Below are 57671 nucleotides of genomic sequence, written 5' to 3' on the forward strand. Positions count from 1 at the left end.
CCTATGACGACATCGTCGACCATTGCTGCGACGCCTGGAACAAGCTGGTCGACCAGCCCTGGAAGATCATGTCTATCGGCCTGCGTGATTGGGCTCGCGAGTTCTGATCAGTGAATCTTGGTATAACGCTTGCGTTACGCCCCCACGCGAGGGGTCGGCAGCGTCGCTCAGCCCGGGGCGTTGCCCATCAGTTCGCCGAGGCGCACTGGCCGTTCGGGGGCCCAATCTTCGTTGAACGTGATGGAGTGTTGCCTGAAGAGCATCACGATCGTCGAACCGAGAAGGAAGCGGCCCATTTCCTCGCCCTTTTTCAACACGATGTCCTGATCAGTATACATCCATTCGGACACAGTGTTTGTTCGCCTGGGGTTAACCACGCCGTGCCAGACGGTTGCCATGCTTCCCACGATGGTCGCGCCGACCAGCACCATCACGAAAGGACCGTGTTCGGGCGACGCGAAGACGCATACCACCCGTTCGTTGCGCGCGAACAGGTTCGGCACACCGCGCGCGGTGGTCGGGTTCACCGAGAACAGTGTTCCCGGCACATAGATCATGCGCATGAGTGTACCGTCGCAGGGCATGTGCAGGCGGTGGTAGTCCCTTGGGGACAGGTACAGGTTGGCGAAGCTGCCGTGACGGAACTGAGCGGCCAGTGCGCCGTCGCCGCCGACCAAGTCCGTCGTGGTAAAGCGATGCCCCTTGGCCTGCAGGATGTGATGGTCGTCGATGGGGCCGAACTGGCTGATCGCGCCATCGACCGGGCACACGAAGTCCGCGGTCACCATCGGGCGCACGCCGGGCTTGAGCGGGCGGGTGAAGAAATCGTTGAACGTCTTGTAGCTGCTGATGTCGGCATCCGCACTTTCACTCATATCGACGGCATATCTGCCGACGAACCAGCGGATAAGCCGGGTTGTCATCGCCCCTCCCTGCGCCCCGGCGATGCGCCCGGCAAAGGTGGTCAAGCGCTGCTTGGGCAGTACATGCTGGAGCAAGATCTTCAGGCGATCGGACATCAAGACCTCAAAACATCGGCAGGCCCTTGTAGCGGCATGAGGCGCCAGGTCGATCTTTCCGAATGCCGCGTTCCAACGGCAGGCATGGTGATGTGGCTTTGGCGAGGTCGCCGTAGCATGGCGGCGTGTTCGTCGATGGCCGCTGAAGGTGGCATCTTTCCGGTCCGCGAATTACAGCAAACCTTGCAGAAGCCCCAGACGCACGGCCTCGGCCCGGGTGGCGACGCCCATTTTCAGATAGATGCGCCTGATGAAATTGCGCACGGTATGCTCGGATACGGTCATGGCTTGCGCGATCTGGGCGCTGGTGCATCCCCGCGCGATCAGCCTGAGCGCCTCGATCTCGCGGGGCGACAGCGGGGGGCGATCGAGGCTCGCAAAGTTCCGGGTCAGATTGAAAGGATCGGTTTCGCGAAAATCCTTGGCATCGAGCGGCAGGGCCTCGACGCGAAGTTTGTCTCCAGGCTTCCGTCTGGCCATTTCCATTGCCGAAGCCGCGCGGGCGTGCAGGGCTTCGGGTTCAAACGTCCTTGGCCGGGAAAGGAAGGCCAATCCCACCGAAACATGCAGGGGGATGGCCGACCCCCGCCATAAAACCGCGTCTGCCAGATCGGGCGGCACGGCGACGGGGGACACGCGAACCCAGCGGTCACGATTGAGAAGAACAGCGAATTCCCGGCCACCCAAGCGTGCCGCAAAGGCCTCCGCCGGATATGCGGTCCGTAGGTGTCGGGCGAACGCCACCAGGCAGGCATCGCCGGCAGCCATCCCCCAACGGCTGTTGATCTCTCTCAGATTGTCCAGACGGTGCAGCGCCAGCGCGCCCACGGTCGCTGATCGTTCCACGCCCTGAATGCTATCCAGGAAATGGGCGTGATAGTGCGCGCGGTTTGCGAGACCTGTCAGTGCATCATATTTGCTGAATTTACGTTGCTCTTCCCAACGCGCTCGCTCTGCGGTGATATCCTCCTTCAGCCCGTACAGGGCGAGGGGGTGACCGTCACGTACCTTGGTCGCAGCCTTGATGCGGATCCATCGCTCCTTAGCGTCGGACCGAATGATCTGCGCTTCCAGCGAAAACGTCCCGCCGCTGGCGATCGCTTCGGACCGTAAACGCTCCAGCAGCAGCCGAGACGGTTCGGCATACATGCCGATTGTTTCGTGTCGTTCGACGGGCTTGTCCGACGGCAATCCAAACATGTCGAAAACCGACGGAGACCATGACAGGATTTCCGTGCGGAGGTCGCACGCCCATGCCCCCATCCCAGGCAAGGCTAACACATCATTACAAAAATCGGCGGCGGCATCACGCCCGAGATCGGTGCTCTTTATACGTGACTGCATGCCGTCCTGATTCAATCGTGTCGTCGATAGACCATGAGGCCCCGTGTAATTCGGCGGGGGTACGGTACGCTCTCTATCGGCCAATAGTGGCAATAAGGTGGATCAGGGCGATTCCGTCATAAAGTATTTACATGGTCGGCATGCACTTGGCTGCGCTCGGGCGGCACCGCAGACCGGCATAGCGCAGCGCGATGGAGGGCGACCCCAGCGTAGGCCGCCGTCATCGTTCGCGGGCACCATGCCCGGCATATCCGTTGCCGGTCCCCCACGTCGGTTCGCGCGCAGCGCTGCCCCTTGGTCTGGAAGCAATTTCACCACTGTGGCCGGGTTGGGCCACAGACAAGATCCATCTGTCACGACATGACACTGCGGCACTGAGTCGGGGGGAGTGGCGCGTTGTATTGCTAGCATTTTATTCGCGGCGCGATCCTCAAAAGGATCTCTCGACCAACACGCTCCAGCTTGGATCGAAGCTGAGGTGAGGGGGCTGAGATATGTCGGGATGCTATTTCGCAGACGTCGAACAGTTGCCGATGAAGACTTGAAGTGTGCGTGAAAAGATATGGGGCTAATGTTTTATGATCTTCGCTGGAGTAGCTGTTGCCGCTTTGGCAACTCTTTGCGGGATATACGCCATTTGGGCTCGTCATCGCGAAGCCAACTCCCGTCGTGCCTGGAGAGCGCGCCGGAATGAACAGGCTCTGGAGAATGACGCGGTGCATTTTGAGAGACGATCAGCGCGCAACTAGGCCGAAGCCGCCTGTCTTCCAGGCCCCGCAAGCGGTTGATTTCGCAATTAAATAATTGGCTCCAGAGCTGGACGCAGCATTGCGTGTCGAAGCTCTGGCAGTCCCGCCCCCGCGCTTCTTACCCGATCGTTGTCGCATGGATCGGCAACAGCGCCGCGCCGAGCGTTGCCGCCGTGCCTTCCAGAGTTGATACCGAGATACGCGGCGTCGTGCCGACATGGTCGCCGATCCGCATCGTGGCATAGCCGATTCGCTCGACCAGCGCGGTCAGGATGGCGTACTCATACGCGCTCACATATGGGCGGCGACGGGCCACTTTCCGTTGATAACCGGAAGGCGAGCGATGACGTCAAGCGAGCTGTGACGGGCACGCGGGCGCGCTTTGCAGTAAGTGGCGATCTGATGATCGTCAGTCCTGTCGCCGTGTGAGCGGATCGGGTTGGCAATGAGTGGTAGCGTTCCCGGCCAATCTTGAACCCGCATGCGGTTTGTTACGGCCGTGTCCAACGGTGGACGATAGACCCAACGAATCGCTCCTCCGCAGCTTGCACCAGGGTTCAGCCGTTAAAATGGGCAAGGCGATTTTCCGGCTTCAGCCCAACCAGTTTTTTTAGCCGACCAGACCAATCGGGTTGACACCTAGGAACTCACGCTATTAGATAGCGCTACCATGCACAGATGCCTTCGCTTTTGGTGGAGTAACAGGTTCTTAAACACGCTGGCGCGTTTGATCGGCGGAAGTCGATATTTGTCTGCTAAGTCGCCAGGCATCTTTTGTGCAAATAGCCTTAAATACTTAAGTTCAATATAAGCTTATCGACAAAGTTCGGCCGAGTTGTTTCGTCGTTTCCGTTTTATATAGACCGAAATTTCTAACACTTACGTCAGCATTGATCGGCAACATGTCGACGCAATTAAGAGGGGATCCAGAAATGAAATCGCAAAAGCTACGCCTCTGCAACACCCGTTCAGCCCTGCTGTGCGCCACGGCCTTCGCAAGCCTGTATAGCTCTGCCGCGCTCGCGCAGGCGACCCCGCCACAGTCCGCGCCTGCCGAAGCGCAGGATACCGGCTCATCGATCGCGCCGTCGTCAGATTCCGCCGCTCAAGATATCGTGGTGACCGGATATCGCTCCAGTCTCGCCAAGTCGACCAACGCGAAGCGCGAGTCGACTGGCTTTACCGATTCGATCTTCGCGGAAGACATCGGCAAGTTTCCCGACACCAACATCGCGGAATCGTTCAACCGTATTCCCGGCATCACCATCACGCGGGACATCACCGGCGAAGGCGTGAACGTCGCGATCCGCGGGTTGGGGTCGAACTTCACCAACGTGACGTTGAACGGCGCGCCGATCGCGGTCGCGTCGTCGGGCGCAACCGATGCGCAGGGCACCGATCGTTCCGTCGATCTCAGCTTCTTCCCGACCGACCTGTTCACCAAGCTGACGGTGAACAAGAGCTACACCGCCGACCTGCTCGAAGGCGGCGCTGCCGGTAACGTCGATCTGCGGTCCGCGCGTCCGTTTGATAACGCCAAGCCGTTCATCGCCTATAACATCCAGGGGTCGAACCAGAGCCCCGACGATCGCATCGGCGTGCGCGGCTCGATGATCGGAAGCTGGCACAACGATACGATCGGCATTCTGGCCGGTGTTTCCGGTCAACGCCTGTTCACCGATACGCGCGGCTTCGAGACGGTTGGATATACCAATCCCGCGTTGTCCACGCCAAACAGCATTGCCGGTACGACCAACGGCGTACAGAACACACCGACTGCGGCTCAAACTCTCGCTGCCCAGTGTCGCGCCAACAATGCGAGCTGCAACAGCACCGCCGGCGGCAACTGGACGATCCCAGCGGTGGTGCCGGTCGGCGCTGGCGCCGGGCTGGTCGCGGGGACGCCGATCAACCAAGATTTCCTGCTCGCGCACAATCCCGGTGCGACGATCCAGCAGATCGACAACGCGCTGCTCCCGCGCCTTGGCCGCACCTCCGACGAGCGCGGTTCGCGTGATCGCATCAACGCGATCGTCAGTGTCGAATGGCGGCCGACCGATACGCTGCACTTCTACGTGGATGGTCTCTACGGCTACAAGCACAACAACCTGATCCGTGAGGACATGGCGTGGATCGTGCGTAACAGCGCGATCATCCCGACCAACCTGACCTTCGACAAAACGGACTGCAGCGCGGGCTGCTCCGTGACGGGCGGCACGTTCGCCAACGCGCAGTTCTTCGACGAATTCCGCCCCTATATCGAGACCACCAAGCTGTTCAGCGTCAATCCCGGCGGCACCTGGGAGATTTCCGACAAACTCAAGCTGAACCTGCAAGGCAATTACTCGCGGTCGACCTTCCACCGTGAGAGCCCGACGGTTGGCGGAACCACCGCGCTTGGCGTCGGCAACACGGTGACCTATGCCAACGACGGAACGGGCGTTCCCAGCATCACCAGCAACATCGATCTGAACGATCCGAAGAATTTCGGCTGGTATACCGGCAGCCGTCTCAATCTTCAGGACGAGCGCCGCATCAACAAGACCAAAGGTTTCCGCGGTGATCTGACCTGGGGCGGCACCAAGCTGAACCTCAAGGTCGGCGGTGCCTATGATGACGTTTCGCGCCTGATCCAGGGCTACGACAACAGCCAGGCCTGGCAGAACGCCGCGTGCGGAAACAATCCCAGCGTCTTCCTGCCGTCGCCGAACACGCAGCCGCCGTGCGTAGGGTTGAACGCGCCCGGCGCGGCTCCGGCGGGGTATCCGAGCTATCCCGGCTACGGGACCGGATCGACCGCGGGCATGACCGGCCCGGTGACCTACGGTGGGTCGCTGGTGCCGAACTCGGCCTTCCCGAGCTATCTGATGCCCGGCCCGGCCGGTTTCGTGACCGTCAACTTCCCGGCGTTCGCCAATGCGACCAACTATCAGTCGTTCCACGACAATGCCCCGGCCAACGGCGCGTCGAACACCAGCGCGGCGAGCGGACAGATCCGCGAGATCGTCAAGTCGGCGTTCGCCACCTTGAACGGCGCGCAGGAGCTCGGTGAAGGCACGCTGCGGTTCAACATCGGCCTGCGCTACGTCAACACGATCCAGATCATCACCGGCTCGACGTCGCTGCCCGATCCGCGCAATTCGCCCGCTGGCGGCGGTTCGCTGCCCGATGGCAGCCGCTATCCCAATTTGACCGGCACGGTGACGACGCGCAACGAGTACACCAACTGGCTGCCGGCGGCGACGTTCGCCTATGATATTGGCGAGCATGCGGTGGTTCGCGTCGCCGGTTCGCGCACGATGACGCGGCCCGATCCCTCGGCGCAGTTGCCGGGCGTCAACTTCGGCGCGCCGTCAGCCGATCAGGCGTCGATCGGTAACCCGGCGCTGAAGCCGTATCTCGCAACCAACCTCGATCTCGGCTTCGAATATTACACCGGCCGCGAGGGCGTTATCAGCGTCAACGCGTTCCGCAAGTCGATCGCGGGGTTCACCACCACCAGCCTCACGACGGTGCCGTTCACGAATCTCGCGCAATACGGCATCACTTACGATACGCTGAACCCGACCCAGCAGAACGCGCTGAACTCGCGTGGCGGCCCGACCGCGGCGCAGGTGCAGATCACCTCGCAGATCAACGTGCCCGACAAGCTGACGATCAACGGCCTCGAGTTCCAGTGGGTCCAGCCGCTCGACTTCCTGACCCAGCACATCGGCGTCACCGGTTTCGGCTTCAACGCCAACGCCACGATCGTCGATCAGACCAGCAAGGGCGCTGCGGTTGCATTCGGGGTCGCGCCGTTCACCTACAACATCACCGGCTATTACGAGAAGCACGGTGTCATGCTGCGCGTGTCGAGCACCTCGCGTCGCGGCTCGCAGAACAGCGGCACGGCGCAGAACGGCATCCCGGCGGCAGCTCTGTATGGGTTCGATTATACGAGCTACGACTTCTCGTCGGCGTTCGACCTCGACAAGATCTTCAACCTGCCGCACGCGCCGCAGTTGACGATCAACGTCTCGAACTTCACCGATGCGACGTTGAAGTCGTACTTCCAGTTCGAGAACCTTGCCTTCACCCAGTACAAGCCCGGCCGGCAGTTCCTGGTCGGTCTGCGCGGGACGTTCTAGAACGTCGTGAAGGATGGCGTTCAGGCAGGCGGTTGGCGCGATCTGCCTGAACGACAGTATGATCGTGCGCGGGCATCGGCATAACGCCGGTGCCCGCAAAGAGGACGGTGGGCGGATGCTGCGGGGTTGGGCCGCCGATCTGCCGGATCAGATCCCTCAGCGCTCGGCGACGCAATGGTTGCGCTGAGTGCCCAGGCCGGTGATCGTGCCCTCCATGATGTCACCGTCTTGGAGGAAGACCCCGAACGCCGATCCGTTGCCGTAAGGCGATCCGGTGCAGATCACGTCGCCGGGCTGCAAAACCACCCGATCTGACAGATAGGCGATCTGACGTTCGATCGACGTCATCATGTCGGCGGTGCTTTCGTTCTGATACACCTTGCCGTTCACCGAGAGCGTGATGGTGAGATCATAAGGATCGGCGACATACTGGCGCGGCATGAGGATCGGGCCGAACGGCAGGAAGGTCGGAAAGCATTTGCCCGACAGCCAGTCGGCACCGATCGCCGATCCGTCGCGCCGGAAGATATGTTCGCGCGCGGTGACGTCGTTGACGATCACGAACCCGGCGACATGCGCCATTGCGTCTTCCGCCGCCACATGCCGGGCGCGACGACCGATCACGACGCCGAGTTCGAGCTCCCAGTCGGGCTTTTCGACGTTGTTCGGCAGGATCACCTCGTCCTGCGGGCCGACGACACACGATGGCAGCTTGATGAAGCAATAGGGCAGCGCATTCTTGCGCTCGTCCATGATCTTTTCAACGTGGCGGCGGCGGTCTTCCTCGCTGAGCGCGTCATGCTCGGCGGTACGCATCGAGGGATCGCCCATGATGATGCCGACGACATGCTTCTTGTAATTGGCGCCGGTGCAGAAAATCTGGCGCGGCAGATAGGGCGCGTGAAGGGTGAGCGTGTCGATCGGCCGCGCGTCAGCGAGCAAGGCGGGATCGGCAGCGATGCGTTCGAGCGCGGGCAGCACTGCGTCCCAATCGTCGAGCAGCGCGAGCAGGTCGCGCGTTTCGCCGCTCGCTGCCAGCGGTATGGCACGATCATCGACGACGAGTGCGACTTCCGGGTGCCGGTCGAAGGTGATCGTGGCCAGGCCAAAGCTCATCGTGGTGTTCCTGATCAATAGGGCTGTTGAAGCTGGTGCATCGTCTCGCCCATGATCGTCGTCGCCGGCACCTGATCGCCCGCCGCCATCTCGATCTCGCCGATACGCACGGAATTCTCGACGACGATCCGCGCCCGTTCGAAGCGCCGCGCCATGAAGCGCGCCAGCGCTTCGTCCACGGATGTACCGCTGGTCAGTTCCTCGCCCAGCACCAGCCCGTCCTCGACCGCGATGCCGGCGCCCGATGCCATGTGCGGCGTCGTCGCATGCGCGGAATCGCCGATCAGCACGATGCGCCCCTTGTACCAGGGCGATGGTAGCAACAGCCATTCCAGCGGGCGGTAATTGACTTGCGAGGCCGCGCCTAGGCTCGCGCGTATCGCCGGGATGTCGCCGCCGAACGGCGCCAGCAGGGCGTCGAGACGGGGAAGCTGGTCCTCGGGTGCGAACCAGGGATTGTCCGGCACATGTTCGAGCACGAACACGTAGATTTCATCACGCGAGACCGGGTTGATGCCGAGCTTGACCGCACCCCCGACGTACAATTCGGTGCGATCGAGATGGGCAGGGCGGGGCGCGAGGATGCGCCAGCAGCCCTGACCAGTGAAGCGTGGCGCGGGCGCCTCCGGGAACAGCATGCGGCGCGTGTCGGAGAAGATGCCCTCAGCCGCCGCCACCACGTCGAACCGGCCGCTGCTGCCGTCCGAGAAGGCGACGTCGACGCCGTCGCCATCATCGTGCAGCGCTTCGGCCTTGATGCCCAGCCGGACCTCGACCCCGGCCGCGCGCACCGCCCGCGACAGGATATCGTGCAGCACCGGGCGCAGGATTCCGCCGCCGGACTGGATCGGCAGCGGATTTTCGGGAACCGGTGATTCCATGATGACATGGCCGCTCACGCTGCGCAGGCGAATGCCCGCGCCCACGAAACCACGTTCGCGGACCTCGTCCAGAATGCCGAGATCGTCGAACGCCCGCAGCGAGATGCCGGTCACGCTGATGCCGGCGCCGTACACGCGCCATTGCGGATCGGCGTCGATCAACGTGACCGCCACACCGCGCCTGGCGAGCGATATCGCCGCCGTCATACCGCCGACACCGCCGCCGACGACGAGAACCCGATCCACCATGATGTTTCCTTCCGCCGGCGATCAGGCCGGGATGTGCCACAAGCCCTTGTCGGGGCTCAGTTCGGCGTGCGGGACATTGCCGGGAATGATCCGCCCGGTGCCCCATTGGTCGGTGATCGACGGCGTCGCCGCATAGGTCTGTGGAACCCAGGTCGCGTCATCGACCTCCTCGACATCCGACGTATATTCCACCGCGTTGCCGTTGGGCGTGACGAAGTAGCTGAACGTGTTGTTGCCGGCGGTGTGGCGGCCCGGCCCCCAAGTCAGTTTGACGTCGTTCTCGTGCATGCGCGCCAGCCCACGCATCATCTCATCGACTGAACTCACGTCGAAGGCGATGTGATTGAGCGTGGGTGGTCCCGGCAGGATGGCGAGACGGTGATGCGCTGAGTTGCAGCGCAGGAACACCATGAACTCGCCGATCCAGTCGGTCAGGCGGAAACCGAGGACGTCTTCGTAGAAGCTTTCCAGTGCCTTGATGTCGGGCGAATGCAGCACAACGTGGCTGATGCCGATCGGTATCGCCTCGCCCTTGGCGAGCGTGCGGTGCTGGCGCGGCGTGCGTTCGCACACCACCTCGATCGCACGGCCTTCGGGATCGAAAAAGCGGCAGGCATAGCCGCCAGCCGGGCCATCGGCGGGGCCGGGTTCGGCGATAATCTTCGCGCCGGCCGCCTTCGCCTTGGCGAAGATCGCATCGACGGCATCGCGTCCCTCCGCCGAGAAGCCGATCAGATCGGTCTTGCGCTCGGCATCCTCGCGCAGCCGGATGACGAAGGCGTGTGGCGAGCCTTCCGCCGCGAAATAGACCTTGCCGTCCTGCTCGCCGACTTCGACCAACCCCCAGGTCTTGCCGAAGAAGTCACGCTCGGCGGCGAGATCGGGAACTGCAAGCCCGACATAGTGAAGATCGTTTACGCTTGCCATCAACGTCGGCCCTCCGCTTCGCAAATTCGTATATTCCTGCATATAGGAAATAGCAAGCTGGCTCTGTCAGCGGAACCGTGCGCCGACGCGGACGCCATAGGTGCGCGGCGCCTCGTAAGACCCGATGTAGATGCCGCTCGCGGCGACCTGCGACACCGCGAATATGCGGCGGAAGTTTTCGAGATTGTTGATGAATCCCGTCACGAACCAGCGCTCGTCGGCTGGCCCGAACGTGATCGACGCGTTGGAGGTCGTGCCGGCCTTGGCGTAGATATAGGACGAATAGCTCGGGTCTTCCTGCGCGCGCCCACGGTAGCGTGTGCCAGCCTGGAGCACGATCTTGTAGTCGCCGAGCGGTATCGTCTGTTGTCCGTTGACGTTGAATGACCATTCCGGCGTGTTGACCGCCGGCTGGCCCGAACAGTCGATATGAAACACCGCTTCGGTCACGCCGTTGATGACGCTGTTGCCGGCCTGCGCGCCACACATCGTCGGGGGCGGGGCGCCTTGGTTGGGCACGTCATATTGGAAGCTGTCGTAGTTGGTGTGGACATATTGCACGCTGCCCGACAGCAGCGTGTTGCGGGTGACGAGGAATTGCGCATCGGCATCGACACCGTAGATCGTGCTCCTGCCGACATTGCGGGTCAGGAACACGGTGGTCGGCGGGGTGCCGAGATCATATCCGAACGTGCTGAACTGCTGGTTCCGGTATTTCCAGTAAAAGCCCTCGATGTTGAACTGCACTGTGTTGTTGAAGAAGCGGTTCTTGCTGCCCACCGTCCAGGCGTCGATCGTCTCGGGCTTGTAGCTTTCGAGCCCCTGCGCGAAGGCGAAGCCGCCGGCATGATAGCCGGTCTCGTAGCTGACATAGGCCATCGACGTGTTCGAAAACGCATATTCTGCGCCGAGCCGGTACGTGAACTTTGAATTGGTGAGGCCGGAATTGATTGCGGTGTTCGCGTTCAGCACGAAAGGCGCGGTCTGCGATCCACCGAAGGCGGGCGGCAAGGCGAAGAGCGGCACGTTCGTTACCGGAATGCCGCGCGCCGCATAGAAGGCGCGCAGCGACGCCGCATCGGGCACGAGCGGGATGAACGGCACGTTCGGGCACTGGTTCGGCGGGAAGGACGCGGGGTTGCCGCAGAACAGGATGTAGGTGTCGCTGGTTCCGTCGAAGCGCTTCTTGTCCTGCGTGTATCGACCGGCGGCGGTCAGGCTGAGCTTGCTGGTGGCGTGCCACGTCAGCTTGCCGAAGCCGGCGTAGGAATCGGTGGTGGTGGTGAAATTCTGGTACGGCACCAGTACGAACTGCGAGAAATAGGTGTTCGACTGGATGTGCTCGCCGAAATAATAGCCGCCGACGACGAAGTCGAGTGGGCCAGCCTTGCCGGCATAGCGGACCTCGCCGCTGAACTGCCGATCCTTTTCGTGAGTGCCCGCGCCGTTCATGCCGGGGGTGATGAGGTTGTCGAGCCGGGATTCGCGGTACGCCGGCACCACCGTCAGCGTGCCAGGTCCGACCTGCCAGTTGGTCTCGCTGAGAATGCCCCAGAAATCGTTGGTGTTGTACGGTTGCCCCTGGACCACCTCGCCGGCGCGGCCCGCCTGCGCGATGTACTGCGATGCGAGGTATGCTTGTGATTTCGGGCTGAAGATGCCCTCGCCGGGCGCGTAATGGGTGGGGGAATAGCTGTAGCCGCTGAAACCCGTCGGGCCGAAATTCGGCGTCGCGGTGCCGACGTAAGTGGCGAACAGCTTGGCGCCACCCTGATGTGCATAGTCCGCCGATATACGCGTGTTCAGCGTGGGGGTGAGTTCGGCGTAGACCTGCGCGCGCGCGCCATATTCATGCTGGTCGTTGGTGCCGTCATTGTAGAACGGATCGTGCGAGGCATAATTCCCGGCAAGGCGGAACGCGCCGGAGGTGCTGATCGGCAGGTTGATTGCGGCCTGCGCGTTGAGCGTGTTGTAGTTGCCGTAACTCACCGTGCCATCGGCCGAGAGCATGTTGAGCTGCGGCCGGTTGGGGATCACATTGATCGCGCCGCCGGTGGCGTTGCGCCCGTACAGCGTGCCCTGCGGTCCTTTCAGAACCTCGACGCGCTGGAGATCGTAGAAGCTGCCGCTCGTCGAGGAGGGGCGGCCGATGTAGACGCCATCGTAATTGAACGCGACCGCCGGGTCCGAATAGGCGTTGATCGTGGTGTTACCGACGCCGCGCACAACGAAGGTGGTGTAGGAGCCGCCGGTGCTGGCGGCGACCAGCGCGGGCACGACCCGCGAGAGGTCTTCAGGGCGGGTGACCGCTTGCTGCACCAGCTCCTCGGGCTTGATGACGCTGATCGCGATCGGCGCACGCTGCGCGCTTTCCGACACGCGCTGCGCGGTGACGACGATATCCTCGAGCCCTTCGGCGCTGGTATCAATCGTGGTGCTGTTGGGCGCGCCGCCTTGTGGTGCATTGGCGGCGGGAAGCGATTGCGGCACGGGCGCCGCGTCGCCGCTCGCGGAGGTAAGCGGTGGCGTTTGGGCATGGGCGGGCGTGGCCATCGCCAGGACGCTGGCCGAGGCAAGCAGCAGGATTGCGCGATTCATCGTCATCCCCTCCAGTTCGGCTGCGGCTTATTTCCCGCATACCGGATTATCAATTCCGGCTATCATGAATTAGGGCGGGGCTCAAGCTCGCATGTGGCATCGGCTTCCCGAATTCGATCTTTGCTGTAGAGGTGGATAATCATGACTTCTGGAAATCTCGCATGACGCATATCGCGACCACCCACGTCGGCAGCCTGCCGCGTGGCCCCGAACTCACCCCGCTGCTGCTCGCGCGTGATCAGGGCCAGCCCTATGACGCTGCCGCGTTCGACAATGTCGTGCAGGCCGCCGTCGATGCGGCGGTCGCTGCGCAGGTTGATGCCGGGGTGACGGTGGTCAGCGACGGTGAGCTCGGCAAGGTCGGTTATTCGACCTATATGATCGAGCGATTGTCCGGGTTCGGCGGCCATGTCGATCGCAAACCGGCGCTCGATCTCGCGCCGCTGCCGGAATTGCGCGCCAAGCTCGCGCATATCATGGGCGCACAGGAGTTCGTGCGCGCCTCCTGTATCGGCGACGTGAAGCTGGTGAGCCTCGCGCCGCTGCACGACGACATCCGCCGCTTCCGAACTGCGCTCGACCGGCAGGGTGGGGCGGTCCGCGCCTTCATGAACGCGGCGTCGCCCGGCCTCATCACCGCGTTTCAGAAGAACCTCCATTACCCGAGCCACGAAGCCTATCTGGCCGATCTGGTGCGTGCGATGCGCCCCGAATATGAAGCGATCGTCGCCGCGGGTTTCGAGCTGCAACTCGATTGTCCCGATCTCGCGATGTCGCGCCACACCGGCTATCAGGAGATGGGCGAGGCCGAGTTCCTCGCCACGATCGAAGCCAATGTCGAGGCGCTCAATGCCGCCACTGCCGGCATCGCGCCGGAGCGGATGCGGATGCATGTGTGCTGGGGCAATTACGAAGGTCCGCACGATCACGATATCGCGCTCGAGAAGATCATCGGCATCGTGCTCAAGGCGCGCCCTGCCACCATCCTGTTCGAAGCGGCAAACCCCCGCCACGAGCATGAATGGAAGGTCTGGCGCGATGCGCGCGTGCCCGACGATAAGATCCTCGCGCCCGGGCTGATCGACACCTGTTCGAACTATCTCGAACATCCCGAGCTGGTCGCGCAGCGGATCGAGCGGTTCGCGGCGATCGTCGGCAAAGACCGCGTGGTTGCCAGTACCGACTGCGGCTTCGGCACGTTTGCCGGCTACGGCAAGATCGATCCGGCGGTGACCTGGGCCAAGCTGCGCGCCCTGCGCGAAGGCGCGGATATCGCCGGCGCGCGGCTGTGACGCCGGAAGCGCGCCGCGCGGCAGAATGGGACTGTACCCGGCTCGTGCATCTGTATGCCAATCTCAACGATCAGGCGCGGTGGGCCGAAGTGGCCGCGCTGTACGCCGCCGATGGCTGCATGACTCGCCCCACCGCGCCGGATTCGCCGGTCGTCGGTCGCGCCGCGATCCTCGCCGCCTTCGAAAGTCGGCCACCGCGCACGACGCGGCACGTCTGCGCCAATGTCGTCATTGATGTCGAAAGCGAGACGAACGCGCGCGGCAGCAGCGCGATGCTGTTGTTCACCGCCGCCGCCACGCCGCCCTTGGTCGGCGGGTTCGAGGACCGGTTCGTCCACACGGAACAGGGCTGGCGCTTCGCCGAACGGCGCGGAACGCTGACCTTCTGATTGCGCCGCGCGGAGGCACGCGCGAAGCCGACCCTTTTCCCTCAGCGCCGACAGGTGTGTTCGCACAGGAGACCGTTCATGCATGACAATCCCGCCACTGGAGACAGCACGCCGCTCCTGCTGCTGCCCGGTCTGATGTGCGACGCGCGCATCTTCGCAGGCCAGCTCGCCGGCCTCGCGTCAGCGCGTATGGCGGCCGATTATGGCGATCTCGATGATCTCGGCGCGATGGCCGAGCGGCTGCTCGCCGCCGCACCGCCGCGCTTTGCATTGCTCGGTCATTCGATGGGCGGCCGCGTCGCGCTTGAAGTGGTGCGGCGGGCACCCGAACGCGTCGCGCGTCTCGTTCTGGCCAGCACGGGTATCCACCCGCGCCGCGACGGCGAGCAGGAGAAACGCCACGCGCTTCGCGATATCGGGCGGGCACAGGGGATCGGCGCGTTGGTCGATGTCTGGTTGCCGCCGATGCTCGGTGCCGCTGCCGCGCGCGACACCGCGCTGGTCGATACGCTCGCCGCGATGTGTCGCGAGGCCGGCATGGCGCGCTACGAGGCGCAGGAGGCGGCCTTGCTGAACCGGCCTGACGTGACCGCATTGTTGCCGACGATCGCCTGCCCGGTGCTCGCCATCGTCGGCAGCGAGGATCGCTGGAGTCCGCCCGAACAACATCGCGCGATTGCGGCGGCTATCCCCGGTGCCGAACTGGTGGTGATTGACGGCTGCGGGCACATGCTGCCCGCCGAAGCGCCCGATGCCGTCAATGCCGCGCTATCGCGCTGGCTCGCGTAGCCTCCGGTTACGCGCCTCAGTGGATCACCGCTGCCGTCGCCGGATCACGCACGCACGGCGCCAGATCCGCCAACCGCCGATACGCAAGCAGCAGCAGTAGCGTCGCCGCGACCGGCGTGACGATCATCGTCGCTAGGCCGTAACGCAGCGACTCTATGCCGTAGGTCGGCGCCAGCGCGTCGCTGACGAATCCCACGACGAACGGCGCCATCGCGCTGCCGATCAGCCCGAATGCGAACAGCATCAAGGTCGAGGCGAGCGCGCGGACGCGGTGGCTGACGATATCGCTGCCGAGCGCGAAGCAAGGCGCGACGCCGAGGGAGATCAGAAACGTCATCATCGCCGTCGCCGTCATCGCGCCGGCGAGCGTCGGCGCGAACACAAACAGCGCCAGAAACGGTGTCGCGAGCGGCGTCGCGACCAGCGGCACGAGCAGCCCGGCGCGCTCGCTGTCACGGCGGCGGACGAGCAGCGTGGCGAGCACGCCGCCGATAACGGTGCCGGCGATGCCGCTGATGCCAACCGCCGGCCCGATCACCGCGCCGACCTCGGCGAGCGGGACATGATGGCTGCGCTGCAGAAACGCCGGCCCCCACGCGCCGAGTACCGCGCCGACCGTGCCGAGAAAGCCGATGCCGAGCGACAGCGGCACGAAGCCCGGTGTCGCCAGCACGCGCCGGATCGCCCCGCGCGCGTCATCATCGGCGGTAGCGTCGAGCGATAGCCCGTCCGTGCGCCGTGCCGGGTCGCGCACCGCGAAGAGCATTCCCATCATCAGCACGAGGCCGCCCGCGCCGCACATAACGAACATCCACCGCCAGCCATGCGCTGCCGCCAGCACGCCCGCGAGGATCGACCCGCCGACCAGACCCACGAACGTACCCGCCTGAAACATCGCGACCGCGCGCGGCCGCTCGGCCGGTGCGCGCAGGTCGCCGATCATCGACAGCGCAACGGGAAAGACGGTCGCCTCGCCGACCCCGACCAGCACCAGCGCCGTCGCCAGACTCGCAAAGCCGCTGGCGGCACCGATGAACGCCGTCGCGATCGACCAGATCGCCACGCCGATCAGCAGGATAAACTTGCGGTTGCCGCGATCGACCCAGTGCGAGATCGCGACGCCCGCGACCAGATTGAAGGCGATGAAGATCGCGCCGTTCAGCAGCGACATTTGCGTATCGCTGAGCAGCAGGTCGTGCTTGATCGGATCGACCACCACGCCGAGCAACGCGCGATCCCCCCAGCTCAGCGTGTTGGCGAGGAACAGGGCCATCAGCGTCGCGCGCGCACGCGTGCCCCGGCCGGCAGGGTCTTGAGACGTCATCGCTATCACTCTCCTGCTTCGGCCGCTCGTGCGGCTCGCGTATATTTCGGCGTTCGCGGTGTTACGTCAGCGTCAGTCCTAGCAGATTGGCGGCGTTCAGCCCGAGGATACGAGCCTGATCCGCCTCGCTCAGCCGCTCATGGAAACCGACCGGATCGGGTTCGGCCATGTCGAACGGATAATCACTGCCGAGGCACAATTTATCGGCGCCGTGTGTCCGCACGAGGCTGTCGAGCTGGTCCTGATCGAACACCAACGTATCGAGCCAGAGCTTGCGCAGGTAGCTGGACGGCGCGTGTGTGCAATGTTCCGAACAGTCGCCGCGCGCACGCCAGGCGTGATCCATCCGGCCCCAATAGCCCGGCATGTATCCGCCGCCGTGCGCCACGCAGATCCGCAAGCCGGGATAGCGGTCGAGCACGCCGCCGAAGATCAGATGGCCGACCGCCAAGGTCGATTCGAGCGGGTTGCCGATCAGATTGTTGAAATAATATTCGCTCATCCGCTGCGCGTGGGTGAAGCCGAGCGGATGGATGAAGATCAGCACGCCCAAGTCCTCCGCCGCCGCCCAGAACGGCCGGAAACGCGCATCATGGTAATCCACACCGTTGACGTTCGAACTGATCTCGATCCCGCGCAGATCGAGTTCCCGCACGCAGCGGCGCATCTCTTCGACAGCAAGGCCGACATCCTGCAACGGCACCGTTCCCATGCCGACGAAACGGTCAGGCGTGGCGGCGACGGCGGCGGCGATACCGTCGTTGACCGCGCGCGCGGCGGCGCGCCCGGTATCGGCATCGGTGAAGTAGAAATACTGGCCGGGGCTGGGGCTGATCGCCTGCACGTCGATGCCAAGCCGATCCATGTCCGCAAGCCGGGTATCGACCGTGTTGAGCGTCCGCCCGATCGTGGCGAACTGGGCGCGGTTGACCTCGCTGGTCTTGGCGCTGGTAAAGTCGTTGATGCCCGGCGGCGGGCCGGGATATTTCCCCTGCACGATCGCGTCGGCGGCAGGAATGCCGAGGTGGCAGTGGATATCGACGACGAGGTGGCGGCCGCGCGCGGCGACGCGGATCGGCTGGCGGTCGCCGCAGGTGGTGATGGTCATGCGTGTGTCTCCGTGCCGGCGCGTGCCGGGAGGATGGTGCCGGCGCAGTCGCCGAAGCCAATCGGGCGAAAGCCCTCGGCGTGAGCGCGCCCGCGAAGGGTTAGCGTGTCGCCGTCCTCGAGCATCGTCCGCGTCGAGCCGTCGGGCAGCGTGATCGGGCTGCCGCCGCGCATCGTGATTTCGGCGAGGCAGGCGCGCGCGGTATCCGCCGCGCCCGATACGGTGCCGGTGGCGATCAGATCGCCCGCCTCCAGCGGCGCGCCGTTCGATGCCTGATGCGCGGCCATCTGCGCCAGCGTCCAGTACAGGTCCGCCAGTTCGGTTTCGACGATCCGTTTGTGCGCTCCGGCGGCGGTCGCGAGATCGGCTGTCAGGGTGACGGCAACCGCGCCGTGTGACCTGTCGGCGGCATCGAGCAGATACGCCGGCACGGCGGGTTCACCCTCGGGCCGGCCCCGCGCGGTGGCGCGGAACGGGGCGAGCGCTTCCATCGTCACGATCCACGGGCTGATCGTCGTCAGGAAGCTCTTGCCGAGATGTGGGCCGAGGATCATCTCGAAGAACTGGATGCCGCGTGCCGACCAGTCGTTGACCAGACAGCAACCGAACAGCAGCGCTTCCGCCTCGGCGACGTTGACGGGCGTGCCGATCGGGTTTCCGCCACGCAGCCAGGCGCCGAATTCCAGCTCGAAATCGAGCATCGGCTCCGGTCCCCATTGCACAATGCCGCTGGCCGGCGGCGTCTCGAACTGACCCATCGGGCGGATCACTGGCGCGCCGCTCGCCCGCACCGAACTGGCGCGACCGTTATACGCGACGGGCAGCGACAGCGCGGCGAGCTTGGGCACGCCGCCGCCGCCCATCCGCGCGATATGATCGTAGGAGGTGCAGAAATCGGTGAAGGCGGGTGGCTTGAGCGGCATCAGCAGCTCAACGTCGTCGATCGGGACGAGGACAGGCTCCAGCACCGCGCGGTGCGCCCTGTCCTCGCGGAACAGCGCGAAGATCTCCGCCCGCAACGCGCTGACGGCGGCGGGGGCGGCGGCGAGCAACGGCAGCAGGGTGTCGTGCGATCCCGCCTTCGCCGCGTCCAAAGCCGCTTCGCCGAGGAGGTCGGTCGCGGCGAGCGCGGCAAGATCGATAATGCTGTCGCCCAAGGCCACGCCGCCGCGTGGCGAAGCCGCTGCCGTGCAGAACACGCCGAATGGCAGATTCTGCAACGGGAAGTCGGTGTCGCCATTCGCGCTTTCGACCCAGCTCATCGCAGCCGGATCGTGCGTCGCGTTCAGCTCAATGGTCATGGCCGCACACCTCGGCATGACGCTGCGATTCCCAATGATAGCGGCCCATCGCGCCGAACAGATCGCGCGATTCTTCCGGGGTGAAGGTGGTGCCCCATTGGCGATAGAGCGAGAACACGTTGGCGACGATCCGCTCGGGGTCTTTCCAGCCGCGATATTCGGTCATGGTGATGTCGCGTGCGGCCTCGTTCCAGCCCATGCCGGCGTCGAAGCGTTTGCGTGCCTCGGCGCGGACATATTCGAAATAGTGTTTGAGGTTCGCGACCGCGCTCACATCGGTGATGGGGCCGTGGCCCGGCACGACGATTTCGGGATCGAGCGCGATGATGTGCGCGCACGCGGCGATCCAGTTCTCGATCGGGCCAGACCACATGATCGGATGGCCCTCGTTGAAGATAAGATCGCCCGTGAACACGGTGCGGTCGGACGGCACCCAGGCGATCGTGTCCGAACTGGTATGCGCGGGGCCGAGATCGATCAGTTCGACTGCCTTGTCGCCGACAGTCACGGTCATCTGCCCATCGAACAGCGTGGTCGGGAAGGTGAACGTGTCCATCCCGCCGTAATCGAAATTGCCCATCGTCTCGAACAGGAATGCGCCGGCATCGCCCATATTCATGTAATTGGTGCGGAGCGAGGCGAGGCTTTTGGGATCATATTCGTTCATGTCTTGGCGGCATGCCGTCGTCGCGATGATCTCGGCGCCCTCGACCGCGCCGTTGCCGAGGAAGTGATCGGGATTGGCGTGGGTGTTGAACAGCCGGTCGATGCGATCGCCACCCGGCACTTTTTTGAACGCGTCGAGCATGTCGCGGGTCAGATCGAGGCCCATCAGCGTATCGACCATCAGCGTCTGCCCCTGCGACACCACCAGGCCCGCGTTCGACCAGCCCCAGCCGCCATCGGGCTGGACATAACCATACAGGCCATTGCCCAGATCATGCACGCCGCGCGTGAAGGGCCAGTTCGGCATCCGTCTCTCCCATTCGTGTTTGACGCGAGTGTACGGCGATAATTCCGCTTTGCAAGAATTCTTGCGACGTTGCTCAAGCCGGTTTCCCCTGCCAACACGACGCGAATGGCAAAGACACCTGCGAAACCTGACGCTGCGCCCGCGAAACAGCCTGGAGAGAGACGCCGCAAAGGCCGCCCGGCGGGCAGCGGCGGCGGCGCTATCCGCGAATCGGTACTGGCGGCAGCGCTCGCTCTGCTGCGAACCTTGCCGCCCAATCGGGTCTCGATCGCGGCGGTCGCGCGTGCGGCCGAAGTCGACCCGGCGCTGGTGCGCTATTATTTTGGCTCGCGGGAGGCTTTGCTGCTCGAAGTCGCGCAACTTCTGGCGGAATCCGATCCGCCAGAATATGCCAGCGAACATCCGGTCGCCGCGCTCGAGGAGTTCATCCACCGCACGTTCCGCTTCACCCGCTCGGCCAAATATATGCAGCGGCTAATGGTGGAGGAACTGAGCGGCGCGCGGTCCCCCGCAGTGCGCGATCAGGTGCGCGCGTGGAACCGGGGGCCGATCGAGTTTTACGAACACCTGAAACGCGATGCGGAGGGTGAGGAGCTTGCGGATTTCAACCCGCTGTTCCTGCATCTCGCGATCGTCGGCATCAGTGATTTCTTCGTGTCCGGGCAGGCGCTCATCAAACTGCTCGTGCCGCCAGATTCGGACATGGCCGCGTTGGAGCACGACTATGAACGGTTCGTCGTGCGCTTGCTGCTCGACGGTTTGCGGGAGCGCGAGCCGCCGCGATAAGCGATATGCCGCCGTCGTGAGAAAGCTCACGTCAATGCTGGAGAGCGCTCGCCCCGACGTGCGCGGCCATGCCTTCGACCAGCGCATCGAACGTGATTCGCATGCGATGGGTCGAGCGCAGGTCTTCGTGCATGACGATCCATATCGGGAGGTGGGCGGTGAACGTATCGCGCAGCACTGGCACGAGTGCGGAATCGCGGCTGGCGATAGGCTCCTGTACCACGCCGATGCCGAAGCCCGCGCGCACCGCCGCGATTTGCGCGAGCTGATTGTCGGTTCGCAGCGCGAAGCTCGGCAGGTCGGGCCAGACGGCGTTGATCGAGCGGAGGGAGGTCACGTCGCGGTCGAACCCGATCACGGCGTGACGCGCGAGATCCGCCGCGCTCTCGATCGGCGGGAACCGCGCGAGGTAATCCCGTCGAGCGTAGAAGCCGAGGCGAATGCTGCCTACCGACTTCGCGAGCAGGGCCTGTTGCCTGGGCTGCGTCATCCGAATCGCGAGGTCGGCATCGCGCCGGAGCAGATCGGAGGAAGCGTTGGTGAGCAACAGCTCGAACGTCAGCGCGGGGTGGGCCGCGTGCAGCGCCGTTACTATGGGCGGCAAGACCTCGGCGCCGATAACCTCGCTCGCGCTGATGCGGACAACCCCGGCGGCTGCGTCTGCCGGAGCGGAGGCAGTGCGGACCAATGCGGCGGCGGCGGCTGCCATCGTCGCGGCATGTGGTGCCAGCACCCGCGCGGCTTCCGTCGGTTGAAGACCGCGCGCGGATCGCGTGAACAGCGCGCCCGTGCTCAACCTTGCCTCGAGTTCGGCGATATGCCTGCCTGCGGTCGGCTGAGTGAGGCCAAGCGCGCGCGCCGCGCTCGACAAGCTGCCTTCGCGGAGCACCGCGTCGAAGGTCCGCCATAACTCCCAGCCCGGGCTGCCCTTGTCCATGCGAAGATGCATAGCAGCCCTGCACCTTTCGGCAATTTCCGATTGCCTCTGCGGGGTCCATCTCCCTTTGCAGCAACATTGAGGTGAGAGATGATGAACGCAGTCAACAAGGCACTGGTGATCGGCGCGACGGGCGGAATCGGTGGTGAGGTCGCACGGGCATTGGTCGCGCACGGCTGGGAGGTGCGGGCGCTCCACCGCGACCCTGAACGCGCCGCGTCGAGCAACCCCGCCTTGCACTGGATGGAGGGGGACGCGATGGACCGGGCTTCGGTCGACCGCGCCGCTGAAGGCATGGCGGTGATCATCCATGCGGTGAACCCGCCCGGCTATCGCAATTGGGCCGGGCTGGTCCTGCCGATGCTGGACAACACCATAGCGGCGGCGGCCAGGAACGGTGCCCGCGTGGTGTTACCGGGCACGGTGTACAATTACGGCCCGGATGTGGGCGAGGCGGTAGACGAGCGGGCGCCGCAAAATGCGATAACGCGCAAGGGCCGCATCAGGGTCGAGATGGAGCGCCGGTTGCAAGCGGCGGCTGAGCGCGGCGGGAAAGCGCTCGTGGTGCGCGCCGGCGACTTCTACGGGCCACGCAGCGGCAATAGCTGGCTGGCGCAGGGTATGGTGCCGACCGCCGGCCCGGTGAGGCGGGTCTTCAATCCCGCGCGTGCCGGCGTGGGCCATTCATGGGCGTATCTGCCCGATCTGGCCGAGACGATGGTGCGCTTGCTTGAAAGGCGCGATGATCTCGCGGACTTCGACAGCTTCCAGTTCAGTGGCACCTGGGTGGACGACAATCGCGCCTTCGCCGAGGCAATCCGTTTGGCGGCGGGGCGGCCACAGGCACCGATCTATCCTTTCCCCTGGCCGGTGGTGCATGCGCTGGCGCCTTTCACCGAAACGGCCCGTGAAATGCGCGAGCTGATCTATCTCTGGCGTCGGCCGTTGCGACTGATGGATGGCAAGCTGCGGCGTTTTCTCGGCGAGGTGCCGGCTACGCCGCTGGACGAAGCGCTCCGCACGACGTTGCAAGGGCTGGGGCGCTCATAAAGAGGACCGGTCCAACGCGCCGTCTGGCTCTCCGGGGAGTCCAGACGGCGGCAGAGGCGAGCAAATCAAACGGCTTAGAACTTCGCGCCGATGCGGACATAGGCCTGACGCCCATAGGGGTCGCCCAGCGTCGAGAGAAAGCCGGTGTACAGAGCCTTGGCAGGCGCGGTGTCGAACGCGTTGATCATGCCGAGCGTGAGTTCGTACTGTTTGTCCGCCCCGAAACGCAGGCCATATTGCACGTCGAACACCGACCATGCGCCGACCCGCGCGACTGTCGGCGCGCCGACGACCTGCTGATAGTCGTCGATCACGCTCGACACGTAGCGCCAGGTGCCGGAGATGAAGTGATCGCCGATCGACACATCGACGCCGGCAAGGTTGCGCCAGCGCGGCGCGGCTGCCGAGGTGAGGGGTGAGGTCTGGTAGTTGTTCCGGTGGCCGACGCCATCATAAACGACCGTGCCGGTGTCGACATCATAGGTCGCCAGATAGCTCAGGTTGTTGCGCAGCGTGATGTGCGCCGTGCCGATGTCGAAGCGATAGTTCGCCGCGATGTCGACGCCGGATGTGCCCGTGCCGCTGGGGGCGTTGTACGAGGAGACGATGACCGACTGCGCCACGCCGCTCGCATCGCGGATGACGTTCGGCCCGTTGGGATCGGCGTTGATCACCGCCTGGCCATTCTGAAGCTGGATCTGGTTCTTGTACTTGTAATGCCAGTAATCGACCGAGAGGCTGAGGTTCTGGATCGGCAGCAGCGTCGCGCCGACGTTGAACACGTCCGCCTTCTGCGGTTGCAGGCTCGGGTTGCCGTATTGCTGGACCGACCGGAAGGTCGTCGTGCCGTCGCGGGGATCGATGATGTTGGCGACGTTGGTGGAGATCAGCACGGCGGCGGAATTGGCGATACTCGGCGCCTGGAACGCCTTGCTCGCCGAGCCGCGCAGCGACAGTTGCGGCAGGACGCGCCAGTTCACCGCGATCTTGGGCGCGGTCGTGCTGAAATTGCCGTAATCCTCATAACGCGCAGCGGCGTTGATGTTGAGGCCGGTGACGAGTTCGTAATTCGCCTCCGCGAACACGCTCTTGACCTCACGGCTGAAGGCGGTGTTGCGGTTCGGCCCGAGGAAGCCGCCGAAGCCGCTCAACAGCAGGTCAGAATAGGTGTTCGACTGCTTTTCCTTGCGGTATTGCGCGCCGACCGCGACGTCGAGCGAATGTCCGGCGATCTGCGCGAGCGAGCCGTTCACGACCGCTTCGCCGATCATATATTCGATCTTCGACAGCGTCGTGACGTTGCTCTGGAGATTGTAGATCAGCGACGGGTCCATCTTGGACACATCGGCGGTGAAGGGGCTGAAATAGAGGCAGTTGCCGGCACCGGGCTGTGCGCCCGCACCCGGCCCGCTGTAGCGGATGTTGCAGTTCGGCCCGCCGTAGCCGTTGAGCGCCGCCTGAAAGAGATTCATGTCGGTATCGCGGTCGGTCGAGGAAATGTCCGCGCGCGAATAGGTCGCGTTGGCGGTGTATTTCCAGTTTCCAGAGATATTGCCACGCGCGCCCACGACGAACTGGCCCTGATCGACCTTGTCCTGGATCAGGCGATACGGATAGCCGGGAAAGCCCTGCGAGCCGATCGCTCGGCCGATGAAGGCGACATCGACGCCGAACGGATTGTAGGGGTTGCTCGCCGGCACGATCGGCGGACGCGCGCCGACGCGGTTCTGTGCGTAAGAGGGCACGCTGCGGCGGTTCGAATCCTGATGATAGATGCCGATCTCGGCGAACAACGTCTGGCCCGGCGCGACCTCGAACGAGGTGTCGTTGTGGATGAGGTAGCTCTTCGCCTCCGGGCGGATCGGGTTCTGCGCCTGGAAGCTGAACTGGCACGAGCCGAGGCCGAAGCCCGGGCTGTTCGCCGAGGGAACGTAGCGGCTCTTGCTCGCGGATGAGCCGCAATTGGGATCGACGACCGTCACCGTGCCGGCGGAGGATTTGAAGCGATCATACAGCGCGGAATAATTGTTGCCGTTGAGCACGACATCGCCGCCGGATGCGGTTTGCGGGCGCGAATAGAGCGTGAACGCGCCCGGATTGGCGCCCGCGCCCGAGGATGGATTGAAGAAATTGGTCACATCGCGCTGGCTGTTCTGAAGCCCGGCCTGATACCGGTAGGCGGCGGAGGTGACGGTGTGGAAGCGGTCGTTGCCGATGCCCCACATCGCTTGAACGGTGGCAGCCGGCGAATCGTCGATGTGCGTATACTGCGCGGAAACCTTCAGGCCGTTGAAGCGCGTGTTGGTGATGACGTTGAACACGCCCGCCACCGCGTCAGCGCCGTAGGTGGAGGATGCGCCATCGAGGACGGTCTCGACCCGGTCGATCGCGATCTCGGGCGTCAGGCTGTTAAGGTTGACGAACCCGTCGGCCGGTACGACCCGCCGGCCGTTGAGCAACACCAGGGTCGCGCCAGCGCCGAGCCCGCGCAGATTGGCGGACCGGGTATCGCGCGAATCCGCGCCGCCGCCCTTGGCGAGATCCTGAATGCCGCCGGCGCTGCCGACGTTCTGCGGAATGAAGCGGGTGATGTCACCGAGCGAGGTGACGCCGGTCTTGGCCAGATTCGCGGAATCGATCGACAGGATCGGCGATGCGCGATCTTCCTGCCGCACGTTGCGCAGATAGGAACCGGTGACGACGATGTCGGGCGCGATCTGTTCGGGGGCGGGCCCCGGCGGCGTTTGCGGATCGACGGCCGGTGACTGCGGATCGGCGACTTGCGCCGTCGCGGGCGTGGCCAGCATCAGCGCGAGCGCGGTGATCGAGAGACCGCCGAGAAGGCGATGCGGACATGCGAGCTGATGTGTCACCGGCAGTTTCCCCTTTTGTGGCCGGAGTGCCGGACGCGCGAGGGATCATGCCGCCAAAGGAACACTGGCGGTCGTATCAGGCAGGTCGCGGGCGACTTGGCCTTGCATCCTCTCGACGACGCCCGGCCCCGGACGTTCTTGTCGCTGTATTGAGTGGCCTGTTCCGTTCCAGAACAGAAATATAATCTTTTGATTGATCGATGCGTTGAACTGATAGTTACGGGCGCGTGACGAGGACGTCGCTTTCGACCGCCTGTGTGATGAGTTTTTGCGCGTCGTCGGCGCGCAGCCAGCCGTTCGCCTGCTGTTTGGCGACGACGTCGCGCACCTGCGCCACGAACCCGGCGTGATCGCGGTAGCGCTCTTCGAGCGATGGCCGCGGGTCGTGCGTCGCCAGCCGTTCGGCACGCGTGCGGGCGAACGGCACATAGCCGCCGAAGAAGCCGCAGCCGCCGCCTTTGCCCCAGCCAACCGACTGGATGTTCCAGCCGAGATAGGTGCCGAGCGGAACCTGGAGTTGCACCGAGGGGACGCCCGCCGTCTCGTTCCCGTCCGCGTTCACGCGCGGCACCCGCGACGGGATAACACCGCGCACGAGCGGTGGTTGCCGTGTGATCGCCCCGCTCACATCATGGTACGTGAAGCCGGTTCCCATATCGTAATCGAGAAACACGTTGAGCTTGCCCTCTGGAGAGGGTGCGCCCGGCCATTTGGGGAAACCGATCGCGGCGTCGTTCGCTTCGACGAGATCGCCATTTCTGAGCGTCGGGTAGCGGCTCGTCGGCGGTGCTTTGCCCTCGCGCACCCAGGCGATCAACATGCCTTGCGCGGCCCGCAGGCTTTCGAGCGACGAGTTGGGATTGCCGGGCAGCGCGCAGATCGGCGATTTGGGATCACCCTCGCTCTTGAAACCGCCCGTCCACGAACCGCCATGCGTGACCGACGGGAAATAATAGCGCCGGACACCGGATGGCAGCGGGAGATCGGTCTTGGCATCGGTGCCGATCAGCCCGGGCGACATGCGCAGCCCCCAGAATTCGGCCGAACCGAACGTCTCGATGATCTTGGGGCAGGTATGGCTTGCCGCGCAGCGATCGAGCAGGCTGCTCGTGCCGCGACCGCGTGCGACATCGTCATAGCGGCCCCACCACAAGGTGCCTTCGCTGCCGGGTTCGTAGAGCGTCGCTGCGCCGCCGGGCACCGCGAAACGCAGATTGAGCGGCACCTGCCGCGCGGCGATGTTCGGGTTGACGCCATCGAACACACGCTTGCCGGCCTCGTCGGCATTGAAGCCGAGATTGACGAAGCTCTTCAGGAAATTGCCCGATTGCGACGTTCCGCTCGCCACCGTCCAGCGGATCGACCCCGCCGGGTTGGCGGTGCCGCGATCATCGGGTTTGCCGCTGCGCAGATACGCGACGAGATCGCGCGTCGCGGCGAAGCCGATCCCGAGCACCAGCGGATCTTTCCCCTGATAGATCAGCGTATAGGCATAAGCGGGATCGAAGCCGCCGCGCACGCACAGCTTCGCCGGATCGGGCGTGCCCGGAAACGGCGTCGTGCTGCAATCGGCGAAGGCCCAGTCTCCCGAAGCGATATCGACGGGTTGCGCGGCGTCGCTGGTCTGTCGGAACAGCCGCGCCTTGGTCGTATCGAGCGATACCGGGGCGGGCCGCGCGGTCGGCTTGCCGATGCTGCCGGTGATCGGCAGCGATGTCGCGCCGGCGGGCATATCGACGAAGCGGGCGAGCACCGGCCCGGTCAGCGGGCCGCCGTCGCGCGCGTGGGCGATGGGAACGCTGGCGGACTGGACATCGGCGCCGGGCGTTAGATCGCCCTGCCAGCCGCTGATCACGCGGACGTTGCCGTCGGGATCGGCGTCGATCGGCCAGCCACCGCGGTTCGGGACGTCGTAGAACAGCACCCCGCTCGCTTTGGCGGGATCGACGGGTCGCGCGATCGCGAACGTCGCCGAATAGGCGACACGCCCGTGCGTGTCGCGCGACGCGCCTTCGATGTCGGTGATGATGCGATTGTGCGGGTCGGCAGGGTCGAGCGTGCCGAAGAAACGGCCACGCACGATTTCGTAGCGGGTTGGTGTGGCGGTCTTGGCCGGCGTCACACTGTCGATCTGAATATGTTCGAGGCGTGCCGATGCCGGCGCCGCCAGCAGCATCGCGAGCGCGGACCCCGCGAGGAAGATGTGCGATTTTGGCATGATCGAACCTTTCAGGCCGGGTCGATGACGAGATCGAGCAATTGCGCGCCGAGCGTTTTGCCGTGCGCGTCAAGCGCGAGCGAGCGCGTGACGCCGCCACGCAGCGCGCCTTCCAGCACGAAGTTGAGCGCACCCAGGGCCGGAAGCTCGTAGCGGCGGATGCTGCGGACGGGCAGGTCGGCGAAATGGGCGGCGACCCGATCGGCGGTCACATGTTCAGCCAGCAGGTCGAAATCGGCGACCGCATAGGCGATGACGGCGATCTGCGAGATGTCGCCTTTGTCGCCGGTGCGGATGTGCGCCACGTCGCGCAGGATCATGTCAGGCGACCTCATAATGGACGGCGGGCGAAATCCGTGCGCGATCGATCAGCGTCGAGGCGACCGCCAGCACCTCGCGGACGGCGGTGACGGCACCGCCGCCGCCGAACGGCCCGTTGGTGTAAAGCGCCTCGACCTCGGCGCCGATCCGCTCGGCTGCGGCGCGTGTGGCGGCGCGACCGGCGACGCGCACGCGGATTTCGCGCGGTTCGGGCGTGTCGCCGCGCCCAGTGCGGTCGATCGCATCGACCCCGATCATTTCGAAACGCAGATCGGTGACGGCAACGCCGGTTATGGCGAGCCGTTCGCGCACGACATCGAGCGCCAGCCGCCCGCGCGCGACCGCGCCCGGCCCGGCATAGGACATCTGACCTTCACCGAAGAAGCCATCGCCATAGCCGATCGACACTTTCAGCGTATCGGGTTGCGGCGATCCGCTGCCGCCGCTGACCGCGACCCGGTCGGGCGCGACCTGCTCGAAGCCGACGGTGCGGAAATCGGCGATGACATCGGCTTGCAAATACGCGCCGGGATCGAGGATTTCGTAGAGCAACTGCTCCTTGCACGTCGCGATTGACAAGCATCCGCCCGAGCCATCGACCTTGCCGAGTACCGCAGAGCCGTCCGCCGCGATGTCCGCGAAGGGAAAGCCGAGGCGCGCAAGATCCGGCACGTCCTTGACGCCGGGATCGGCGAAATAGCCGCCGGTGACCTGTCCCGCGCACTCCAGCAGATGCCCGACGACGGTGCCCCGGCCGAGCCGCTCCCAATCGTCGATCGCCCAGCCGAACGCATGGATCATCGGCCCCAGAAACAGGGCCGGATCACCGACGCGCCCGGTTATCACCACGTCCGCGCCGCCGGCCAGCGCGGCGACGATGCCGCCGGCACCGAGATAGGCGTTGGCGGATACGATCGCTTCGCCGAGGTCGCGGCTGGTGCCGGGCCGATCGGTCAGCGCGAAGTCGCCGGCGCGCACGATATCGAGCACGTCGTCGCCGGTGACGGCGGCGACGCGAAGCCCGTCCAGTCCAAGCTCGCGGGCGATCCGCGCGACGAGGCGGGCGGCGCCCGCCGGATTGGCCGCGCCCATGTTGGTGACGATCCTAACCCCGCGCGCATGCGCCGCCGGCAGCACCATCCGCATGCGATCCTCGAGCAGCGGGTCGAAGCCGGCATCGGGATCGATCCGGCGCGCCGCCTGCGCGAGCGCGATCGTCCGCTCGGCCAGACATTCGAACGCGAGGAAATCCAATTGGCCGTGTTCGACCAGTTCCAAGGCTGGTTCGATACGGTCGCCGGAGAAACCCGCCCCCGCACCGATGCGAATCGTCCGCGCGGTCATATCGAAAAGATCCCGAAAAGAAGCGCCGCCAGCGTCATCACGACCGACGCTCCGAACAGCCAGGGAATGGCGAAGCGCTGGTGCGCGCCAAGCTCGACGCCGCTCAGCCCGGCGACGAGGAACGTGGCAGGAGTCAGCGGGCTGACCGGGAAGCCAGTGGTCATCTGCCCCAGCAGCGCCGCCTGTCCGACCTGGACGGCTGGCACGCCGAAATGGCCCGCGACCTCGGCGATCACCGGCAGCACGCCGAAATAGAAACTGTCGGGATCGAACAGCAGGCTGAGCGGCATCGCGGCGAATCCCAACAATACCGGAATGCGCGGGCCGATCGCGTCGGGGACGTGCGCCACGGACGCTTCCGCCAGCGCTTTGATCATGCCCGATCCCGTCATGATGCCCGTGAAGGCGCCGGCGGCGAACAGGATACCAGCCATCATCAGCGCAGCGCGGGCATGGGCGTCGATGCGCTCGCGTTGCTGGCTGGCGGTGGGATAGTTGATGATGAGCGCCAGCGCGGTGCCGGCCATGAACACGACCACCGGCTCCATCAGTCCGGTCACCATCGTCAGCACCACGACGAGCGTGATCGCCACGTTGATGGGGTACAGAGCCGGTCGCCGCAGCGCGCGCTCGGCATCGCTGGGTTCGTTGGAACTGGCTGCCATCGCCGGGCCGGTCGACGCGGGTGTCTGTCGCTCGATCGCGAGACGGCGCTCCTCACGGATGCCCAGCCACCAGGACACCGCGAACACGAAGACGAGGCCGACGATCTGAACCCCGATCATCGGCGTGAAGATCGTCGCGACCGGCAGTTTCAAGGCGGCGCTCGCGCGCAGGGTCGGCCCGGTCCAGGGCAGGAAGTTCACCCCCGCCGCCATCGATGCCGTGCAGGCCAGCACGCGGCGGTCCATGCCGAGCCGGTCATACAGCGGGCGCAAGGCGGGGATGGTGATGAGGAAGCAGACCGCGCCCGATCCATCGAGGTGGATGAGCAGCGCCAGCAGCGCGGTGCCGACGGTGATCCGCGACGGGCGCTCGCCGACCAGTCGCAGCACCGCGCCGACCAGCGGCGCGAGCAGCCCCGCATCGGTCATGATCCCGAAGAACAGGATCGCGAAGACGAACATGCCGGCGACCGGGGCGATCTTGGCGAGGCCGGCAACGATATATTCGGGAATGCCCGGTGCGACGCCTGCCGCGATCGCGCCCGCGATCGGGATGAGGATCAGCGCGGCAAGCGGCGACACGCGATTCGACAGGATCGCGGCGAGCAACGATATGATCGTCGCAGCGGCTATGAGCGCCAGCATCCTTCTCCTCCCGCATCGGCTGTTGGTTTGTGCCGCCCATGATGCCGCTGGATGATCTATCCAGCAATTCGACTTATCTGATGGAGCAATCAGCTTTTAATATCGATTGCAGGCCGGCCATCACGGCTGCCAGAAACGCCTCGGCGGCCGGTGACACGGTGCGGTTCTCCAGACGGACGACGCCGATTTCCCGCGACACGCGGGGCGGCGCCATCCGCCGCCAGGCGACATCGCCACCGACACCCAACATCGGCAAGGTCGAGAGCGGCAACAGCGTGATGCCGAGGCCGGCCGAGACGAGGCCACCTACGGTCGCCAGTTGCGAACATTCGTACAACGGGCGGACGAGCAGATCGGTCTTGGCGAAGGCCGCGTCGGTCAGCAACCGCACGCTGCTGCGCGGTTCCATCGCAATGAAGGGCCGGTTCGAAAAGACCGTCCAGTCGACCGGCGTGGCGATGTCGTCCGCATCCTGCCGGCGACACACCAGCACACATTCGTCATCCATGATCGGATCGAAGCGGAAGCCGTCGCCGGAGCCGGGCCGGGTGGTGATGGCGAAGTCGATCAGCCGATCGAGCATCTGCTGGTACAAGGCGCCGGAAAGGTTATCGCGAAGGATGACCTCGACCTGCGGATGCGTCTGGCGGAACCCGGCGATGATCGCCGGCAGGAGATGGGCGGCGGCGGACGGCAGCGCGCCGACGATGACGCGCCCGCGCTGCCCGGCAAACGTCTGCTGGAGTTCTTCGAAGGCGAGATCGAAATCGCTGGCCAGACGCTCGACGGTGGGAAGCAACGCCGCGCCCGCCGGCGTCAGCGCGACATTGCGGGAATTGCGATCGAACAGGCGAACGCCGAGCTCCTCTTCGAGCAGCTTGATCGTCCGGCTGAGCGCGGGCTGCGATAGATTGGCGAGCCGCGCCGTCTCACTGAAGCTGCGGGTGATGGCGACCTGCATGAACAGACGAAGGCTCGACAGGCTCGGCGTGCGGCGCATGATCCATCTCCTGCGGGATCGATAGCGTCGTCTGATGGATATATGCAAATCCTCTATTTTTATAATAGAGCTTTGTAGGCGATACGAAGGCATGAAAACACAGGGAGAGCGGTGATGGTTCGAGCGGGCACGATGCGGCGGTATCTGGTGTTGGCGATGGGGAGTGCGCTGTCGATACCAGCCGCGTCCCATGCACAATCGAGTAAGCCGAGCGATCCCGACGCGCGCGCCGCCGCTGTCGAGAAGCAGATGACCGACGCTGAACGCGTCACGATCACCCACGGCATCATGGCTATTCCCTATGGCGCCACGAAAATCCCCGATGGCGTTGTGTTCGGGGCGGGATATGTCGAGGGCGTTCCCCGGCTTGGCGTGCCGGCACTCGCCGAAACCGACGCCAGCCTTGGCGTATCCTATGTCGGCGGCCTGCGCAGCGACGGCGCGACCGCGCTACCATCGGGGCTGGCGATGGGCGCTACCTGGGACCCGGACCTTATCCGGCGCGGCGGTGCGACGATCGCCGGCGAAGCGCAGGCGAAGGGGTTCAACGTTCTGCTCGCCGGCGGCATCAACCTCGTCCGTGATCCGCGCGGAGGCCGCAACTTCGAATATCTTGGCGAAGATCCGCTGCATTCCGGCCTGTTGGCCGGCGCCGCGATCACCGGCATCCAGTCGCGGCATGTGATATCGACGGTGAAGCACTTCGCCATCAACGCGGTCGAGACCGGGCGCCAGTTCCACAACGCGGTGATCGGCGATGCGGCGCTCAGGATGAGCGACCTGCTGGCCTTCGAGATCGCCATCGAACGCGGCAATCCCGGCTCGGTGATGTGCGCCTACAACCGCGTCAACGGTGCCTCGGCCTGCGGGAACGATGCGCTGTTGAACGGCGTGCTGAAGCACGATTGGGGGTATAAGGGGTTCGTGATGTCGGACTGGGGCGCCGTCCACGGGCTCGATTTCGCCCTCAAGGGCCTCGACCAGCAATCGGGCGCACAGCTCGACGCGAAACTCTATTTCGGCGCAGAACTCTCCGACGCGGCGCGGCGGGACAAGCGCTACAAAGCTCGGCTGACCGATATGAACCGCCGCATCTTGCGGTCGATGTACGCCGTCGGCATCGACACATATCCGCCAGCGAAGGCACCGATCGACTTCGCGGCGAATGCGCGGGTGGCGCAGAACGTCGCCGAAGAGGGTATCGTGCTGCTTCGCAACCGTGATGTCCTGCCGCTCGCCGCTAAGGCCCAGCGGATCGCGGTGATCGGCGGTTTCGCCGACAGCGGTGTACTGTCGGGCGGCGGCTCCTCGCAGGTGCAAGGCGTCGGTGGCCCCGTCGTGGCGATCCCGACCGTCGGCGGACCGTTCGCGGCCGTGCTGGCACAATCCTATCAGCGCTCCTCACCGCTGGCGGCGATCGTGGCGCGCGCGCCCAAGGCCGATGTCGTGTTCCGCAACGGTCGCTACATCGCCGATGCGGTCGCCGCCGCGAAGAAGGCCGATGTCGCCATCGTCTTCGCAACGCAGTGGATGACCGAGGGCCTCGACGCCCCCGATCTGTCGCTGCCCAATGGCCAGGATGCGCTCATCGCCGCCGTCGCCGAGGCCAATCCCAACACCATCGTCGTACTCGAAACCGGCAGCCAGGTGTTGATGCCGTGGCTCGACAAGACCGCAGCCGTGCTGGAAGCATGGTATCCCGGCGCGCGCGGCGGCGAGGCGATCGCCGCGATCCTGTTCGGGGACGTGAACCCGTCGGGACGGCTGCCGGTGACCTTCCCGGCATCGGTCGACCAGCTCCCGCGCCCGAAGCTGCCGGGCAGCGACACGATCGAGCCCGATTTCCTCGGGTACGGCAAACCGGGGCAGACCCTCGATATCGACTACAATGTCGAGGGCGCCGACGTCGGCTACCGCTGGTTCGCCAAGCGCCATGCCGCGCCACTGTTCCCGTTCGGGTTCGGCCTCAGCTACACGCGCTTCGAACATGGCCCGCTGACGGTCGTGCCGGGGGCAACGCCGGTGGCGCGCTTCGCCGTCACCAACACCGGCAAGCGCAGCGGTGCCGAAGTCGGGCAGGTCTATCTCACCGGCACGCCCGCTGGCGACACGACCCGTCTCGTGGGTTTCTCGAAGGTGACGCTGAAGCCCGGCGAACGCCGCGTTCTCGAAGTTCCGATCGACCCGCGCCTTCTCGCAACATGGAAAGACGGCCGCTGGGATATGGCGGCAGGCACCTACCGCTTCGCCGTCGGCAGTTCCGCAGTGGACCTCGAGGCACCCGTCGCGACCGGATTTCCCGCGCGCAAGTGGTGAGGGTGCCGGGAGGCGGCGGACGCCGGTAGGCCTCCGTCGTCCGCCCGCACGGCCGGGGTTTCTGGGCCAGGTTTAAGGCTGGATCGGCGCGAGCAATCCTCGCTCTCGACCCGTCCATACTGTGGATCGCGATCGGCCTATCGACCGGCACCCCGCGTTTGCGCGGTGCCGGTCGATGCTGCGGCGTTAGGGATTGGTCCTCGTGCCGTCCGCGTTCAGCCCGAGATCCTTCAGGAGCGGCCCGACCTCCGGGTCTTTTCCGTAGAAGGCGCGGAACATCGGTGCGTATTCCTCGGTGTGGCCTTTCGAGAGGATCATGTCGCGGAAGCGCTGGCCGTTCGCGCGCGTCATGCCGCCGTTGCGCTCGAACCAGTCATAGGCGTTGTTGTCGAGCATCTTGGTCCAACTGTAGGCGTAATAGCCGGCCGAATAGCCATTGCCCCAGATGTGGAGGAAATAGCTGGAGCGGTAGCGCGGCGGCACGTCGGTCGTGTCCAGCCCGGTCGCGGTCAGCGCCTTGGCCTCGAAGGCGTCGACATCCTGGCGTGGCAGGTCGGCGCCGATCGAATGCCACGTCATGTCCATTTCCGCCGCCGCCAGCGCCTCGCCGAACGAATAGCCGGTGTTGAACGTCGAGGCCCGCTTGATCTTGTCGATCAGCGGCTGCGGGATCACCGCGCCGGTCTTGTAGTTCACGGCGTAATGCGGGAGCACCTTGGGATCGAGCGCCCAATGTTCGTTGAATTGCGACGGGAATTCGACGAAATCGCGCGCCACGTTGGTGCCCGAGACCGACGGGTAGGTCTGGTTCGCGAACAGGCCGTGGAGCGCGTGGCCGAATTCGTGGAACATCGTCGTCACGTCGTCGAACGTAATGAGGGCGGGCTGTCCGGCCGCCGGCTTCTGGAAGTTGCCGACATTGTAGATCACCGGCCTGGTGCCGAGCAGTTTCGACTGGTTGACGAAGTTCGACATCCACGCGCCGCCATTCTTGTTGTCGCGCTTCCAGTAGTCGAAATACATCAGGCCCAGCGGGCGGCCGTCCGCTTCGAACACCTCATAGGTCATGACGTCGGGGTTGTAGACCGGCAGATCGGTGCGGCGCTTGAAAGTGATGCCGTATAATTGCGTGGCGGCGTAGAACACGCCGTCCTCCAGCACCTTGTTGATCTCGAAATAGGGTTTCAGTTGGTCCTGATTGAGATCGTATTTGGCCTTGCGCAGCCGCTCCGAATAGAAATCCCAGTCCCACGGTTTCAGCGCGAAAGTCCCGCCATCGGCCTTGATCTGCGCCTGCAACTCGGCGGCCTCGCGCTTCTGTTCGGCGGCGATCGGGGCGCCCAATTGCTGCATGAAAGCGAGCGCGGTCTTGGGCGTTTTCGCCATCTGGTCGGTCAGCACGTAATCGGCCCAGGTCGCGAAGCCGAGCAGCTTCGCTTTCTTCGCGCGCAATTGCGCGATCGTCGCGATGGTTTCGCGCGTATCGTTCGCGCCACCGCGTTCGGCGCGAGTCCAGCTCGCGTTGAACAGCGCCTCACGCGTCGCCCGGTCGGTCAGCGAGGCGAGGCTTGGCTGCTGGGTCGTGTTCTGGAGCGACACCACCCACTTGCCCTTGAGGCCCCGTGCCGCCGCGGCGTCCGCAGCGGCGGCGATCTCGGCATCGGACAGGCCGGCCAGCTTCGCCTTGTCGTCGACGACTAGCGCGCCCGCCTTGGCGGCGGCGAGCAGTTTCTGCTGGAAGGCGGTTTCCAGGCTCGAGAGCTGGCTGTTGTACTGGCTGAGCGTGATCTTGTCCGCCGCCGAAACTTGCGCGCCGGCCTTCACCATGCCCTCATAGGTGATCGTCAGAACCTGGAGCTGCTCGGGGGTGAGCTTGAGCGACTGGCGCGAGTCGTACAGCGTCTTGACGCGTGCGAAGAGCTTGGGATCGAGGTTGATCGCGTCCCGGTGCGCGGCGAATTTGGGGGCGAGATCGGTCTCGACCTTCTGCAACGTGTCGTTGGTATTCGCGCCGGTGATTCCGTAAAAGGCGTTGGAAGCGCGTTCGAGCAGCCGGCCGGATCGTTCCAGCGGCACGATCGTGTTGTCGAAGGTCGGCGCGGCGGGCGTATTGGCGATACGGCTGACCTCGGCGCGCTGCTGCGCCATGCCGGCCTCCAACGCGGGCTGATAATCGGCGTCCTTGATCCGGTCGAACGGCGGCGCCTCGTAGGGCAATGTGCTTGGTGCGGCGAAGGGGTTGCTGGCGGGAAGCTGCTGGGCCGAAGCGGCGGTGGTGGACATCAGGACGACCGCCGTGGCGGCAAATATCGAACGCATAGGTATCCCTCGACTGGATGATGGCGCGGTGATGGACCCGCCGACGGAGAGGGGCAAGCCGTCCGATGCGTGATGTTTCGCGACCGCCGCGTCACCGCGCTTCGAGGCGATGCGCGATCTCCGCTTCGTCTAGGATCTCCAGCAACGAACCTTCGCGCCGGAGTTCCTCGGCGCGCCGGTAAGCGGGGGCGGCATGATAGAACCGGCCATAGGGCTGGTCATTGCTCACCACGAGCATCGTCGTGGTGAGACCGACCGAAGACACCACGCGCGCGCCTGCTTCGGCGAGCTGACGGGCGAGGGGTCCGTCGCGCGGCGCTCCAAGGATCGCGATGCGTTCGCCCTTGAGCGGTCCGTCTTTCGCGGCCTTTGGCGCGGCGCCGCCGCGAGGGGTGAAGGGGGCCAGCCAGCCGGCCAGATCGATGCCGGTATGCTCGATCGCGCGCACCACCACCAAACCGGCCGCGCGCGCATCGCTCAGCGCGTCGTGGTGTTTGTGGCGGATGCCGAGATATTTGGTCAGCACGTTGAGCCGGTGGCTGGGCAAATCGGGCCATGCCCGCTGGGCGACGCGCACGCTGTCGAGCCACGTCGTTTTGATCGGTGTACGATCATGGACTCGGCACGCGGCGGCGAGCGCGCCTTTGTCGAAGTTGGAATGCGCGACCGTGATCCGTCCCGAGAGATGGGCGTCCACGGTCGGATGGATGTGCGCGAAGCTCGGCTTGCCGGCGACATGATCGGCGCTGATGCCGTGGATGCGGATGTTGAACGGGGAGAAGTCGTCGCGCGGATCGACCAACATCTCGTAGCTGAGGACTTCCACGCCGGCGCGGAATCCGACGATCCCGATCTGGCAGATGCTGCTGACCCTGGGGCACGCGGTCTCGACATCCACGACGACGAAGTCCGGGGCCGTGTCATCGTGCGCTGGTACAATCGAGGGCGCGGTTTCGGACGACATCATGAGCATCGCGCGGACCATATCATGCTCGCTCCGCTCCGGCGAGCGTCAGGAAATTTTCCGATCACGGCGCATCGCGGGACCGAGATCGGCCCCGGCGCGTTCCTGATCCCGTGAGCGAAAAATGCTTTGGAGTGATGGCGTTATGACCGATTTGAAGACTTCGACCGGCAATGGCGGCGAGACGCACCAGCAGGCGTCGGGCGACGCGCCGGTGCTCACCACCAACCACGGCGTTCCCGTCAGCGACAATCAGAACAGCCTCCGCTCGGGCGAGCGCGGGCCGACGCTGCTCGAGGATTTCGTGCTGCGCGAGAAGATCTTCCACTTCGATCATGAGCGTATCCCTGAGCGGATCGTCCACGCGCGCGGATCGGGCGCGCACGGCGTGTTCGAGGCCACCGACGACATTTCCGATCTCTCCATGGCGGCGGTGTTCACCAAGGGCGAGAAGACCGAGGTGTTCGTGCGCTTCTCGACCGTCGCCGGTGGCGCCGGATCGGTCGACACCCCGCGCGACGTGCGCGGCTTCGCGGTGAAGTTCTACACGCGCGAGGGCAATTGGGATCTGGTCGGCAACAACATCCCGGTGTTCTTCATCCAGGATGCGATCAAATTCCCCGATCTCATCCATGCCGTGAAGATGGAAGCGGATCGCGCCTATCCTCAGGCCGGCAGCGCACACGACACCTTCTGGGACTGGGCCTCGCTGATGCCCGAATCGACTCACATGCAATTGTGGGCGATGTCAGACCGCACGCTGCCGCGCTCGCTGCGGATGATGGAAGGGTTCGGCGTCCACACCTTCAAGCTGGTCAATGCCGAGGGCAAGGCGAGCTTCGTCAAGTTCCACTGGAAGCCGCGGCTCGGCATCCAGTCGACGATCTGGGACGAGGCGCTCAAGCTTCAGGCCGCCGACAACGACTATCACCGCCGCGACCTGTGGGAGTCGATCGATACCGGCGCGTTCCCTGAGTGGGATCTCGGCATCCAGGTGTTCGATCAGGCCTTCGCCGACGCGCAGCCCTATGACGTGCTCGACGCGACCAAGCTGATCCCCGAGGAGGACGTTCCCGTCCGCATCATCGGCACGATGACGCTCAACCGCAACGTCGACAATTTCTTCGCCGAGACCGAACAGGTCGCCTTCCTGCCGACCAACATCGTGCCCGGCGTGGATTTCTCGAACGATCCGCTGCTGCAGGGGCGGCTGTTCAGCTATCTCGACACGCAGAAGTCGCGGCTGGGCACGACCAACTTCCACCAGATCCCGATCAACGCGCCGCGCTGCCCGATGCACAATTTCCAGCGCGACGGCATGATGCAGACGCAGGTGCCCAAGGGCCGTGCCAATTACGAGCCGAACAGCCTAGCGGCGCACGGCGAGGACGGCGGCCCGCGCGAATCGCTCGCCGGCTTCGCCACCGCCAACGCGGCGACTGGCCCTGACGAGCAGGGTGACAAGCTGCGCATCCGCGCCGAGACCTTCGCCGATCACTACAGCCAGGCGCGGCTGTTCTACCGCTCGCAGGACGCGCACGAGCAGGCGCATATCGCGTCGTCGTTCGTGTTCGAACTGTCCAAGGTCGGCGTGCTCGATCAGGTGCCGCCGCGCGTGGTGGCGAACCTGCGCAACGTCGATGAGGATCTCGCCAAGCGCGTCGCCGACGGGCTGGGCATCGATCTGCCGAAGAAGGCCAAGGCCGCCAAGGAGCCGATCGACATGGCGCCGTCCGATGCCTTGTCGATCCACAAGAACATGAAGCCGACGCTCGAAGGCCGGTCGGTCGGCATCCTCATCGCCGACGGCACGGACGCTGCGGAACTCGACGCGGTCATCAAGGCGGTCGAGGCGGAGAAGGCGCGGGCGATTATCGTCGCGCCGAAGGTCGGCGGCGCCAAGCTGTCCGACGGGACGGTGCGCAAGGCCGACGGTCAGCTCGCCGGCTCGCCGAGCCAGATCTTCGACGCGGTCGCGATCATCCTGTCAGACGCCGGCTGCAAGGCGCTGCTCAAGGAAGGCGCGGCGGTGCAGTTCGCGATGGACGCGTTCGGGCATCTCAAGGCGATCGGCGCCAGCGCCGCCGCCAAGCCGCTGCTCGACAAGGCCGGCGTCGAAGCGGACGCGGGCGTCACCGATCTCGGCAAGGCGTTCGTCGCGGCGGCCAAGCACCGCTTCTACGATCGCGAGCCGAACGTGCGGACTTTGGCCTGATTTACGAACCCGGCCGGCGATGGCTGGCCGGGTTTGATTTGGGCGGGCGGCTGTTGACCGGGGACCGTAACCGGCTCGCGCATTGGCGGGGATAGATGGCAAAGGTGAGCCACAGGACGCACCGTGCGGGAGTGCCACTTTTGACGGTGCCCGACGTGCGGACGCACCCCTCGCGCGGTACGAAAAGGCGCCTCATGGTTGGTGCAGACACTGTCAAAGGGCGTGGCCAGCAGCATGCCATTGGCCCTGCGTGTAGGACAGGTCCAGTGGCATGAGGTGGCGAAGGGCGGAAAAGGGGTGAAGGATCGCCTGACCGCTTTCATTCGGTCAGCCTGCGTGAGTAGGCGTCAGGCCGACCCGAAGATGTAGCTGCTTCCGACGACCGACCGGATCACTTTTTGCGGCATGGCAGCCATCGCGGCGGAGACAAATGTCTCGCCGGTGCAGTGGCCCGGAATGACGTAATCCGGGTTGATCGCCTGCATGAGTGCCAAGGTTTCCATCGCCTGATCCCGCGTCTGCGGGGGGACAAGGTGAAAACCTCCAACGATCGCGTGGACCTTGTCGATGCCGGATACGGCCTGCGCGCGCCGCACCGTATTGATGATGCCGCGATGGCTGCACGAACCGATCACGACCAATCCGCGTCCCGCAACATTGAAGGCCGTGCCGAGTTCGTGCTCGGCATCGTCAACGACGAAGCTCTTGTCGCGCTTCGCGGGATCGAGCAGATGCCGGTCGCAATTCTGGCCGAGGAGCATTCCGGTCGGCACACGCGGACGTTCTGGTGAGACGAACGGGATTTGGCCCGTTGTGAAACCCTGCCCGGCGACGATCCGGGGATCGCCCGAGACGATGAGGTCGATCCCGGCCTGACGGATCGCCGGCCGATCGATCGCACCGAAGGACGCGCCGTCTGGATCGGTTCCACGGATGCGGGCGCAGAACGCTTCCTCGCCGCCCACGAACAAGGGCGTTCCGCGCCGGACTTTCCCACTCGCGAGAAAGCCATCAAGACCACCGAAATGATCATAATGGCCGTGGCTCAATACCATCGCGTCGATCGTACCTGGCTCGATGCCCAGCAAGGCCATATTGTTGAGCAAGGCAGCCGGAGTATATCCGAAATCGATCAAAGTCGTGCGCGCCGCGCCGGCGGCAGACGACTTCGCCAACAGGGAATATCCCCATTGCCCGGCAAAGGCCGTGTGATAATCGGCGGTGATTGGCGGCGGCACGACACGAATATCGGGCCGTGTGATCGATGCGCCGAAGACGCTCGTCGTGCTGTCGACCAGCACGGTCAGGTGGAGCAGATCGACAGACGGCACCGCAAGCGCGTTGGCCGCATATAGCCGCGACGCCGGTATCAACGATGCGCCCGCCAAGGCCAGAAGTGATCGGCGACTCAGCTCCACGACTTCCTCCGAAAGCTCGTGGCGTTACCGCTGCCAGATTATAGCGGGCGACGAAAGCCGCATTAACGCTGCCTCCGCTTTCCGTCCGGCTCCCCGCGTCACCGCCGCTGGCGCGACACCACGATGCCGCCGAGCAGCAGCGCGACGCCCAGCCCGATCAGCAGCATCGCCAGCGCGTTGCCGCCGATCTCGCTCGAATTGGCGGCGCTGATCGCGCGGGCTGCCGAGTCGGCGTCGGTCGCGGTCATCTGCGCGGCGAAGGCGGCTTCGTCGCAGCGGGCGACCATGTCCGCGCCATTGTCCTTCATCTTGTCGCGGCATTGCTGCGCCTGCGCGGCATCCGCCTTCGGCGGGCCGCCCGTCACCTGCATCACCGCGCCCGCGACGAGCAGCACCAGCCCCAGTACGATCAGGACGATCGGGTTCTTCTTCATGAGCATTCCTCTCGACCGTCCCGCCGGCGTGTCGGCCGGCGGGACATGGCATCAGAACCGGACCTGGCTTTCCAGTTCGTCGGCGCGGGCCGCCGTCTTCAGCACGACGCAGCGGCTATCGACGGTGTCGCTGTTGACCTTGCAGCTATAATCACGCTCGGCGATCCAGCGGCGTTCCTGATCGCGCAGCGCCAGCTTCTCGGACGGATTGCTGGCCAGTTGGCGCATCACGCGCTGATAGGCCTTGTTGAGGCGATCGTCCTGCGCGCCGGATTCACGCTGCGCGCAGACGTTGCGCTGGACGGTGTTGTTGCCGGCGCGCGCCATACAGGCTCCGAAGGCCGCGGAGAGGTGCGGCGAGTCCTGCGCGATTGCCGGAGCGGCGGTGCCGGCGACGACGGCCAAAGCCAGGACGAAGGTCGATTTCATACGTGTCTCCTGATGTTTCCGATACGCTTCCGTTACGGAACGCACGACATCGCAATGGGCTGCATGTCTTTCGAACGTATCACGACATCGGCTACCGCGCCGGTCGGGCGCGGACGGTGCTGCCTCAATCGAGCGCCACGCCGTAGAGCGCGTGATGGGTCAGCACGAACAGCGTCTTGCCCTGCGCGCCGCCGACCAGCAGTTGCAGCGGCCGCTCGGGCAGGTCGATCCGGCCGATCGCCTTGCCATCCGGCGCGTAGACGAACACCTGCCCGTTGGCGACGTAGACGCGGCCCTGCGCGTCGGTGGTCACGCTCTCGCCGCCGCGATCGGCGACCTTGGTGAGGTCGCGCACCGCGCCGCCGGCGGCGACACGGCCGCGATAGGTCTTGTTCTCCGATGCGTTGGTGACGAACACTTGGTCGCCCACGCGCGCGGTGGTGAAGCCGTAGCTGTCGAGCGCATCCGAGAAGCGCCAGCCGAGGAAATTGGATGGCCCCTGCTGGAACGTCCGGTAGGCGGGCAGCGTGAGGCTGCCGTCGGGCGAAACATATTCGCGTGGGTGGGCGAGGCCGATGTCACGCACGAACATGTCGGCGAGCGTCGGGTAGGTGTAGGTCTTGGGGTTGAGCTGATCCTTGAACTCGCCATTGACCCAATAGTCGACCGGCAGCACCGTCGCCGCGCCGGGATGATCGGTGGCGGGCGTCGGCGGGATCACCGTGATCGCGCCGTCGCGGGCGGCGGGGTCGAGACTGTAGACGGTGCCGTCGCGCCCGTCCGACGACAGCACCAGCAGCTTGCCCGAACGATCGACCGCGAGGTTGACGGGATCGAGCGGCGTGTCGCGTACCACCACTAGCCCGTCCGCGCGCGACCATGCGTAGATGCGCTGTTTCCAGTGATCGACGAAATAGAGTTTGCCCTGCGCATCGATCGCGCCGCCCGCGGCGGAGAAGAAGCCGTCGGCGAGCCGTTCGACCTTAATGTTCGCGAATGCGCCATCCGGGGCGGGGACGACGGGGTCGGCAGGCACGTCGAGCGCGGCGAACTCGCGTTCGCGCACTTCCAGCCCATGCGTCACGTCCTGAATGGCGTTGTCATAGGCGAATTTGCTCGCGCGTAGGTACGTCGCGCAGCCGTTCTCGTCGCAGGTGCCAAGCCCGCTCTCGGCGTTGACGTGCATGTTACGGAAGCGGATGCGTTGGGAGTCGGTCAGCCGCACCGCCGCCGCTGCAGGCTTGAGCGAGCGCGTGACGCGATAGGCGTGGAGATTGGCGATCAGCAGGTCGTGGCTGTGGCGGATCTCGAACGAGACCGCATCCTGACTTTCGCCCGCTTCCTCCTCGGTTTGCGGCGCGAGGAACTCCCAATTGGCGACATGATCGAGCACGAAGTCGGCGCGGGCGTGATGCTCGATCGACATCTGGTAGACATGCCCCGGCGTATCGGTGTCGGAGACGAGCATGCCGGCCTGCGCATATGTGTTGGGGCTCCACAGATTGGCGAAGGTGCCGCCACCGCCGCGCACCCACAGGCTCGGATATTGCGCGTCCCAGCGTTTGGCGGGGTCGGCATCGCCGGTGTGGTTGGCGTTGTACGGGTCGAACCGGCTGCCGTCGGCGAGGTCGGTGCCGTGGCCGCCCTGGAACTTGACGTCCTCGACCAGTGAGTTCGCACCGGCCTGCCACAGCAAGGCGGTCGCGCGCGGGTTGATCCCGCCGGTGAACAGGCCGAGCCCGGAGACGATCGCATCGCCGCCGCGTGCGCTCTCGATCAGCGGCTTGGCGATGCCGACGCCTTGGAAGGCAGGGGTGCGATCGGGCAGGATGATCTGGGTGAGGCTCGGGTGGAGCGCGACTAGCACCGTGTCTGGCTTGAGTCGCAATGTATCGGTGACGACGTAGCGCCCGGCCGGGAAATAGACGGTGCGGTGCGTGTCGATCGCGCGCTGGATCGCGGCGGTGTCGTCGCTCGCGTTGTCGCCTTTCGCGCCGAGCGTGTGGACGTTGGCCCATGCGGTGGTCGCCGGCAGCGCGCGGATCGCAGGGGGTGGCGGTGCTGGCAGGCGCGCGAGCGGGGCGGCTTGCATCACTGTATCGTAGTGGCCGGTCATGCCGAGGCCGGGTAGCGTCAGGCCGTAGCCGAACCGGCTCACCCGGTACGTCGGGCCGGCACCCGCGACCGTTTTGCCGCTGTCGCGGAAGCGCGCGAAGGTCGGCGTGGCGCTGGCGACGGCGTTCTCGAAGCCGATTTGGGTGTAGACGTTGTTCTCGTTGCTGATGATGACGGCGGCGTTCGACACGTTCTCGAACCGCACGTCCTTGCCCCACAGCCAGTCGCCATAGCCGCGATCCACGTCGATCGCGGTCGGCACGTTGCGGAAGGCGACGTTGACCAAGGTCAGGCCCGCCTCATGCTCGCGGATCGCCGCTTCGCGCTGCCCGTCGAAGCTCGAATCGAGCAAGGTGAACTGCCATGCCGGTGACGGCTTCTCGGTGAGGATGCCGTAGCGCCCGCCGTGAAAGTGCAAATCCTCGGCCTGATTGGCGACCTGATAGAGTCCGGCCAGCCCCGAGCCGAGGTCGAAGTCGATATGCGCGAGATAGGCGTGCTGCGCGGCGTGGAAACGGATCGCGGTGGCGGCGGGGTTGCCCGCGCCGATCGCGAAATCCACGTTCGCCAGCGCAGGATAGAAGGTGCCGGGGTTGGCGTCGGCGATGTCGGGGTTGAACGGCACGCTGCCCGGCGGCGGGAAGGGCACGCGCCCGGCCTTGAGCCGCTCGCTTGCGCGAATTCCGGCCTCGCCGGGTCTGGCACCAGCGAAGATCACCATGTTGGCGACGCCTTGTTGGAACCCCGGCGTCGCATCCCCCAGCACGATCACGGGCCGCGTCTTGCCGACGCCGAACACGCGCACGCCCGGCCAGATGTAGAGCGTGCGGCTGATCCGGTAGCGCCCCGACGGCACGAACACGATCCCGCCGCCGCCCTTATCCGCTGCCGCGTCGATCGCCTGTTGCAGCGCGGCGGCATCGTCGCTGCGCCCGTCTCGCGCGCCCGCGACGGTGACGGCGCGGGGATCGTCTGGCGCGGTGACGTACACCGATGGCGATGCCGCGACCGGCGTTGCCGCGACCAACGTGGTGGCGAGGAGCGGGGCGCGAAACGGGGTGAACCAGCCGGACATGGCGCATCCTTGAAAAAAGATGTCCCGGCCAATCGACCGGGACGAGGGGGCGCCCGGCCACCGGCCGGGGCTAGGGGAGGACAATCCTAGAAATTGAAGCGCGCGCCAACCCGGAACAGCCGGCCGAGCGTATCGTACAGGCCCTGGTTGACGTCGATGCCGGTGTTGGTCTGCGGCGACGGCGCCGGATCATGATCGAGCAGATTGTCGACCTTGAAATAGACGTTGAGCTTCTGGGTGACGTTGAACGACCCGCCGAGATCGAGATAGAAAGCGCCGGGCATGGTGTTGTTGTCGATCGTCGGGTGTTGCGTGGTCGAGACCGGGCAGTTGCCGGCGCTGCACACGACATATTCGTTGTTGTAGGCGCCGTCGCTGAACCAGCGCTGCTGCACCGACAGGCTGAACCGGTCGGTCGTCCAGTTTTCGGTTGCGAGCAGCTTCCAGTGCGGCGTGTTGCCTGCGTTGACCCCGGCGCTCTGCGTCGGGATCGTGCCGGGCACGCCCGAATCGGTGATGAAGTTCTTCACGTTGGTGGCGAGGCCGCGCAGCTCGAATCGGCCGGGCAGGCCGACATCGCCGAGGTTGAACTGATAGCTCGCCTCGATGTCGAAACCGTCGGTGAAGATCGAGGCGAGGTTGAACGCCTGGAGGTTGACGTACGGCGGGGTGCCGGCACCGGGGTTGAGGTTGAACGCGCCGCACAGCGAGGTGATGTTGTTGAGATAGCAGAGGTCCACCTCCTGCTGCGCGTTGAGCGTCGAGATCACGCCGTTCACCTTGATCCGGTAATAATCGAACGACGCGCTGAACCCCGGCAGCCAGTGCGGCCGCGACAATACGATGCCCGCCGTGGTGTTGCGCGCGATTTCGGGCTTCAGGGCGGTGTTGCCGATCGCGTTCTGCAGGATGGTCAGCGTCGCGGGAACGCCGTTCGGGCGGTTGGGATCGGAATTGGAGAAATTGGGTATGGTGGTGGTGATCGGCGCGGCGAACAGCTCCGAAAGATTGGGCGCGCGCACGTCGCGCGAGGTGACCGCGCGCAGGCGGACGCCGTCGATCGGCGTGTCCCAGGTGCCGCCGATCTTCCACGTATAGACCGTGCCCGACGTGCTGTAATTGGTCACGCGGCCGGCGACGTTGAGGTTGGCGCTGCCGAGCGTCTCGGATTTGAGGAACGGCAGGTTCACTTCGAGGAAGCCTTCGGCAACGTGATAGCTGCCGCGCCCGGCGTGGTAATTGCCGGCGTACCAGTTGGTGCCGGCGGTGTTCAGCACCGGATCGGCCGGATAGGCGCTGGTGTACGGGGTCTCGGTCGAGATGCCGTCGCCGATGCCGTTGCCATACGGATCGCCGATGACATGGTAGAATTCGTTGCGATATTCGGCACCCGCCGCGACCGAGACCGGCCCGGCCCACAGGCTCAGCGGCGAACCGCTGAAGCTGAAGTTGAACGCGTCCTGAGTCTGGCGGGTGTGCTGGTACGGCCCGTTGCCCGGCTCGATATATTCCAGCGCGGCGGCGCTCGGCGCCGCGCCGCCGATGATGTTGATCGGCACGCAGCCGTTCGCGCGCGCGATCGGGTCCGCGCAGACGATCTGCCCGCCGAGGCTGATCGCCTGGATCGCGGCATTGTAGCGCGGCGTCAGCGTGATGTTCTTGACGTGGATGTCGGTGATGTTCTCGCCATGCTCGTAGGAGACGTCATAGTTCCAGCGCGTGCCGAACACCTGCAGCTTGCCCGCCGCCCCGCCGACGAAGCGATATTGCTTGCGCGTCGGATAGACGGTGATGTTCTTCGGCAACTGGCCGTTGCTGCTCCCGAACTGGAAACTGGTGATGCCCGCAGTCCGACATGCATCCTGGATCGTGGTGGGCACGAACGGGTTCGAGCATTGTAGCGTCAGCCCGGATTTGGTCGCGCCGGGGTTGGGCTGGTTCATCGTATCGACCTGCGCGATGTTGACGGTCGCGTAGAGTTCGTTGTCGGGATCGATGTCGAAGCCGATCCGGCCGTAGCCGTTGTAGCGATCGAGCCGCGATTGCAGCGTCGTGCCGATGCCGACATTGCCCGACAGATCGCCGCCCTCGCAGAAGCCGCCTTGTGCGTAGCAGCCGGATACGAGGCCGAACGCCGGGTTACCCGGCAACGCTTTCGAGGGGACGCCGCCCGATCCATATTGGAACTGGAACGGCTTGCCGTTGACGTCGAACGCTGTGCCCTGCAGCGGCCCGCCCGTGATCAGCCCGTATTTGGTATATTGATACGCCTGCGCATGGTCGCGTACGAGATATTGCGGCGATCCGTCGGTCTTGATGTTGCGATTGAGGAAGGTGGTGGTGCGATACCAGTCGCGCCCGCCCGCGAGTTGCTCGCCGAACCCGCCGGCGGGAACGCCGTCCTCATGATCATATTCGCCGCTGACTTCGACATGCAGGCGATCGTTGAAGAAGGCGCGGCCCGCCGCCGCCTGGAACAGCACCTGCTTGTTGTCGCCATAGGTGGTGATGCCGCCCTGGAGATTGGCCTTGAACCCCTCGAAACGCTTGTCGGTGATGAAGTTGACGACACCGCCGACCGCGTCCGAGCCGTAAGATGCCGAGGCGCCGCCGGTCACCACGTCGACTCGCTTGATGAGCAATTGCGGGAACAGGCTGATGTCGGGCACGCCGGTCACGTTCGCGCCGACCACGCGCTGGCCGTCGAGCAGGGTGAGCGTGCGGATCGTGCCGAGACCGCGCAGCGAGAACGAGCTGAGGCCCTGCTGGCCGCTCGAGGTGCTGTTGGTGCCGGTGGTGACGCCGCTCGACCCTTGCAGCGAAGGCAATTGCGCGATGGTGGTGAAGACGTTGGGTTCGGCGTTGCGCGCGATGTCAGCGGCACCGATCGTCTGGGTCGGGGTGGGGGCGGTAAAGCCGCCGGTGGTGATGCGCGATCCGGTGACGACGATGTCCTGCTCGGCCGCTTGGGGCGCGTCGGCGGGCAGGGTCGCCGGTGGCGCGGTCTGCGCGGCGGCGGGGCTGGCGATCGCCACCGCGATCAGCGAGGCGAGGCTCGCGGTGAGCAGCGTCGTGCGGGCGCGGCGGGGAAGGGCGTTGTGGTCGTCTTCCGAAATCGTGTTGGCCATGATGATCCTCACCTGTTTTATTGTCGTTTCTTGAAAGCGTTCAGCCGGCGCGCACCGGCGCCGCGTAGAGTGCGTGGTGCGTCAGGATGAACAATGTGCTGCCGTCCTCGCCCCCGAAGACGAGTTGCAGCGGGCGTTCGGGCACATGGCATCGCTGCGGCCATCTGCGTCGATGGTAACGTTAACAGCGCGTGGCTCGGCTGGGCGCGTCGCGAAACGCGACGGCGGCGGCGCGGCCGCGAGAGCGGCTGGCGCGAGCAATCCGGTCGCTGCGGTCGCCAACAAGGCCGCTGTGTTCCGCACGGTGACGTCCTCCCGGCCAGCGCTTGTGCGCCTGGCCGATCGCTGGATACCGCGCCTGGTTTGCTGCGGCATCCGCGACCAAGGTCGTAGTTCCAGCGCGGGCGGCGCGGCGATACCTAGCGACTCGAAACCGCCCGGCGTCGGCGCCGTTCGGATCGGGAACCGAATTTGGAGCGGTCAGTCAGTCACAGCGGGATCGCGCCGATGGCGGTGATCGTCATGGGGGTCAGCGGCAGCGGCAAGTCGACGCTTGGCGCGCGGCTCGCCGAGGCGCTTGGCGCGGCCTTCATCGAGGGCGATGCGTTTCATGATGCGGCGGCGGTCGCCAAGATGCGTGCCGGCCACCCGCTCACCGATGCCGATCGCTGGCCGTGGCTCGACCGGCTTGGTGTGGCGATCGGTGCGGAACTGCACGCGAACGGTCTGGCGGTCGCGGCCTGTTCGGCGCTCAGGCGCTGCTACCGCGACCGGCTCGCGCGCGCGATCGATGGCCCGACGCGGTTCATCCTGCTCGACGGCAGCGCCGACGATCTACGCGAGCGGGTCGCGCACCGCGCCGGCCATTATATGCCGAGCAGCTTGCTCGACAGCCAGTTGGCGACGCTGGAACCGCCGCTGCCCGACGAAGCGGCGACGACGCTGGATGCGAGCGCGCCGCCGGACGCGCTCTGCCATGCCGCGTTGGCGTGGCTCAGGTACGACGCCGATGCCGTGCGCTATACCGGGGAAGCGAGCCGATAACCTAAGGCAGCAGCCGCTTCCGCCCTTCCGACAGATGCCAGCGCATCGCCAGCGCGGCGCCGTCGGCGTCCTGCGCGCGGATCGCGTCGACCAGCATCTCATGTTCGCGCAGCATCGCGCCGATCACTTCGGGCGGGCGTGAGCGGGAGATGTCGACGCCGGCGCGCATGATCCGCTCGACATCGGCGAACAACGCTTCGAACGCGATCAGGAAGGCCGGGTTGGCGGTCGCCAGCACGATGCGGCGGTGCAACTCCATGTCCTCGTCATGCGCGGGCGCGCTCGACAGGAGCGCGGTGCGGAGCGCGTGCATCGCCGCGTCGATGCCGGCCATCTCCTCCGCCGATCGCCGCGTCGCGGCGAGGCGTGATGCTTCCGCTTCCAGCACGAAGCGCACTTCATAGGTGCCGAACGTCGCCGACATGTGATCCATCGGCATGAAGGCGATCAGCCGGTCGGACGGACGGCCCTTCACGAAGGAGCCGGCGCCGCGCCGCGCCTCGGTGATGCCGTCCGCCGCGAGCCGGACCAGCGCCTCGCGCACGATCGTTCGCGACATGCCGAACATCTCCGCCAGTCGGGCTTCGGAGGGCAGGCGATCGCCGACGTCCAGCGCATCGCCGTTGATGATCTCGACGATCCCGGCATAGGCCCGGTCGGCTAGGCGCCCTTCGCTCATCATTGCTCTCCGCGCTGTCGCCTCCGGGTGGGCGACTTGCTTTAGATTAAGGGATTGTCGGCCGGGATCAAACGTCGTTTAGGTGTGGCATCTGTACGACAGCATTTGGCCTCTGCGACATAAAAAATCACGCAATATCCGAATATCGGCAATGACGGCTTGAATCTGTCCAACCAATTCGCATAGCATCGCGGTGCGGAGACTCACCACGGGCACCGCGCGCATGGCGCTATCCGGCAGGCGAACGAGCTGCCGGGCAATGCCATAATGGGGAGAGGCTGTGTGAAGATGATGAGGCAGCAACCACTGGCAACCGGCACCGCCCCGGCGACCGATCCAGCGGCGCCGTTCGCCCGGCTCACGCCGACGCAGCGCAAGGTGCTGGGCGGGGTCTATAGCGGGCAGCTCAACAAGCAGATCGCGTTCGATCTCGGCATCGCTGAGGCGACCGTGAAGGCCCACATGACCGCGTTGATGCGCAAGCTCGATGTGCGCAACCGCACCCAATTGGCGGTGACGGCGCAGGCGCTCGGCTGGAGCGAGAGCGCGCTGACGCACTGATCTCGCGAGAGGTCTGAGGACGGGCGGAACCGCTGCGGCCCCGCCCGCATGAGGTCAGCCGCGCAGGCTGTCCGGCACGACGCCGCCGTTTTCGGCGAGCTTCGCCATCACCGCTTTGTGGAGTGCGATATTCTGCTCCGCGCTGCCGTCCGCGCCGGCATGGACGTTCAGTTCGTCCGCAAGTTGCTTGCGCGCGTCGAGGCTCGAATCGAGATCGAGCAGCTTGAGCAGATCGACGATCGACGACTGGTAGTTACCGCCGCCGTTCTTCATCGACGCCATTTCCGAGAGCACCGCGCCGACATCGACCGCCTGTGCGGGCGCTGCCTGGGCGGCGGGGGCGGCGCTCGGCGCAGGCGCGGCGGCTGGTGTCTGGGCGGGGGCAGGCGCAGCGTTCGCCGCTGCCGGGGCTGCGCTCTTGTGACCGAAAATCTTGCCCATGATGCTGCCGAAGATGCTCATGCGTGATGTTCCTCCATGTCGCCGCTAACCGGCTCCTGGACGATGGAACGAAAGGCGCCGTGCAAAGGTCCGTAACGATCGCCACACGGAACACCCGCCGGGGCGAGCCGTTGGGGAGACGCGCGCGCAGCGCGCTCAACAGGAGAGACTTGTATGAAGATCAAGAGCTTGACGCTGCTTTCGGCAGCGACGCTCGCGCTGGCGGGCTGTGGCCAGAAGGCCGATACCACCAACGTCTCGACCAACACGACCACGGTTTCCGAAACCGATGTCGTCAACGGCACGGACACGATGAACGACACGGCGATGGCGCCGGCGGCGGGCCAGACCTTCGCGAACACTGCCGCGTCGAGCGACGCGTTCGAGATCGCCACGTCGAAGGCGGCGCTCGCCACCTCGACATCGGCATCGGTGAAAAAGTTCGCGCAGAAGATGATCGACGCGCACACCGAGTCGACCGCCAAGCTCAAGACCGTCACCGCCGGCCTCAGCCCGGCGATCACGCCCGATCCGGCGCTGACGGCGGACCAGCAGCAGAAGCTCGATGCGCTGACCAAGCTGACCGGCGCGGATTTCGACAAGGCGTATATCGACGCACAGACCGCCGGCCATCAGCAGACGCTTGACGCGCTGAAGGTCTATGCCACCGGCGGCGACGTGCCGGCGCTCAAGACCTTCGCGAGCGGGCTGGTGCCGACCGTGACCGCGCACCTCAACATGGCCAAGGGCCTGAAGGCGTAATCTCCGTGTCGCCTGCCTGCGTGGTCGCGGGCAGGCGACAGCGGGCGATCAATGGACGCTGGCGGCAGCGCGTTTGCTCGCCAGCGCGTTGGCGGCTTTCCGGTCGGAGCCAGCCTCGCGGATGATGGCCCGCGCGTCGGCCGCGCTGATCTTGTGCTTGCGCGCGAAATACGTGACCTCATAGGGCTGGCCCGCCGCCACCCGGCGGCGATCCGCCGCACCGCGCTTGCGCGTGTCGTCGGCCTTGGCCCGCTTCGTTTTTGGGCTGGCTTTTGGGCTCGCTTTTGCGCTCGCCCTGCGACGGGCGAACACCACGCCGCCGATCGCCGCGACGGCGCTCACCCCGATCGCGGCACCGATGCCGATGACCGTGGTCGAAAGGCCGAGACCGGCGCTTTCGGTTTTATCCGTCGCGGCCGTGCGCGGCTCGGCGTCCGACACCGCGATCGGCGCGGGGTGGAGCGGGTAGGGCGAGGTGGCGGCTTGGGGGATCGGCGGCTGATGCGTCATGGCAAAACTCCCTTCATGGCGGCTGTTCAACACGTAACCCGCCATCATGGTTGCAGGGGGCGTTCGGCCTCATCTACGGGCGCATCTACCGACGCTGCCGCCGACAACGCTGTTGCGCATCGCTGGCAATGGCGCGATTGGAGCAAGGACGAGCCGCTACGATGTTCCTGGACAGAGCGGTTCCCGGCTCGCCCCGCGCGAGCCGACAGTCATGGAGTATGCGACGTGCCAAAGTTGGTGAACGATATCGAGACAGCCGCCGCCGAGATCGAGGAACTGCGCACCGTATCCAGCGCGCCGACCACGGAAGCGCGCACGCTGGAGCGCGCGCTTGGCACGCAGATCCGCTTGCTGCGTCGCCGGCAGGATCTCTCGGTGTCCGATCTGGCGACGGCTGCGAGCATCTCGCTCGGCATGTTGTCGAAGATCGAGAATGGTCAGATCTCGCCCTCGTTGACGACGGTGCAGTCGCTTGCCAACGCTTTGTCGGTGCCGATCTCGTCGCTGTTCGAAAGTGTCGAGGAACGGCAGGACTGCTCGTTCGTGCCGGCCGGGCGCGGCGTCCATATCGAGCGGCGCGGCACCAAGGCGGGGCATAATTACCAGTTGCTCGGCCATCTCTCGCGCGGCGATGTCGTCGTCGAGCCGTATCTCATCACGCTCGACGAGCGCGCGACGCCGCACACCAGCTTCAGCCATTCGGGGGTGGAACTGATCCACATGCTCGAAGGCGATCTGAAATACCGCCACGGCAGCGAGACCTTCCACCTCAAGCCCGGCGACACGATGATGTTCGATTCGGGCGCGCAGCATGGGCCGGAAGAACTGGTGCAACTGCCGATGCGCTACCTGTCGATCATCATCTACCCGCGCAACCATAGCTGACGCAGCCCCGGCTGCGCCTAGACTCTGCGGGCGCCCGTACCTATATACCGATCGGTATGGAACAGGTTGACACGATTGCGCCCACGAAAGGGCGGCCGCGCGAGTTCGATCTCGACACCGCGCTCGCCGCTGCGCTGCGCGTGTTCTGGCAGAACGGCTATGAGAGCGCGTCGATGTCGGAACTGACTGCGGCGATGGGCATCACCAAGCCGAGCCTCTACGCCGCGTTCGGCAACAAGGAGCAGTTGTTCCACAAGGCGCTCGACCTCTACGAACGCGACAAGCTCGCCTATACCGAAATGGCGCTGGCCGCGCCGACCGCGCGCGGCGTCGCCGAGCGGTTCCTGCGCGGCGCACTCGAGATGCAGACGAGCTCGTGCGACCCCAAGGGCTGCATGGCGATCATGAGCGTGATCTCCTGTGGCGCCGAGGCCGAATCGATCCGCAATGATGTGATCGCGCGGCGCGCCTCGTCCGAGGCGGCGCTGGTGGCACGCTTCCAGCGCGCGAAGGATGAGGGCGAGTTTCCCGAGGGACTCGAGCCGTGTGCGCTGGCGCGCTTCCTGTATGCGATCATGCAGGGCCTGTCGGTGCAAGCCGGTGCGGGGACGTGCTGCGCCGATCTGACTCAGCTCGTCGAGACCAGCCTTCTGGTCTGGCCGACGAAATAATTTACCTGCCGGTATAGAATGCTGTTGACGCGGTGCAGCACCCCATTATATACCGACTGGTATTGAAGCTAGGTCGGTACGTCAGCCTGGCATCGTGGCGAAGGAAACCGCCGATGATTAGACCGACCTCCTGATTTCCGGCGGCCGCAGTTGTGCGGTCGCCTACACACACATTCCGTATCGTAGATGTGGTGGGGCGAGAGATCGCCTTTCCACGCCGCCCGAATCTTGCCCAAACTGCCGGTCCTACCGCGTCGCAGGAGTGCGTGCGCGTGGCCGTTGGCGCGTGGCTGTCCAAGGGGACGTATGATGGCTTACCTCGATCTCGAACATCCGTTCGCAGCGCCTGCCGCCAGCCGCGACACCGCGAAAACCGCCGATACCGGACCGAGCTTCTCCGCGCTCGAATGGAGCGTCATCGCGGTCGCGCGGCGCGACCGGATCAGCAGTCTCGACGAACCCGGCGCGATTTCGCGCGCGTTCGGCGGTCTGTTCGGCTTCGGCAAGGCTTCGCGCCTCGCCGAGCCGAAGCTGGAAACGCTGCGCCGGCTCGCGGTGCATGCCTGGCGGCGTGGCTATGCGCTGCCCGCGTCCGAAGTGACCGGCTTCCTGAAGGCGGGCTTCACGATGGCGCAGGCCGAGCTGCTGGTGGCGAGTGTCACCGGCGGCACGATGGGTTCGCTCGCGTGGAAGATCGCGGCATGAACATGGAAACCCCGATCACGGTTGCGGGTTCGACGCCCGTGACCCGCCGATGGTCGCATATGCCGGGCTGGCAGCGTGGCGCGGCGATCCTGCTGCCGCTCGCGGTGGTGGGCTATGCCGGCGCGAAGCTCGCCACACCCGCGCCGACCGTGGCGGCGATGCCGCCCGCCTCGGTGACGGTGGCGACGCCGCTGGTCCGCGACGTCAACGAATGGGACGATTACATCGGCCGCTTCGCCGCCAGCCGCACGGTCGAAATCCGGCCGCGTATCAACGGCGAGATCACGGGTGTTCATTTCCGTGATGGTGATAGCGTTACCAAAGGCCAACTCCTGTTCACGATCGATGCGAGACCGTTCGCGGCGCAGCTTGCCGAGGCCAAAGCCAACGTCGCCAGCGCGGCGAGTGCGCTGGCGCTGGCCAAGTCCGATCTTGGCCGTGCGACACGGCTGGTCGATGACGAGGCGGTGTCGGCGGGCGAAGTCGATTCGCTGCGCGCCAAGGTTCAGGCCGCAAGCGCTGCACTGGCGGCGGCGCAGGCGCGGGTTCGCGCCCGTGCGCTCGATGTCGAATTCACCCAGGTTCGCGCGCCGATCGGCGGGCGAATCTCGGACCGCCGCGTCGATCCGGGCAATCAGGTCGCGGGCGGCGAGGGGACGGGCGGCACCGTGCTGACCACGATCAACGCGCTCGACCCGATCTACTTCGAGTTCGACGGGTCCGAGGCGTTGTATCTCAAGACCCAGCGCAACCGCCAGCCGGGGGCCGCGCCGGCGCCGGTCGAGATCCAGTTGCAGGACGAGGGCGAGCATCGCTGGAAGGGCAAGCTCGACTTCACCGACAATGCGCTCGACCAGCGTTCGGGCACGATTCGCGGCCGTGCGGTGCTCGACAATCCCAAGTCTTTCCTCACCCCCGGCATGTTCGGCAACATGCGGCTCGCCAACGGCGGCACCACGCGCGCTTTGCTCGTGCCCGATGCGGCGGTGCAGACCGATCAGGCGCGCAAGATCGTGCTGACGGTCGACAAGCAGGATCAGGTCACCGCCAAGCCGGTCGTGCTCGGCCCGGTCGTCAACGGGTTGCGCGTCGTGCGCTCCGGCCTCGCGCCGACCGACCGCGTCGTCATCACCGGCGTGCAGATGGCGATACCGGGCACCAAGGTCGCGCCGCATCTCGGCAAGATCGCGCCTGAAGCGCAGGCGGCGGCTGCGCCTGTGACCGCGCCGCTCGCCGGTGAGGCGACTTTCGGGCGGTAACGCGCCCGAACACCTGAACACACCACACCGTTCGGCCCGAGCGACGTCGGGGGACATGCGCCCGGCGCGGCGCCTCGACGTCGCTCGGCGCGAACGGATGAAGACATTTCTCCTCCTCTTCGGAAGGACGAACACTCATGCGCCTCTCGCGCTTCTTCATCACGCGGCCGATCTTCGCCGCAGTGATCGCTGTCGTCATCACGCTTGTCGGGGCGATCGCCTATGTCGGCCTGCCGGTGTCGCAATATCCCGATATCGTCCCGCCGACCGTCACGGTCTCGGCGGTCTATCCCGGCGCCAACGCCGAGACCGTCGCGGAGACGGTCGCCACGCCGATCGAGCAGGAGATCAACGGCGTCGACAACATGCTGTACCAGTCGTCGCAATCGACCGGCGACGGCAAGCTGACGATCACCGTCACGTTCAAGATCGGCACCAATCTCGATGCGGCGCAGGTGCTGGTGCAGAACCGTGTCGCCATCGCGGTGCCGCGCTTGCCCGAAGACGTGCAGCGGCTCGGTGTCGTCACGCGGAAAACCTCGCCCGACTTCCTGATGGTCGTCAATTTGATCTCGCCCGACAATTCGCTCGATCGCGGTTACGTGTCGAACTACGCGCTCACGCAGATCCGTGACCGGCTGACTCGCATCGACGGCGTCGGCGACGTGCAATTGTTCGGCAACCGCGACTATTCGATGCGCGTCTGGATCGATCCGGGCCGTGCCGCCGCGCTCAATCTGACCGCCGGCGAGATCGTCGCTGCTTTGCGCGCGCAGAACGTGCAGGTCGCCGCCGGTACGCTCGGCCAGCCGCCCTATTCGCAGGGTGACGCTTACCAGCTCAACGTCGAGACGCAGGGCCGGCTGACCGATCCCAAGCAGTTCGCCGATGTCGTCATCCGCACCGATGCCGATGGCCGTCAGGTGCGCGTGTCCGATGTCGCGCGTGTCGAACTCGGCGCGCAGGATTACGGCTCGAACACCTATATGAGCGGCAAGCCGACGGTCATCCTCGCGGTGTTCCAGCGGCCCGGCTCGAACGCGCTCGCCGCCGCGCAGGCCGTCACCGCGACGATGGACGACGCGCAGAAGCACTTTCCCAAGGGCCTCGCCTACCGCGTGATCTATAACCCGACCGAGTTCATCTCGCAGTCGATCGACGCGGTGAAGCACACGCTGATCGAGGCGATCATCCTCGTCGTCATCGTCATCCTCGTATTCCTGCAGAAATGGCGCGCCGCGATCATCCCGGTGGTGGCGATCCCCGTCTCGCTGATCGGCACCTTCGCGGTGCTGGCGGCGATGGGCTATTCGCTCAACAATCTGTCGCTGTTCGGGCTGGTGCTGGCGATCGGCATCGTCGTCGACGATGCGATCGTCGTGGTCGAGAATGTCGAGCGCAACCTCGAACACGGGCTGTCGCCGCTGGAGGCGGCGCGGGTGTCGATGGACGAGGTTTCGGGTGCGCTCGTCGCGATCGTGCTGGTGCTGGTCGCGGTGTTCGTGCCGACGGTATTCCTGACCGGCCTGTCGGGCGCGTTCTACCGCCAGTTCGCGGTGACGATCACGACCGCGACGATCATCTCGCTGATCCTGTCGCTGACGCTGTCGCCCGCACTTGCCGCGCTGCTGCTCAAGCCGAACGAGACCCGGCAGCAAGGCCGCATCGGGCGGGCGGTGACGCGCGCCGGGGACGCCTTTAACCGGGGCTTCG

General features: G+C 65.3%; 44 protein-coding genes (1 of these 44 running past the window's edge). 16 read left to right on the plus strand and 28 right to left on the minus strand.

Going from position 1 to position 57671, the window contains the following annotated elements:
• Positions 1 to 167 precede the first annotated feature (167 nt).
• From asd to EWE75_RS25075, 3 genes are all read right to left on the minus strand, one after another.
• Positions 168 to 1019 (minus strand): archaetidylserine decarboxylase, encoded by an 852-nt coding sequence (gene asd / locus EWE75_RS12660; RefSeq protein WP_130158010.1) that lies wholly within the window; start codon positions 1017 to 1019, stop codon positions 168 to 170.
• A 171-nt stretch (positions 1020 to 1190) separates the two neighbouring features.
• Positions 1191 to 2378, minus strand: coding sequence for a diguanylate cyclase domain-containing protein (locus EWE75_RS12665; protein WP_130158012.1), 1188 nt, complete (start codon positions 2376 to 2378; stop codon positions 1191 to 1193).
• Between the two features lie 852 nt (positions 2379 to 3230).
• Positions 3231 to 3407 (minus strand): hypothetical protein, encoded by a 177-nt coding sequence (locus EWE75_RS25075; protein ID WP_165388370.1) that lies wholly within the window; start codon positions 3405 to 3407, stop codon positions 3231 to 3233.
• Positions 3408 to 4044: 637 nt separating this feature from the next.
• Between EWE75_RS25075 and EWE75_RS12670 the strand changes: the two genes are divergently transcribed.
• On the plus strand, positions 4045 to 7242 hold the full coding sequence (locus EWE75_RS12670; RefSeq protein ID WP_130158014.1) for a TonB-dependent receptor: 3198 nt from the start codon (positions 4045 to 4047) through the stop codon (positions 7240 to 7242).
• Between the two features lie 156 nt (positions 7243 to 7398).
• Here EWE75_RS12670 and EWE75_RS12675 read toward each other — a convergent pair whose 3' ends face one another.
• The 4 genes from EWE75_RS12675 to EWE75_RS12690 all read right to left on the minus strand — a co-directional run bounded on the left by EWE75_RS12675 (position 7399) and on the right by EWE75_RS12690 (position 13013).
• Positions 7399 to 8358: a fumarylacetoacetate hydrolase family protein gene (locus EWE75_RS12675; RefSeq protein WP_130158016.1), complete on the minus strand. Its 960-nt coding sequence runs from the start codon at positions 8356 to 8358 to the stop codon at positions 7399 to 7401.
• Positions 8359 to 8372: 14 nt separating this feature from the next.
• A complete protein-coding gene (locus EWE75_RS12680) occupies positions 8373 to 9488 on the minus strand; it encodes an FAD-dependent oxidoreductase (protein ID WP_130158018.1) in 1116 nt (371 codons plus the stop codon).
• A 21-nt stretch (positions 9489 to 9509) separates the two neighbouring features.
• Positions 9510 to 10415 (minus strand): VOC family protein, encoded by a 906-nt coding sequence (locus tag EWE75_RS12685; protein ID WP_345789380.1) that lies wholly within the window; start codon positions 10413 to 10415, stop codon positions 9510 to 9512.
• Between the two features lie 66 nt (positions 10416 to 10481).
• Positions 10482 to 13013: a TonB-dependent receptor gene (locus tag EWE75_RS12690; RefSeq protein ID WP_165388371.1), complete on the minus strand. Its 2532-nt coding sequence runs from the start codon at positions 13011 to 13013 to the stop codon at positions 10482 to 10484.
• 161 nt (positions 13014 to 13174) lie between these two features.
• Between EWE75_RS12690 and EWE75_RS12695 the strand changes: the two genes are divergently transcribed.
• The 3 genes from EWE75_RS12695 (at position 13175) to EWE75_RS12705 (ending at position 15483) form a co-directional block, all read left to right on the plus strand.
• A complete protein-coding gene (locus EWE75_RS12695; protein ID WP_130158024.1) occupies positions 13175 to 14305 on the plus strand; it encodes a cobalamin-independent methionine synthase II family protein in 1131 nt (376 codons plus the stop codon).
• Positions 14302 to 14694 (plus strand): nuclear transport factor 2 family protein, encoded by a 393-nt coding sequence (locus EWE75_RS12700; protein WP_130158026.1) that lies wholly within the window; start codon positions 14302 to 14304, stop codon positions 14692 to 14694. Before EWE75_RS12695 ends, EWE75_RS12700 begins: the two co-directional genes overlap by 4 nt.
• Positions 14695 to 14772: 78 nt before the next feature.
• A complete protein-coding gene (locus EWE75_RS12705) occupies positions 14773 to 15483 on the plus strand; it encodes an alpha/beta fold hydrolase (RefSeq protein WP_130158028.1) in 711 nt (236 codons plus the stop codon).
• A gap of 16 nt (positions 15484 to 15499) precedes the next feature.
• Here the strand turns inward: EWE75_RS12705 and EWE75_RS12710 are convergent, their stop codons facing one another.
• From EWE75_RS12710 to EWE75_RS12725, 4 genes are all read right to left on the minus strand, one after another.
• Entirely contained in the window at positions 15500 to 16807 is a 1308-nt protein-coding gene (locus EWE75_RS12710) for a spinster family MFS transporter (protein ID WP_130158030.1), read from the minus strand.
• A gap of 61 nt (positions 16808 to 16868) precedes the next feature.
• A complete protein-coding gene (locus EWE75_RS12715; RefSeq protein WP_130158032.1) occupies positions 16869 to 17915 on the minus strand; it encodes an amidohydrolase family protein in 1047 nt (348 codons plus the stop codon).
• Entirely contained in the window at positions 17912 to 19216 is a 1305-nt protein-coding gene (locus EWE75_RS12720; protein WP_130158034.1) for a fumarylacetoacetate hydrolase family protein, read from the minus strand. Before EWE75_RS12720 ends, EWE75_RS12715 begins: the two co-directional genes overlap by 4 nt.
• Positions 19206 to 20189 carry an MBL fold metallo-hydrolase gene (locus EWE75_RS12725; RefSeq protein ID WP_130158036.1) on the minus strand — a complete coding sequence of 328 codons (984 nt, stop codon included), beginning with the start codon at positions 20187 to 20189 and terminating at the stop codon, positions 19206 to 19208. The genes EWE75_RS12720 and EWE75_RS12725 overlap by 11 nt, the downstream gene beginning before the upstream one ends.
• Positions 20190 to 20294: 105 nt before the next feature.
• Here EWE75_RS12725 and EWE75_RS12730 point away from each other — a divergent pair, with 105 nt between their 5' ends.
• The gene (locus tag EWE75_RS12730; protein ID WP_130158038.1) at positions 20295 to 20975 is read left to right on the plus strand and encodes a TetR family transcriptional regulator; all 681 of its coding nucleotides are present in this window, start codon (positions 20295 to 20297) and stop codon (positions 20973 to 20975) included.
• A 31-nt stretch (positions 20976 to 21006) separates the two neighbouring features.
• On the opposite strand, the gene EWE75_RS12735 is transcribed toward EWE75_RS12730, so the two are convergent.
• Positions 21007 to 21912 (minus strand): LysR family transcriptional regulator, encoded by a 906-nt coding sequence (locus EWE75_RS12735; RefSeq protein ID WP_130158040.1) that lies wholly within the window; start codon positions 21910 to 21912, stop codon positions 21007 to 21009.
• Positions 21913 to 22002: 90 nt separating this feature from the next.
• On the opposite strand from EWE75_RS12735, the gene EWE75_RS12740 reads away from it, so the two are divergent.
• Positions 22003 to 22962 (plus strand): SDR family NAD(P)-dependent oxidoreductase, encoded by a 960-nt coding sequence (locus EWE75_RS12740; protein ID WP_130158042.1) that lies wholly within the window; start codon positions 22003 to 22005, stop codon positions 22960 to 22962.
• A 74-nt stretch (positions 22963 to 23036) separates the two neighbouring features.
• Here the strand turns inward: EWE75_RS12740 and EWE75_RS12745 are convergent, their stop codons facing one another.
• The 6 genes from EWE75_RS12745 to EWE75_RS12770 all read right to left on the minus strand — a co-directional run bounded on the left by EWE75_RS12745 (position 23037) and on the right by EWE75_RS12770 (position 32028).
• Positions 23037 to 25835, minus strand: coding sequence for a TonB-dependent receptor domain-containing protein (locus EWE75_RS12745; protein ID WP_130158044.1), 2799 nt, complete (start codon positions 25833 to 25835; stop codon positions 23037 to 23039).
• A gap of 217 nt (positions 25836 to 26052) precedes the next feature.
• Complete coding sequence (locus EWE75_RS12750) at positions 26053 to 28053, minus strand: alpha/beta hydrolase domain-containing protein (protein WP_130158046.1); 2001 nt, start codon at positions 28051 to 28053, stop codon at positions 26053 to 26055.
• Between the two features lie 11 nt (positions 28054 to 28064).
• Entirely contained in the window at positions 28065 to 28373 is a 309-nt protein-coding gene (locus EWE75_RS12755) for an AtuA-related protein (protein ID WP_130158048.1), read from the minus strand.
• 1 nt (position 28374) lies between these two features.
• Positions 28375 to 29718: an acyclic terpene utilization AtuA family protein gene (locus tag EWE75_RS12760; protein WP_130158050.1), complete on the minus strand. Its 1344-nt coding sequence runs from the start codon at positions 29716 to 29718 to the stop codon at positions 28375 to 28377.
• Entirely contained in the window at positions 29715 to 31028 is a 1314-nt protein-coding gene (locus tag EWE75_RS12765) for a CitMHS family transporter (RefSeq protein ID WP_130158052.1), read from the minus strand. The genes EWE75_RS12760 and EWE75_RS12765 overlap by 4 nt, the downstream gene beginning before the upstream one ends.
• A 73-nt stretch (positions 31029 to 31101) precedes the next feature.
• Complete coding sequence (locus EWE75_RS12770; RefSeq protein ID WP_165388372.1) at positions 31102 to 32028, minus strand: LysR family transcriptional regulator; 927 nt, start codon at positions 32026 to 32028, stop codon at positions 31102 to 31104.
• A 114-nt stretch (positions 32029 to 32142) separates the two neighbouring features.
• On the opposite strand from EWE75_RS12770, the gene EWE75_RS12775 reads away from it, so the two are divergent.
• The gene (locus EWE75_RS12775; protein WP_130158057.1) at positions 32143 to 34344 is read left to right on the plus strand and encodes a beta-glucosidase family protein; all 2202 of its coding nucleotides are present in this window, start codon (positions 32143 to 32145) and stop codon (positions 34342 to 34344) included.
• 186 nt (positions 34345 to 34530) lie between these two features.
• Here EWE75_RS12775 and EWE75_RS12780 read toward each other — a convergent pair whose 3' ends face one another.
• Positions 34531 to 36663, minus strand: coding sequence for a M3 family metallopeptidase (locus tag EWE75_RS12780; RefSeq protein ID WP_130158059.1), 2133 nt, complete (start codon positions 36661 to 36663; stop codon positions 34531 to 34533).
• 91 nt (positions 36664 to 36754) lie between these two features.
• The gene (locus tag EWE75_RS12785) at positions 36755 to 37648 is read right to left on the minus strand and encodes an exonuclease domain-containing protein (protein WP_345789381.1); all 894 of its coding nucleotides are present in this window, start codon (positions 37646 to 37648) and stop codon (positions 36755 to 36757) included.
• Between the two features lie 124 nt (positions 37649 to 37772).
• Here EWE75_RS12785 and EWE75_RS12790 point away from each other — a divergent pair, with 124 nt between their 5' ends.
• Positions 37773 to 39842, plus strand: coding sequence for a catalase (locus EWE75_RS12790; RefSeq protein WP_130158061.1), 2070 nt, complete (start codon positions 37773 to 37775; stop codon positions 39840 to 39842).
• Between the two features lie 347 nt (positions 39843 to 40189).
• Here EWE75_RS12790 and EWE75_RS12795 read toward each other — a convergent pair whose 3' ends face one another.
• The 5 genes from EWE75_RS12795 to EWE75_RS12815 all read right to left on the minus strand — a co-directional run bounded on the left by EWE75_RS12795 (position 40190) and on the right by EWE75_RS12815 (position 48441).
• The gene (locus tag EWE75_RS12795; RefSeq protein ID WP_231708336.1) at positions 40190 to 41173 is read right to left on the minus strand and encodes an MBL fold metallo-hydrolase; all 984 of its coding nucleotides are present in this window, start codon (positions 41171 to 41173) and stop codon (positions 40190 to 40192) included.
• 185 nt (positions 41174 to 41358) lie between these two features.
• On the minus strand, positions 41359 to 41694 hold the full coding sequence (locus tag EWE75_RS12800; protein WP_130158065.1) for a hypothetical protein: 336 nt from the start codon (positions 41692 to 41694) through the stop codon (positions 41359 to 41361).
• 51 nt (positions 41695 to 41745) lie between these two features.
• Positions 41746 to 42123, minus strand: coding sequence for a lysozyme inhibitor LprI family protein (locus EWE75_RS12805; RefSeq protein ID WP_130158067.1), 378 nt, complete (start codon positions 42121 to 42123; stop codon positions 41746 to 41748).
• Positions 42124 to 42247: 124 nt separating this feature from the next.
• Positions 42248 to 45313, minus strand: coding sequence for a glycosyl hydrolase family 28-related protein (locus tag EWE75_RS12810; protein WP_130158069.1), 3066 nt, complete (start codon positions 45311 to 45313; stop codon positions 42248 to 42250).
• Between the two features lie 86 nt (positions 45314 to 45399).
• A complete protein-coding gene (locus EWE75_RS12815) occupies positions 45400 to 48441 on the minus strand; it encodes a TonB-dependent receptor plug domain-containing protein (protein WP_130158071.1) in 3042 nt (1013 codons plus the stop codon).
• A gap of 507 nt (positions 48442 to 48948) precedes the next feature.
• Between EWE75_RS12815 and EWE75_RS12820 the strand changes: the two genes are divergently transcribed.
• The gene (locus tag EWE75_RS12820) at positions 48949 to 49485 is read left to right on the plus strand and encodes a gluconokinase (RefSeq protein ID WP_282432693.1); all 537 of its coding nucleotides are present in this window, start codon (positions 48949 to 48951) and stop codon (positions 49483 to 49485) included.
• 1 nt (position 49486) lies between these two features.
• Here EWE75_RS12820 and EWE75_RS12825 read toward each other — a convergent pair whose 3' ends face one another.
• On the minus strand, positions 49487 to 50164 hold the full coding sequence (locus EWE75_RS12825) for a FadR/GntR family transcriptional regulator (protein ID WP_130158073.1): 678 nt from the start codon (positions 50162 to 50164) through the stop codon (positions 49487 to 49489).
• Positions 50165 to 50455: 291 nt separating this feature from the next.
• On the opposite strand from EWE75_RS12825, the gene EWE75_RS12830 reads away from it, so the two are divergent.
• On the plus strand, positions 50456 to 50725 hold the full coding sequence (locus EWE75_RS12830; RefSeq protein ID WP_231708341.1) for a helix-turn-helix domain-containing protein: 270 nt from the start codon (positions 50456 to 50458) through the stop codon (positions 50723 to 50725).
• A gap of 54 nt (positions 50726 to 50779) precedes the next feature.
• Here EWE75_RS12830 and EWE75_RS12835 read toward each other — a convergent pair whose 3' ends face one another.
• Positions 50780 to 51187, minus strand: a complete 408-nt coding sequence (locus EWE75_RS12835; protein WP_130158075.1) for a DUF3597 family protein — start codon at positions 51185 to 51187, stop codon at positions 50780 to 50782.
• A 153-nt stretch (positions 51188 to 51340) separates the two neighbouring features.
• Between EWE75_RS12835 and EWE75_RS12840 the strand changes: the two genes are divergently transcribed.
• Positions 51341 to 51928 carry a DUF4142 domain-containing protein gene (locus EWE75_RS12840; RefSeq protein WP_130158077.1) on the plus strand — a complete coding sequence of 196 codons (588 nt, stop codon included), beginning with the start codon at positions 51341 to 51343 and terminating at the stop codon, positions 51926 to 51928.
• A 48-nt stretch (positions 51929 to 51976) separates the two neighbouring features.
• On the opposite strand, the gene EWE75_RS12845 is transcribed toward EWE75_RS12840, so the two are convergent.
• A complete protein-coding gene (locus EWE75_RS12845) occupies positions 51977 to 52438 on the minus strand; it encodes a DUF3606 domain-containing protein (RefSeq protein ID WP_130158079.1) in 462 nt (153 codons plus the stop codon).
• Positions 52439 to 52663: 225 nt separating this feature from the next.
• Here EWE75_RS12845 and EWE75_RS12850 point away from each other — a divergent pair, with 225 nt between their 5' ends.
• The 5 genes from EWE75_RS12850 to EWE75_RS12870 form a co-directional block, all read left to right on the plus strand.
• Positions 52664 to 53323 carry a helix-turn-helix domain-containing protein gene (locus EWE75_RS12850; RefSeq protein WP_231708337.1) on the plus strand — a complete coding sequence of 220 codons (660 nt, stop codon included), beginning with the start codon at positions 52664 to 52666 and terminating at the stop codon, positions 53321 to 53323.
• Positions 53324 to 53379: 56 nt separating this feature from the next.
• On the plus strand, positions 53380 to 53994 hold the full coding sequence (locus EWE75_RS12855) for a TetR/AcrR family transcriptional regulator (RefSeq protein ID WP_130158083.1): 615 nt from the start codon (positions 53380 to 53382) through the stop codon (positions 53992 to 53994).
• Between the two features lie 309 nt (positions 53995 to 54303).
• Entirely contained in the window at positions 54304 to 54699 is a 396-nt protein-coding gene (locus EWE75_RS12860; RefSeq protein WP_130158085.1) for a hypothetical protein, read from the plus strand.
• Positions 54696 to 55958: an efflux RND transporter periplasmic adaptor subunit gene (locus tag EWE75_RS12865; RefSeq protein ID WP_130158087.1), complete on the plus strand. Its 1263-nt coding sequence runs from the start codon at positions 54696 to 54698 to the stop codon at positions 55956 to 55958. Before EWE75_RS12860 ends, EWE75_RS12865 begins: the two co-directional genes overlap by 4 nt.
• A gap of 137 nt (positions 55959 to 56095) precedes the next feature.
• A protein-coding gene (locus tag EWE75_RS12870; RefSeq protein WP_130158089.1) for an efflux RND transporter permease subunit crosses the window boundary here: on the plus strand, positions 56096 to 57671 show its start. 1604 nt of this gene lie beyond the right edge of the window; only the first 1576 of its 3180 coding nucleotides appear in the window; it begins with the start codon at positions 56096 to 56098; the stop codon falls past the right edge of the window.

This window comes from Sphingomonas populi (assembly GCF_004208535.1).
Taxonomy (GTDB): domain Bacteria; phylum Pseudomonadota; class Alphaproteobacteria; order Sphingomonadales; family Sphingomonadaceae; genus Sphingomonas; species Sphingomonas populi.

Excerpts from the sequence above, each read along its gene's own strand:
- asd (WP_130158010.1), bottom strand. The coding sequence starts at position 1,019 with ATGTCCGATCGCCTGAAGATCTTGCTCCAGCATGTACTGCCCAAGCAG.
- EWE75_RS12670 (WP_130158014.1), top strand. The coding sequence starts at position 4,045 with ATGAAATCGCAAAAGCTACGCCTCTGCAACACCCGTTCAGCCCTGCTG.
- EWE75_RS12675 (WP_130158016.1), bottom strand. The coding sequence starts at position 8,358 with ATGAGCTTTGGCCTGGCCACGATCACCTTCGACCGGCACCCGGAAGTC.
- EWE75_RS12680 (WP_130158018.1), bottom strand. The coding sequence starts at position 9,488 with ATGGTGGATCGGGTTCTCGTCGTCGGCGGCGGTGTCGGCGGTATGACG.
- EWE75_RS12685 (WP_345789380.1), bottom strand. The coding sequence starts at position 10,415 with ATGGCAAGCGTAAACGATCTTCACTATGTCGGGCTTGCAGTTCCCGAT.
- EWE75_RS12690 (WP_165388371.1), bottom strand. The coding sequence starts at position 13,013 with ATGAATCGCGCAATCCTGCTGCTTGCCTCGGCCAGCGTCCTGGCGATG.
- EWE75_RS12695 (WP_130158024.1), top strand. The coding sequence starts at position 13,175 with ATGACGCATATCGCGACCACCCACGTCGGCAGCCTGCCGCGTGGCCCC.
- EWE75_RS12705 (WP_130158028.1), top strand. The coding sequence starts at position 14,773 with ATGCATGACAATCCCGCCACTGGAGACAGCACGCCGCTCCTGCTGCTG.
- EWE75_RS12710 (WP_130158030.1), bottom strand. The coding sequence starts at position 16,807 with ATGACGTCTCAAGACCCTGCCGGCCGGGGCACGCGTGCGCGCGCGACG.
- EWE75_RS12715 (WP_130158032.1), bottom strand. The coding sequence starts at position 17,915 with ATGACCATCACCACCTGCGGCGACCGCCAGCCGATCCGCGTCGCCGCG.
- EWE75_RS12720 (WP_130158034.1), bottom strand. The coding sequence starts at position 19,216 with ATGACCATTGAGCTGAACGCGACGCACGATCCGGCTGCGATGAGCTGG.
- EWE75_RS12725 (WP_130158036.1), bottom strand. The coding sequence starts at position 20,189 with ATGCCGAACTGGCCCTTCACGCGCGGCGTGCATGATCTGGGCAATGGC.
- EWE75_RS12730 (WP_130158038.1), top strand. The coding sequence starts at position 20,295 with ATGGCAAAGACACCTGCGAAACCTGACGCTGCGCCCGCGAAACAGCCT.
- EWE75_RS12735 (WP_130158040.1), bottom strand. The coding sequence starts at position 21,912 with ATGGACAAGGGCAGCCCGGGCTGGGAGTTATGGCGGACCTTCGACGCG.
- EWE75_RS12740 (WP_130158042.1), top strand. The coding sequence starts at position 22,003 with ATGATGAACGCAGTCAACAAGGCACTGGTGATCGGCGCGACGGGCGGA.
- EWE75_RS12750 (WP_130158046.1), bottom strand. The coding sequence starts at position 28,053 with ATGCCAAAATCGCACATCTTCCTCGCGGGGTCCGCGCTCGCGATGCTG.
- EWE75_RS12755 (WP_130158048.1), bottom strand. The coding sequence starts at position 28,373 with ATGATCCTGCGCGACGTGGCGCACATCCGCACCGGCGACAAAGGCGAC.
- EWE75_RS12760 (WP_130158050.1), bottom strand. The coding sequence starts at position 29,718 with ATGACCGCGCGGACGATTCGCATCGGTGCGGGGGCGGGTTTCTCCGGC.
- EWE75_RS12765 (WP_130158052.1), bottom strand. The coding sequence starts at position 31,028 with ATGCTGGCGCTCATAGCCGCTGCGACGATCATATCGTTGCTCGCCGCG.
- EWE75_RS12770 (WP_165388372.1), bottom strand. The coding sequence starts at position 32,028 with ATGCGCCGCACGCCGAGCCTGTCGAGCCTTCGTCTGTTCATGCAGGTC.
- EWE75_RS12775 (WP_130158057.1), top strand. The coding sequence starts at position 32,143 with ATGGTTCGAGCGGGCACGATGCGGCGGTATCTGGTGTTGGCGATGGGG.
- EWE75_RS12780 (WP_130158059.1), bottom strand. The coding sequence starts at position 36,663 with ATGCGTTCGATATTTGCCGCCACGGCGGTCGTCCTGATGTCCACCACC.
- EWE75_RS12785 (WP_345789381.1), bottom strand. The coding sequence starts at position 37,648 with ATGGTCCGCGCGATGCTCATGATGTCGTCCGAAACCGCGCCCTCGATT.
- EWE75_RS12790 (WP_130158061.1), top strand. The coding sequence starts at position 37,773 with ATGACCGATTTGAAGACTTCGACCGGCAATGGCGGCGAGACGCACCAG.
- EWE75_RS12800 (WP_130158065.1), bottom strand. The coding sequence starts at position 41,694 with ATGAAGAAGAACCCGATCGTCCTGATCGTACTGGGGCTGGTGCTGCTC.
- EWE75_RS12805 (WP_130158067.1), bottom strand. The coding sequence starts at position 42,123 with ATGAAATCGACCTTCGTCCTGGCTTTGGCCGTCGTCGCCGGCACCGCC.
- EWE75_RS12810 (WP_130158069.1), bottom strand. The coding sequence starts at position 45,313 with ATGTCCGGCTGGTTCACCCCGTTTCGCGCCCCGCTCCTCGCCACCACG.
- EWE75_RS12815 (WP_130158071.1), bottom strand. The coding sequence starts at position 48,441 with ATGGCCAACACGATTTCGGAAGACGACCACAACGCCCTTCCCCGCCGC.
- EWE75_RS12820 (WP_282432693.1), top strand. The coding sequence starts at position 48,949 with ATGGCGGTGATCGTCATGGGGGTCAGCGGCAGCGGCAAGTCGACGCTT.
- EWE75_RS12825 (WP_130158073.1), bottom strand. The coding sequence starts at position 50,164 with ATGAGCGAAGGGCGCCTAGCCGACCGGGCCTATGCCGGGATCGTCGAG.
- EWE75_RS12830 (WP_231708341.1), top strand. The coding sequence starts at position 50,456 with ATGAGGCAGCAACCACTGGCAACCGGCACCGCCCCGGCGACCGATCCA.
- EWE75_RS12835 (WP_130158075.1), bottom strand. The coding sequence starts at position 51,187 with ATGAGCATCTTCGGCAGCATCATGGGCAAGATTTTCGGTCACAAGAGC.
- EWE75_RS12840 (WP_130158077.1), top strand. The coding sequence starts at position 51,341 with ATGAAGATCAAGAGCTTGACGCTGCTTTCGGCAGCGACGCTCGCGCTG.
- EWE75_RS12845 (WP_130158079.1), bottom strand. The coding sequence starts at position 52,438 with ATGACGCATCAGCCGCCGATCCCCCAAGCCGCCACCTCGCCCTACCCG.
- EWE75_RS12855 (WP_130158083.1), top strand. The coding sequence starts at position 53,380 with ATGGAACAGGTTGACACGATTGCGCCCACGAAAGGGCGGCCGCGCGAG.
- EWE75_RS12860 (WP_130158085.1), top strand. The coding sequence starts at position 54,304 with ATGGCTTACCTCGATCTCGAACATCCGTTCGCAGCGCCTGCCGCCAGC.
- EWE75_RS12865 (WP_130158087.1), top strand. The coding sequence starts at position 54,696 with ATGAACATGGAAACCCCGATCACGGTTGCGGGTTCGACGCCCGTGACC.